The organism is Agromyces sp. NPDC058136, assembly GCF_042884375.1.
Classification (GTDB): domain Bacteria; phylum Actinomycetota; class Actinomycetes; order Actinomycetales; family Microbacteriaceae; genus Agromyces.
Genome location: NZ_JBHVUA010000001.1, coordinates 170,455 through 226,860 on the forward strand (window position 1 = coordinate 170,455; position 56,406 = coordinate 226,860).

The 56,406-nt window shown below is 71.9% G+C and carries 53 protein-coding genes and 1 riboswitch (2 of these 54 cut by a window edge); of the genes, 17 read left to right on the plus strand and 36 right to left on the minus strand.

The window, feature by feature from the left end:
- Positions 1–196, plus strand: the 3' portion of a protein-coding gene (locus tag ACFVTX_RS00815; protein ID WP_386897209.1) for a metallopeptidase family protein. 152 nt of this gene lie to the left of the window's left edge; 196 of the gene's 348 nt are visible here — the last part of the coding sequence; the start codon falls outside the window, past its left edge; the stop codon is at positions 194–196.
- A gap of 25 nt (positions 197–221) precedes the next feature.
- Positions 222–1,478, plus strand: coding sequence for a hypothetical protein (locus ACFVTX_RS00820; protein ID WP_386897211.1), 1,257 nt, complete (start codon positions 222–224; stop codon positions 1,476–1,478).
- A gap of 54 nt (positions 1,479–1,532) precedes the next feature.
- Here ACFVTX_RS00820 and ACFVTX_RS00825 read toward each other — a convergent pair whose 3' ends face one another.
- From ACFVTX_RS00825 to ACFVTX_RS00895, 15 genes are all read right to left on the minus strand, one after another.
- Positions 1,533–1,790 (minus strand): hypothetical protein, encoded by a 258-nt coding sequence (locus ACFVTX_RS00825; RefSeq protein WP_386897213.1) that lies wholly within the window; start codon positions 1,788–1,790, stop codon positions 1,533–1,535.
- A 56-nt stretch (positions 1,791–1,846) separates the two neighbouring features.
- Positions 1,847–2,470 carry an ATP-binding protein gene (locus ACFVTX_RS00830; protein WP_386897215.1) on the minus strand — a complete coding sequence of 208 codons (624 nt, stop codon included), beginning with the start codon at positions 2,468–2,470 and terminating at the stop codon, positions 1,847–1,849.
- Positions 2,467–3,276: an energy-coupling factor transporter transmembrane component T family protein gene (locus ACFVTX_RS00835; RefSeq protein WP_386897216.1), complete on the minus strand. Its 810-nt coding sequence runs from the start codon at positions 3,274–3,276 to the stop codon at positions 2,467–2,469. Before ACFVTX_RS00835 ends, ACFVTX_RS00830 begins: the two co-directional genes overlap by 4 nt.
- Entirely contained in the window at positions 3,273–4,781 is a 1,509-nt protein-coding gene (locus ACFVTX_RS00840; protein WP_386897218.1) for an ABC transporter ATP-binding protein, read from the minus strand. The genes ACFVTX_RS00835 and ACFVTX_RS00840 overlap by 4 nt, the downstream gene beginning before the upstream one ends.
- Complete coding sequence (locus ACFVTX_RS00845) at positions 4,778–5,413, minus strand: ECF transporter S component (RefSeq protein WP_386897219.1); 636 nt, start codon at positions 5,411–5,413, stop codon at positions 4,778–4,780. Before ACFVTX_RS00845 ends, ACFVTX_RS00840 begins: the two co-directional genes overlap by 4 nt.
- Before the next feature lie 38 nt (positions 5,414–5,451).
- Positions 5,452–5,561, minus strand: a riboswitch (TPP riboswitch).
- A 54-nt stretch (positions 5,562–5,615) separates the two neighbouring features.
- Positions 5,616–5,951, minus strand: coding sequence for a hypothetical protein (locus ACFVTX_RS00850; RefSeq protein WP_386897221.1), 336 nt, complete (start codon positions 5,949–5,951; stop codon positions 5,616–5,618).
- Positions 5,952–5,960: 9 nt separating this feature from the next.
- A complete protein-coding gene (locus tag ACFVTX_RS00855; protein WP_386897222.1) occupies positions 5,961–7,301 on the minus strand; it encodes a DNA polymerase IV in 1,341 nt (446 codons plus the stop codon).
- A gap of 55 nt (positions 7,302–7,356) precedes the next feature.
- On the minus strand, positions 7,357–7,998 hold the full coding sequence (locus ACFVTX_RS00860) for a hypothetical protein (protein ID WP_386897224.1): 642 nt from the start codon (positions 7,996–7,998) through the stop codon (positions 7,357–7,359).
- 114 nt (positions 7,999–8,112) lie between these two features.
- Positions 8,113–9,633, minus strand: a complete 1,521-nt coding sequence (gene gatB / locus ACFVTX_RS00865; RefSeq protein WP_386897225.1) for an Asp-tRNA(Asn)/Glu-tRNA(Gln) amidotransferase subunit GatB — start codon at positions 9,631–9,633, stop codon at positions 8,113–8,115.
- Complete coding sequence (gatA, locus tag ACFVTX_RS00870) at positions 9,633–11,168, minus strand: Asp-tRNA(Asn)/Glu-tRNA(Gln) amidotransferase subunit GatA (RefSeq protein WP_386897227.1); 1,536 nt, start codon at positions 11,166–11,168, stop codon at positions 9,633–9,635. Before gatA ends, gatB begins: the two co-directional genes overlap by 1 nt.
- Entirely contained in the window at positions 11,165–11,464 is a 300-nt protein-coding gene (gene gatC, locus ACFVTX_RS00875; RefSeq protein WP_386897229.1) for an Asp-tRNA(Asn)/Glu-tRNA(Gln) amidotransferase subunit GatC, read from the minus strand. The genes gatA and gatC overlap by 4 nt, the downstream gene beginning before the upstream one ends.
- Before the next feature lie 36 nt (positions 11,465–11,500).
- Positions 11,501–13,240 carry an alkaline phosphatase family protein gene (locus tag ACFVTX_RS00880; protein ID WP_386897231.1) on the minus strand — a complete coding sequence of 580 codons (1,740 nt, stop codon included), beginning with the start codon at positions 13,238–13,240 and terminating at the stop codon, positions 11,501–11,503.
- A 42-nt stretch (positions 13,241–13,282) separates the two neighbouring features.
- Positions 13,283–15,631, minus strand: coding sequence for an NAD-dependent DNA ligase LigA (gene ligA, locus ACFVTX_RS00885; protein ID WP_386897233.1), 2,349 nt, complete (start codon positions 15,629–15,631; stop codon positions 13,283–13,285).
- Positions 15,632–15,677: 46 nt separating this feature from the next.
- Positions 15,678–16,808, minus strand: a complete 1,131-nt coding sequence (gene mnmA / locus ACFVTX_RS00890) for a tRNA 2-thiouridine(34) synthase MnmA (protein WP_386897234.1) — start codon at positions 16,806–16,808, stop codon at positions 15,678–15,680.
- Positions 16,809–16,851: 43 nt separating this feature from the next.
- The gene (locus tag ACFVTX_RS00895) at positions 16,852–17,376 is read right to left on the minus strand and encodes a DUF1269 domain-containing protein (protein WP_386897236.1); all 525 of its coding nucleotides are present in this window, start codon (positions 17,374–17,376) and stop codon (positions 16,852–16,854) included.
- Between the two features lie 377 nt (positions 17,377–17,753).
- On the opposite strand from ACFVTX_RS00895, the gene ACFVTX_RS00900 reads away from it, so the two are divergent.
- Positions 17,754–18,959, plus strand: coding sequence for an enoyl-CoA hydratase/isomerase family protein (locus ACFVTX_RS00900; protein ID WP_386897237.1), 1,206 nt, complete (start codon positions 17,754–17,756; stop codon positions 18,957–18,959).
- Positions 18,960–18,975: 16 nt separating this feature from the next.
- Here ACFVTX_RS00900 and ACFVTX_RS00905 read toward each other — a convergent pair whose 3' ends face one another.
- Positions 18,976–20,229 (minus strand): cysteine desulfurase family protein, encoded by a 1,254-nt coding sequence (locus ACFVTX_RS00905; RefSeq protein WP_386897239.1) that lies wholly within the window; start codon positions 20,227–20,229, stop codon positions 18,976–18,978.
- 103 nt (positions 20,230–20,332) lie between these two features.
- On the opposite strand from ACFVTX_RS00905, the gene glgX reads away from it, so the two are divergent.
- Together glgX and ybaK are read left to right on the plus strand one after the other, a co-directional pair.
- Positions 20,333–22,453 (plus strand): glycogen debranching protein GlgX, encoded by a 2,121-nt coding sequence (glgX, locus tag ACFVTX_RS00910; protein WP_386897241.1) that lies wholly within the window; start codon positions 20,333–20,335, stop codon positions 22,451–22,453.
- Entirely contained in the window at positions 22,453–22,953 is a 501-nt protein-coding gene (gene ybaK, locus ACFVTX_RS00915) for a Cys-tRNA(Pro) deacylase (protein WP_386897243.1), read from the plus strand. The genes glgX and ybaK overlap by 1 nt, the downstream gene beginning before the upstream one ends.
- A 25-nt stretch (positions 22,954–22,978) precedes the next feature.
- On the opposite strand, the gene glgP is transcribed toward ybaK, so the two are convergent.
- Positions 22,979–25,561: an alpha-glucan family phosphorylase gene (gene glgP, locus ACFVTX_RS00920; RefSeq protein ID WP_386897245.1), complete on the minus strand. Its 2,583-nt coding sequence runs from the start codon at positions 25,559–25,561 to the stop codon at positions 22,979–22,981.
- Positions 25,562–25,647: 86 nt separating this feature from the next.
- Here glgP and ACFVTX_RS00925 point away from each other — a divergent pair, with 86 nt between their 5' ends.
- Positions 25,648–27,669 carry an alpha-1,4-glucan--maltose-1-phosphate maltosyltransferase gene (locus ACFVTX_RS00925; RefSeq protein WP_386897247.1) on the plus strand — a complete coding sequence of 674 codons (2,022 nt, stop codon included), beginning with the start codon at positions 25,648–25,650 and terminating at the stop codon, positions 27,667–27,669.
- Positions 27,662–29,863, plus strand: a complete 2,202-nt coding sequence (gene glgB / locus ACFVTX_RS00930; RefSeq protein ID WP_386897249.1) for a 1,4-alpha-glucan branching protein GlgB — start codon at positions 27,662–27,664, stop codon at positions 29,861–29,863. Before ACFVTX_RS00925 ends, glgB begins: the two co-directional genes overlap by 8 nt.
- Positions 29,864–29,951: 88 nt before the next feature.
- Here the strand turns inward: glgB and ACFVTX_RS00935 are convergent, their stop codons facing one another.
- Positions 29,952–30,902: a co-chaperone YbbN gene (locus ACFVTX_RS00935; protein WP_386897251.1), complete on the minus strand. Its 951-nt coding sequence runs from the start codon at positions 30,900–30,902 to the stop codon at positions 29,952–29,954.
- On the minus strand, positions 30,899–32,818 hold the full coding sequence (locus tag ACFVTX_RS00940; protein ID WP_386897253.1) for a hypothetical protein: 1,920 nt from the start codon (positions 32,816–32,818) through the stop codon (positions 30,899–30,901). The genes ACFVTX_RS00935 and ACFVTX_RS00940 overlap by 4 nt, the downstream gene beginning before the upstream one ends.
- Before the next feature lie 184 nt (positions 32,819–33,002).
- On the opposite strand from ACFVTX_RS00940, the gene ACFVTX_RS00945 reads away from it, so the two are divergent.
- The gene (locus ACFVTX_RS00945) at positions 33,003–34,619 is read left to right on the plus strand and encodes a DivIVA domain-containing protein (protein WP_386897255.1); all 1,617 of its coding nucleotides are present in this window, start codon (positions 33,003–33,005) and stop codon (positions 34,617–34,619) included.
- A 23-nt stretch (positions 34,620–34,642) separates the two neighbouring features.
- Positions 34,643–35,707: an AI-2E family transporter gene (locus tag ACFVTX_RS00950; RefSeq protein ID WP_386897257.1), complete on the plus strand. Its 1,065-nt coding sequence runs from the start codon at positions 34,643–34,645 to the stop codon at positions 35,705–35,707.
- Positions 35,708–35,709: 2 nt separating this feature from the next.
- Here the strand turns inward: ACFVTX_RS00950 and ACFVTX_RS00955 are convergent, their stop codons facing one another.
- The 9 genes from ACFVTX_RS00955 to rpsB all read right to left on the minus strand — a co-directional run bounded on the left by ACFVTX_RS00955 (position 35,710) and on the right by rpsB (position 42,371).
- Positions 35,710–36,441: an alpha/beta hydrolase gene (locus ACFVTX_RS00955; protein WP_386898721.1), complete on the minus strand. Its 732-nt coding sequence runs from the start codon at positions 36,439–36,441 to the stop codon at positions 35,710–35,712.
- Positions 36,442–36,458: 17 nt separating this feature from the next.
- Positions 36,459–36,767, minus strand: coding sequence for a hypothetical protein (locus ACFVTX_RS00960; RefSeq protein WP_386897259.1), 309 nt, complete (start codon positions 36,765–36,767; stop codon positions 36,459–36,461).
- Positions 36,768–36,815: 48 nt separating this feature from the next.
- On the minus strand, positions 36,816–37,472 hold the full coding sequence (locus ACFVTX_RS00965; protein WP_386897261.1) for a lytic transglycosylase domain-containing protein: 657 nt from the start codon (positions 37,470–37,472) through the stop codon (positions 36,816–36,818).
- Between the two features lie 54 nt (positions 37,473–37,526).
- On the minus strand, positions 37,527–38,081 hold the full coding sequence (locus ACFVTX_RS00970; RefSeq protein WP_386897262.1) for a DivIVA domain-containing protein: 555 nt from the start codon (positions 38,079–38,081) through the stop codon (positions 37,527–37,529).
- Between the two features lie 20 nt (positions 38,082–38,101).
- On the minus strand, positions 38,102–39,085 hold the full coding sequence (locus ACFVTX_RS00975; RefSeq protein ID WP_386897263.1) for a phosphatidate cytidylyltransferase: 984 nt from the start codon (positions 39,083–39,085) through the stop codon (positions 38,102–38,104).
- Positions 39,086–39,096: 11 nt separating this feature from the next.
- Entirely contained in the window at positions 39,097–39,651 is a 555-nt protein-coding gene (gene frr / locus ACFVTX_RS00980; protein WP_386897264.1) for a ribosome recycling factor, read from the minus strand.
- Positions 39,652–39,684: 33 nt separating this feature from the next.
- Positions 39,685–40,416, minus strand: coding sequence for a UMP kinase (gene pyrH, locus ACFVTX_RS00985; RefSeq protein ID WP_386897265.1), 732 nt, complete (start codon positions 40,414–40,416; stop codon positions 39,685–39,687).
- A 174-nt stretch (positions 40,417–40,590) separates the two neighbouring features.
- Entirely contained in the window at positions 40,591–41,415 is an 825-nt protein-coding gene (gene tsf, locus ACFVTX_RS00990) for a translation elongation factor Ts (RefSeq protein ID WP_386897267.1), read from the minus strand.
- 23 nt (positions 41,416–41,438) lie between these two features.
- Positions 41,439–42,371 (minus strand): 30S ribosomal protein S2, encoded by a 933-nt coding sequence (gene rpsB, locus ACFVTX_RS00995; RefSeq protein ID WP_386897268.1) that lies wholly within the window; start codon positions 42,369–42,371, stop codon positions 41,439–41,441.
- Positions 42,372–42,640: 269 nt separating this feature from the next.
- On the opposite strand from rpsB, the gene ACFVTX_RS01000 reads away from it, so the two are divergent.
- Positions 42,641–43,231 (plus strand): murein hydrolase activator EnvC family protein, encoded by a 591-nt coding sequence (locus ACFVTX_RS01000; protein WP_386897270.1) that lies wholly within the window; start codon positions 42,641–42,643, stop codon positions 43,229–43,231.
- A gap of 10 nt (positions 43,232–43,241) precedes the next feature.
- Here the strand turns inward: ACFVTX_RS01000 and ACFVTX_RS01005 are convergent, their stop codons facing one another.
- The gene (locus ACFVTX_RS01005; RefSeq protein ID WP_386897272.1) at positions 43,242–44,174 is read right to left on the minus strand and encodes a tyrosine-type recombinase/integrase; all 933 of its coding nucleotides are present in this window, start codon (positions 44,172–44,174) and stop codon (positions 43,242–43,244) included.
- Positions 44,171–45,082, minus strand: coding sequence for a metallophosphoesterase (locus tag ACFVTX_RS01010; protein ID WP_386897273.1), 912 nt, complete (start codon positions 45,080–45,082; stop codon positions 44,171–44,173). Before ACFVTX_RS01010 ends, ACFVTX_RS01005 begins: the two co-directional genes overlap by 4 nt.
- A 177-nt stretch (positions 45,083–45,259) precedes the next feature.
- Here ACFVTX_RS01010 and ACFVTX_RS01015 point away from each other — a divergent pair, with 177 nt between their 5' ends.
- Genes ACFVTX_RS01015 through dprA form a run of 3 tightly spaced genes read left to right on the plus strand, consistent with a single transcriptional unit; the run spans position 45,260 to position 48,440 of the window.
- Positions 45,260–45,622 (plus strand): YraN family protein, encoded by a 363-nt coding sequence (locus ACFVTX_RS01015; protein ID WP_386897275.1) that lies wholly within the window; start codon positions 45,260–45,262, stop codon positions 45,620–45,622.
- Positions 45,622–47,154, plus strand: coding sequence for a YifB family Mg chelatase-like AAA ATPase (locus tag ACFVTX_RS01020; protein WP_386897277.1), 1,533 nt, complete (start codon positions 45,622–45,624; stop codon positions 47,152–47,154). Before ACFVTX_RS01015 ends, ACFVTX_RS01020 begins: the two co-directional genes overlap by 1 nt.
- The gene (gene dprA, locus ACFVTX_RS01025; protein ID WP_386897279.1) at positions 47,151–48,440 is read left to right on the plus strand and encodes a DNA-processing protein DprA; all 1,290 of its coding nucleotides are present in this window, start codon (positions 47,151–47,153) and stop codon (positions 48,438–48,440) included. Before ACFVTX_RS01020 ends, dprA begins: the two co-directional genes overlap by 4 nt.
- 23 nt (positions 48,441–48,463) lie before the next feature.
- Here dprA and ACFVTX_RS01030 read toward each other — a convergent pair whose 3' ends face one another.
- From ACFVTX_RS01030 to ACFVTX_RS01050, 5 genes are all read right to left on the minus strand, one after another.
- Entirely contained in the window at positions 48,464–48,787 is a 324-nt protein-coding gene (locus tag ACFVTX_RS01030) for a DUF2469 family protein (RefSeq protein WP_386897280.1), read from the minus strand.
- Positions 48,788–48,793: 6 nt separating this feature from the next.
- A complete protein-coding gene (locus tag ACFVTX_RS01035; RefSeq protein WP_386897282.1) occupies positions 48,794–49,486 on the minus strand; it encodes a ribonuclease HII in 693 nt (230 codons plus the stop codon).
- A complete protein-coding gene (gene lepB / locus ACFVTX_RS01040; RefSeq protein ID WP_386897284.1) occupies positions 49,486–50,235 on the minus strand; it encodes a signal peptidase I in 750 nt (249 codons plus the stop codon). The genes ACFVTX_RS01035 and lepB overlap by 1 nt, the downstream gene beginning before the upstream one ends.
- A gap of 77 nt (positions 50,236–50,312) precedes the next feature.
- Positions 50,313–50,660: a 50S ribosomal protein L19 gene (rplS, locus tag ACFVTX_RS01045; protein WP_386897285.1), complete on the minus strand. Its 348-nt coding sequence runs from the start codon at positions 50,658–50,660 to the stop codon at positions 50,313–50,315.
- Between the two features lie 215 nt (positions 50,661–50,875).
- Positions 50,876–51,394, minus strand: a complete 519-nt coding sequence (locus tag ACFVTX_RS01050) for a hypothetical protein (RefSeq protein ID WP_386897287.1) — start codon at positions 51,392–51,394, stop codon at positions 50,876–50,878.
- Between the two features lie 72 nt (positions 51,395–51,466).
- Here ACFVTX_RS01050 and map point away from each other — a divergent pair, with 72 nt between their 5' ends.
- The gene (gene map / locus ACFVTX_RS01055) at positions 51,467–52,234 is read left to right on the plus strand and encodes a type I methionyl aminopeptidase (RefSeq protein ID WP_386897289.1); all 768 of its coding nucleotides are present in this window, start codon (positions 51,467–51,469) and stop codon (positions 52,232–52,234) included.
- 41 nt (positions 52,235–52,275) lie between these two features.
- Here map and nirD read toward each other — a convergent pair whose 3' ends face one another.
- Positions 52,276–52,623, minus strand: coding sequence for a nitrite reductase small subunit NirD (gene nirD, locus ACFVTX_RS01060; RefSeq protein WP_386897291.1), 348 nt, complete (start codon positions 52,621–52,623; stop codon positions 52,276–52,278).
- 235 nt (positions 52,624–52,858) lie between these two features.
- Between nirD and nirB the strand changes: the two genes are divergently transcribed.
- The 3 genes in view from nirB to ACFVTX_RS01075 are tightly spaced (each overlapping or abutting the next) and all read left to right on the plus strand, a layout consistent with a single transcriptional unit that may run on beyond the window.
- Complete coding sequence (gene nirB / locus ACFVTX_RS01065; RefSeq protein ID WP_386897293.1) at positions 52,859–55,516, plus strand: nitrite reductase large subunit NirB; 2,658 nt, start codon at positions 52,859–52,861, stop codon at positions 55,514–55,516.
- Entirely contained in the window at positions 55,513–56,286 is a 774-nt protein-coding gene (gene cobA, locus ACFVTX_RS01070) for a uroporphyrinogen-III C-methyltransferase (RefSeq protein WP_386897294.1), read from the plus strand. The genes nirB and cobA overlap by 4 nt, the downstream gene beginning before the upstream one ends.
- Positions 56,283–56,406 carry the start of a uroporphyrinogen-III synthase gene (locus ACFVTX_RS01075; protein WP_386897296.1) on the plus strand. The gene runs 1,007 nt beyond the window's last position, so 124 of the gene's 1,131 nt are visible here — the first part of the coding sequence; it begins with the start codon at positions 56,283–56,285; its stop codon lies beyond the right edge, outside the window. Before cobA ends, ACFVTX_RS01075 begins: the two co-directional genes overlap by 4 nt.

The window sequence follows — 56,406 nt, forward strand, 5'->3', positions numbered from 1 at the left end:
CTTCGCCCTCACCGAACGCGACCGCTACGGCTTCGGCGAGATGCCCGACCGCATCATCCTCTACCGCGAGCCGCTCCTCGCGATCTGCGAGGACGAAGACGAACTGCGCGAGGAGATCCACGTGACCCTCGTGCACGAGATCGCCCACTTCTACGGCATCGACGACGACCGGCTGCACGAGCTGGGCTGGGCTTGATTCCGGCACCGTTACGCTGATCTGCATGAGTCTCTCCCCCGGCCGCATCGTCGGCATCGCCGTCGGAGCCGTCGCGATCCTCGTGGTCGGGGTGTACGGCCCGGCGATGCTCCTCGGGCCGCTCCCCGAAGCGACCGTGCATGCCGCATCCGCGGCGTCGGAGTCCGGCGAACCCGCCCCCGCGATCACGCTCCCCGCCGATGGGGCGAGCGCCCTCGTCATCGCCTCCGACGACGGCAAGACCGAGACGCTCGCCGTCGGCGGATCGACCGAGATCGTGCCGATCGGCGGCGCGGCCAAGCTCGTCGCGGTGCTCGCGACCCTCGACTCGCTGCCGCTCTCGGCCGGCAGCGACGGCCCCTCGATCACCATCGGTCCCGCCGACTACATGAACTACCTCGACCACGTGAACGAGGGCAACCGCACCCTGCAGGTCTCTCCCGGCGACACCTGGTCGGAACGAGAGGTCGTGCGCGCGACGCTCCTCGCGTCGAGCAACAACCACGCCGACACGCTCGTGCGGTGGGCGTTCGGCAGCACCGAGGCGTACGTCGACGAGGCGAACAAGTGGCTCGAGCAGAACGGGTTCGAAGCGACCCGGGTCGCCGATGCGACCGGCCTCTCGGGCGACAACGTCGGCACGGCCGAAGAACTCGCTCGCCTCGGCGCGCTCGTCTACGCCGACCCCGCGCTGACGCAGATCGTGACCGCCCCCGAGGCATCTGCCTCGAGCCGGCACGACGTGCCCGACAGCATCGACCATCTCCGCGAGGCGGGCGCCCGGGCGCTGTCGCGCAGCTACACCGACCAGGCCGGAGTCTGCTTCATCTTCAGCACGATGGTGCCTGCGGCCGACGGCGGCACCCCGACGCGTGTCATCGGGGCGATGTCGATGATGCCCGACTACGACACGCTCGACCCCGCGGTCGCCGCGGCGATCACCTCGGTGAACGCGGTGTCGCAGCCGGTGACCGTCATCGTCGAGGGCGGCGAGTACGGCACCGTCGAGACCGCGTGGGGCGATTCGGCGTCGCTCATCGCGCGCACCGGGCGAACGGATGCCGCGTGGGGCAGTGATCCCGGCGAGGCATCCGTCGTCGTCGAGCCGTTCACGACCGCGTCGGCGGGGCGCGTCATGGGCACGGTCACCGTGCCGACCGCCAACGGCGACATCAGCAGCGAACTCGAGCTCTCGGCCGACATCGGCGATCCGGGGCCGTTGTGGCGCCTCGCCAACCCGGCCGCGCTCATCGACGCGTTCTTCGCCTCGCAGCAGAGCTGAGACGCTCGGCAGAGCCGAGACGCGACGCGGCGCCGAGACGCGCCGCAGCGCCGATCAGTCGTTCTCGTCGTCGGCTTCGACCGGGTCGGAGTCGGCGGCGTCGAAACGGAACCTGACCCGCTTCTCGCCACCCACCTCGCGCTCGTCGACGGCGTCGTACCAGAACAACGACTCGAGGCCTTCGACCGCGGCGACCATGCCGATGCGCTTCTCGGTCGCGCCGCCCACCAGGGCGCGGTGGTCGAACTCGCCCTCGAGCGGTCCGTCGATGAACTCTGCGACGTACTGGGCGCCGACCGAATCTGCTGCCATGACACCACCGTAGCCCTCAGCGGGCGTTCTGCACCCGAAGCGAGCCCCGAATCGATTCAGCCCGTCGCGGGGAGGGTCAGCACGAGATCGGCCGTGCTGAGCGGGTCGACGCGGCGCACGTAGCGCCGCCATTCGGTCTCCCACAGCTCCCAGTACGGGTCGAATCGACCCTCGTCGCGGGCGAGCGCGCGCTCTCGCCGCGTGTCGTCGGCGGCGCGCAGCCAGACGCGAACGACCCCGGTGCGGCCCTCGACCGTTTCGAAGGCGCCGCAGCCCTCGACGACGAGCGGCGCGACCGGCGGGAGCACGACCGGCTCGCCGGGGCGGTTCGCCGCCCAGTCCCAGCCGCGCCAACCGCCCGGCGCCGCTCGCGCGTGCCGCGCGAACAGGGTCCGATCGAGCGACCCTGCCGCTGCGGCGAGCCCGTGCCACCCCGGGTAGACCTCGTCGAGGCGCACGAGCCGGGCGGCACCGCCGGGCCAGCCGGTCGTGACGGCGTCGGCGAAGGTGCTCTTGCCCGAACCGCTCGGCCCGTCGATCGCGACGACCACGCGCCCGGTGCGGCCCGCAGGCGCCCCGGACGCCGCTGGTACCGCGAGCCGTCGTCGCACCGCCGCGCGCACGAGGTGCAGCGCGGCGGTGCGACGGGTCGACGCTTCGCGCAGCGCGGCTCCGCTCACGACCACACCGCGTGGAAGGTTCCGGCCCAGATCGCCGCGGCGATCGAGACTGCGGCGATCGCGACGGCGACGAGGACGATCACGAGGTCGCGCCAGCCGACCTTCGACTCGCGCGCCCAGGTGCGCGGAACGTCACTGCCGAAGCCGCGCGCCTCCATCGCGGTCGCGAGTTTCGAGCCGCGACGGATGGCGAGCACGAGCAGTGCGAACGCCATCGTCGCGAAGCGCCGGAGCGCCCCGTGGTCGCCGATGCCTCGGGCGCGGCGGCTGAGCGACATCGCCTGCCAGTCCTCGATGAAGAGGCCGACGAGGCGGGCGCCCGCGAGCGCGCCGAGCACGAAGCGGCTCGGCAGCCGCCAGATCTGCGCGAGGCCGTCGGCGAGCTCGGTCGGGTCGACGTGCATGAACAGCAGCACCGCGGGCAGGCCGATGGCGAGCACCCGCACGGTCACCGCGATCGCGAGCTCGATCGAACCGTCCGTGATGCGTGCCAGCCAGAAGCTCCAGTACTCCTCGCCCGACGGCTGGCCGTAGAGCAGCATGCTGAGCCCGGCGACCGGTGCGGCGATGAGGATCGGCCAGGCTCGGCGTGCCAGCGTGCGCGGCGTGACGCCGGCGATGGCGAAGAGCGCGAGCTGGATGCCGAGGGCGGTCGCCGCACTCACCCAGTCGACGGTCACGAGCAGCGGTGTGGTCAGCAGCATCGCCGCGGCGAGCCGGCTCACCGGGTTCACGCTGTCGATGAAGCGGAGGCGCGGGGCATCCTGCTGCGTCTGCTGCGCGACCGGCAGCGTCCCGGCGCTCATGCCGCCCGCTCCATCGAGACGGGCGCGAGCGCGATGCGCTGGTCGCCGAGCGCGGCGATGAACGCCGCATCGTGCGTGACCGAGACGAGTGCGAGCCCGTCGTCGACGAGTTCGCGGAGGAGCGCGGTCAGTTCGATCCAGGTGAGGCGGTCCTGCCCGAAGGTGGGCTCGTCGAGGATGAGCAGCGAGGGCAGTGCGGCGAGCACCGCGGCGACCGACAGCCGCCGCTTCTCGCCGCCCGACAGGGTGAACGGGTTCGCCTGCGCGAGGTGGTCGAGGCGCAGCCGCGCGAGGAGTTCGTCGACGCGTTCGGTGATCGCGTGCTCGTCGAGCCGGAGCGCCCGCAGGCCCACGGCGAGTTCGGCCCGGACGGTCGCGGTGACGAACTGGTGTTCGGGCTCCTGGAAGACCGTGCCGATGCGGGTGAGCAGTTCGCGCGATCGCCACGAGATCGGTTCTCGACGCAGCCCCGCCGCGAGCGGCTCGGATGCCTCGACCCGACCCGCGAGCGGACGCAGGAGCCCGCCGAGCGTGAGCGCGAGCGTCGACTTGCCGACCCCGTTCTGCCCCGTGACGACGGTGCTCGCACCGGCGGCGACCGAGAGATCGAGCCCCCGCTGCACGACGGCGTCGGCGCGTCGGCCGATCGCGAGCGCGTGCGTCGAGAGGGCTGCGGCGCGACCGGAGGGAATGCGATCACGGAAGCCCGTGCCGGCGGTACCTCGTGACCCCGGCAGCGGCTCGCCCGGAACCCAGACGCCCGCGCCGAGCAGTTCGGCGCGCTGCTCGCGCAGCACCCGCTCGGGTGCGCCGTCGGCGACCAGACGCCCGTCGCGTCCGAGCACGACGACGCGGTCGACGACGTCGAGCCAGACGTCGACCCGGTGCTCGACGACCACGAGGGTCGCGCGCGTGCGGTCGAGCACCCGAACCACGGCGTCGCGCACCTCGCGAACCCCGTCGGGGTCGAGGTTCGCCGTCGGCTCGTCGAGGAGCAGCAGCCCCGGCCGCATCGCGATCGCGCCCGCGAGGGCGAGCCGCTGCTTCTGCCCGCCCGACAACGCCGAACTCGGGTGGTCGAGCGGCAGCTCGAGGCCGACGTCGACGAGGGCGTCGCGCACGCGCGACCAGATCTCGTCGCGCGGCACCCCGAGGTTCTCGCAGCCGAACGCGACGTCGTCACCCACACGGGCGAGGATCACCTGCGAGTCGGGGTCCTGCAGCACGAGCCCGGCCCGGCCGCGCGCCGCCGCGGGCGGTCGCCCGTCGACGGTGAGCTCGCCGTACTGCTCGCCTTCGTCGTCACCGCCGTGGACCCCCGCGAGGGCATGCAGCAGCGTGGACTTGCCGGCGCCCGACGGGCCGAGCACGAGCACCCGCTCCCCCGGGCTCACCCGCAGGTCGAGGTGCTCGATCGCCGGCCGAAGCCGGGAGGCGTGCCGCCAGCCCCAGCCGCGCGCCTCGACGGCGGCCGGAGCGGCGTAGTGCGATCGGTCCACGGTCACACCCGCTGCGTGACGTCCTGACCGGCGGCGAAGCGGCTGAGCGCCCCCGTCGCCGCGAGCGCGCGCACGATCAGCCAGCCGACGACGCCCGCGAGGATCGCACCGGAGACGACGACGGTGCCGAGGTACACCGCGAGGAACTCGGTCGACTTCTGCAGGTTGCCCGAGACGAAGAGTTCGAGGGTCCAGGCCGCGGCGCCGGCGGCGGCGCCGGCGAGCACGGCTTGGAGGAGCCCGAAGCGGCGGTAGAGGAACAGCGCGAAGACGAGCTCGGCGCCGAGGCCCTGCGCGAGACCCGAGTAGATCGTCTCGATGCCCCACTGGTTGCCGATGAGCGCCGAGACCATGGCGGCGACGAGCTCGACGTAGAGCGCCGCGCCGGGCTTGCGGATGATGAGCCCGCCGAGCACACCGCCGATGAGCCAGATGCCGACGGCGACGCCCCCGAGCCCGGGGGTCACGGCGTCGGCGGCGACGAACCAGGCGTAGCCGACGTTGTTCCAGAACAGGAACAGGAGGCCCGTCGCGACGGCGATGACCGAGGCGACGACGATGTCGACGACGCGCCAGCGGAAGTTGCGCTTCGGCGCTGCCTCACGTGCGGACGGAGTGGTGGGTGCGGTGGTGTGCACTGTCGTGCCCTTTCGATTCGTGGAAAGAGGCACGGGATATTGAGATGATCTGCCCTCCCTGCGCTGGCATGACCCAGATCAGGTTCGACGGTCGAAGGTTGAGAACCTTCCTCTCAGCCCGGCTCACCGGACTCCCGTGTTCGCAGACGAGTATACGCCGGACGCGCGCTCGCGTGCCCGACGTGACGACCCGCGACGTCGCTCAGTGCTTGAGGGCCCGGATGACCCAGCGCAGGGCCTTGCCGGTGACCCAGACGAGCGGCGTCGCGACGAGGATCAGCCCGATGAGGTTCGGCTCGAACCGCACCTCGCCGCCCGAACGGCCCACGTATGCGCCGAGCGGAATGGACAACCCGCCACCGCCGCCGCCACCGGCCTGGTCGCCGCTGTCGTCGCTGCCGCTGCCCGCGCCGAAGCCGTAGTAGCCGAGCGCAACGGGCACGACCTTGGTGCCGTCGAGATCGATGGGTTCGCCGTACGAGGTCTTCACACCGACGCCGGCGACGGTCTCCGCCAGTTCGAGAACGAGATCAGCCATGCCGCCACGCTACCCGCCGAACTGGGTTCTCTCCACCCCCGCGCGCCCTTCGGCCGCTTCGGCCTGCTCGGCGGCGAGCCGCGCACGGGCCTCGGGATCGGCCGGCTTGCGCCGCATCGACTCGACCCGCGCCGCGGCCTCGCCCGCGCGGACGAGGGCGGCCGGACGGACCGCACCGCGCCCGAACCGCGCCGTGACCTCGTCGACCGCACGCTCGGCCTCGCGCCACTCCTCGTCGGGGTCCCACAGCATCGCGCCGCCGCCCGAGGGCCGAAGGTGCTCGGCGCGCACCCCGATGAGGCGGATGCGCGCACCGTCGCCGAGGAGCTCGGCCAGCGCCGCCTGCGCTTCGTCGTAGATGCGACGGGCGACGTCGGTCGGTTCGCCGAGTGTGCGCGAGCGGGTGACGGTGCGGAAGTCGCCGTACCGCAGCTTCAGCACGACCGTACGACCGACGAGCCCCGCTCGCCGCAGTCGCACGGCGACGTCGTCGGAGAGGCGGAGCAGCTCGCGGCGGATCTGCTCGGGATCGGTGAGGTCGTGCCCGAAGGTGACCTCGTGCCCGATGCTCTTCTCGGTGCGGGTGGTCTCGACGTCGCGGGGATCGACGCCGTTCGCGAGTCGGGTCAGTCGCGCCGCGAGCGATGGGCCCACGGCCCGCTCGAGCGCGTCGGCCGGCATCGCGGCGACGTCGCCGACGGTCCGGAGCCCGAGCCGGAGCAGCGACTCCTCGGTCACCCGACCCACGCCCCAGAGCGCCGAGACCGGCAGCGGATGCAGGAACGCCAGGGTGTCGGCCGCGGGCACTACGAGCATGCCGTCGGGCTTCGCCCGACCCGAGGCGACCTTCGCGACGTACTTCGACGCCGCCACCCCGACCGAGCAGGTGAGACCCGTCTCGCGCTGCACGCGGTCCCGGATCGTCCACGCGATCTCGGCCGGACTGCCGTGCAGCCTGCGGGCACCCGACACGTCGAGGAACGCCTCGTCGATCGACAACGGCTCGACGAGCGGCGTCAACGACTCGAAGATGCCCATGACCTGCTTCGAGTACCGCGAGTAGCTGGCGTAGTCGCCGCGCAGCACGATCGCGTTCGGGCAACGCTGCAGCGCGATCGACATCGGCATCGCGGAGTTCACGCCGTACCGGCGCGCCTCGTAGCTCGCCGCCGAGACGACGCCGCGACCGGCGGTGCCGCCGACGAGCACCGGCTTGCCGCGGAGCTCGGGCCGCTTCAGCAGTTCGACGGAGACGAAGAAGGCGTCCATGTCGACGTGCAGGATCGGGGTCGCCGAATCGTCGACCGGGCCCGTCGTCACCTGGCGCGACGAGCCGTCCTGCTTGCTCATGCTCCGACCCTAGGCGATGCCGCCGACACCCGCGCCGACGTCGACCCCGAGACGCTCAGAACCCGAAGTCGCCGCCGAAGTCCCCGCCACCGAAGTCCCCGCCGCCGAAGTCGCCGAACCCGCCGAAGTCTCCCCCGGCGTCCCCGCCCGCATCGGCGGAGGCGTCGCTCGCGCCGGCGTCGGCCGAGGCATCCGACCCGCCATCGGCGGCCCCTGCCTCGAATGCCGAGGGATCCGGCAGGAGCGCCTGCGCGATCGCAGAACCGATGACGACGCCCGCGATGGTGCCGAGCAGCGAGCTGCCGAACATCTGCCCCACCGACGGGCCGGCCTGGCCCGGGCGTGCGCCAGAGGCATCCGCCCCCGCGAACGCGCGCTCCATGGTGCCGGGCGATCGCAGCTCGGCGCGCGTCGCCGCCCGCGCGAGCGCCGAGGGCTCGTCGGAGACGAGCCGCTCGCCCGCGGGCGCCTCCTCGGCGAGCGAACGGTACACCGCCGCCCGCTGCTCGGGGGTCAGCTTGGCGAAGGCCTCCGCGTGGACCTGCTCGATCGACTCGGGAGGCGCGGTGCGCAGCAGGTAGCGGTAGCGCTCGAGCGCGAGCTCGTCGTCGTCAAGCCGTCGAGGCGCGGCGGGAGGCGGTGCCGGCCGCGACTGGGGCTGCTCGGGGGTGCCGAAGAGTCGATCGAAGAATCCCATGGTGTCCTCGCTGATCTGTAGGGGAGTTCGATTCTCGCGGGCCTCGCCCGGAAACGGCTGAGAGCCGGGCGGAGTGCGCACGCACCCTGCCCGGCTCTCAGCCTCGAGCGACCGCTACTCGGCCGCGGCTGCCCGCTCGAGCACGAGCTCGCGCACGCGCGCGGCGTCGGCCTTGCCCTGCATCGCCTTCATGACGGCGCCGATGACGGCACCGGCCGCCTGCACCTTGCCGTCGCGGATCTTCGCGAGGACGTCGGGCTGCGAGGCGAGCGCCTGGTCGATCGCCGCGATGAGCGCCCCGTCGTCGGAGACGACCGCGAGTCCGCGGGCGTCGACGATCTCCTGCGGCGAACCCTCGCCCGCGACGACGCCCTCGAGCACCTGACGCGCGAGCCGGTCGGTGAGCGTGCCTGCTTCGACGAGCGCCGCGAGCTCGGCGACCTGCACCGGGGTCGCGAGCTCGACGACGTCACGCTCGGAGGCGTTCGCGAGACGGGTGAGCTCACCCGTCCACCACTTGCGGGCCGAGGCGGGCGAGGCACCTGCGGCGACCGTCTCGGCGACCTCGTTGAGCAGGCCGCTGTTCGCGACGTCCTGGAACTCGAGGTCGGTGAAGCCCCACTCGGCCTTCAGACGACGACGACGCGCCGCGGGCGGCTCGGGGAGCGCCGCGCGGAGCTCCTCGATGAGTTCGGTCGACGGTGCGACGGGCACCAGGTCGGGCTCGGGGAAGTAGCGGTAGTCGTCGGCGTCGGACTTCGGACGACCCGGGCTCGTCGTACCCGTGTCCTCGTGCCAGTGGCGCGTCTCCTGGGTGATCGAGCCGCCCTTCGCGAGGATCGCGGCCTGACGCTGGATCTCGTAGCGCACCGCGCGCTCGATCGAGCGGAACGAGTTCACGTTCTTCGTCTCCGTGCGGGTGCCGAGCTTCTCGGCGCCGCGCGGACGCAGCGACACGTTCGCGTCGCAGCGGAGGTTGCCGCGCTCCATGCGCGCCTCCGAGATGCCGAGCGCGAGCGCGATGTCGCGGATCGTCGCGACGTACGCCTTCGCGAGCGCCGGGGCGTCCGCCTCGGCACCGAAGATCGGTCGCGTCACGATCTCGACGAGCGGCACGCCCGCACGGTTGTAGTCGACGAGCGAGTACTCGGCGCCCTGGATGCGGCCCGTCGCCCCGCCGACGTGCGTCAGCTTGCCGGCGTCCTCCTCCATGTGGGCGCGCTCGATCGGGATCGTGAACGTCTTGCCGCCCTCGATCTCGACCTCGAGCTCGCCGTCGAAGGCGATCGGCTCGTCGTACTGCGAGATCTGGTAGTTCTTCGCGAGGTCGGGGTAGAAGTAGTTCTTCCGCGCGAATCGGCTCGACGGCGCGATCGAGCAGCCGAGCGCGAGACCCAGCGAGATCGACTTGCGCACGGCGTCGCCGTTCACGACCGGCAGCGAGCCCGGCAGGCCGAGGCACACGGGCGAGACGAGCGTGTTCGGCTCGGCGCCGTGGAACGCCGCGTTGGCGGGGTTCGGCGCCGACGAGAACATCTTCGTCGTCGTGTTCAGCTCGACGTGCACCTCGAGGCCGATCACCGGCTCGAAGAGCTCGAGGGCCTTGTCGAAGTCCATCAGTTCAGCGCGGGCCATCAGAGTGCGCCTTCCTCGGTCGCGAAGAGCTCGTGTGCGGTCAGATCGGGGGCCTTGGCGAGCAGCGGGCCGCCCCACTCGGCGACGAGCAGCTGCTCGAGCGCGCCGCCCACGTTGTACAGGCGGGCGTCCTCGCGCGCCGGCGCGAGGAACTGGATGCCGACCGGCAGGCCGTCCTCGGGTGCGAGGCCCGTCGGGAGCGAGATGCCGGGCACACCCGCGAGGTTCGCCGGGATCGTCGCGATGTCGTTGAGGTACATCGACACCGGGTCGGCGAGCTTCTCACCGAACTTGAACGCCGTGGTCGGCGCCGTCGGGGAGGCGAGCACGTCGACCTTCTCGAAGGCGGCGTCGAAGTCGCGCTGCACGAGTGTGCGCACCTTCTGCGCGCTGCCGTAGTACGCGTCGTAGTAGCCCGCCGAGAGGGCGTAGGTGCCGAGGATGATGCGTCGCTTCACCTCGGGCCCGAAGCCCGCCTCGCGGGTCGCGGCCATGACCTGCTCGACCGTGCCTGCGCCGTCGGGCGTGACCCGCAGGCCGAAGCGCACCGAGTCGAACTTCGCGAGGTTCGACGAGGCCTCGGCCGGGAGGATCAGGTAGTACGCCGCGATCGAGTACTCGAAGTGCGGGGCGCTGACCTCGACGATCTCGGCGCCGTTGCGCTCGAGGAGCGACAGCGCCTCGTGGAAGCGCTGGCGCACACCGGGCTGGAAGCCCTCGCCGTCGAGCTCCTTGATGACGCCGATGCGGAGGCCCGAGACATCCGCCCGCCTGACGGCCTCGGCCATCGAGGGCCAGGCCTCGGGCAGCGAGGTGGAGTCGAGCGGATCGTGGCCGGCGATGACGTCGTGCAGCAGCGCCGAGTCGAGCACCGTGCGGGTGACCGGGCCGATCTGGTCGAGGCTCGAGGCGAGCGCGATCGAACCGTAGCGGCTGACGGCGCCGTACGTCGGCTTCACGCCGACGGTGCCGGTGACGTGCGCGGGCTGGCGGATCGAGCCGCCCGTGTCGCTGCCGAGGGCGAGGGGCGCCTCGAACGCGGCGACCGCGGCGGCCGAACCGCCGCCCGAGCCGCCGGGGATGCGGTCCAGGTCCCACGGGTTGTGGGTCGGGCCGTACGCCGAGTGCTCGGTCGAGGAGCCCATGGCGAACTCGTCCATGTTGGTCTTGCCGAGCGGGATGAGCCCCGCCTCGCGGACCTTCGTGACGGGCGTCGCGTCGTAGGGCGGGATCCACCCCTCGAGGATGCGGGAACCCGAGGTCGACGGCATGCCCTTGGTGACCAGGACGTCCTTGATGGCGATCGGCACGCCCGCGAGCGGGCCGAGGGCCTCGCCCGCTGCGCGACGACGGTCGATGTCGGCGGCCGTCTCGACCGCGCGCTCGCCCTCGACGTGGAGGAACGCGTGCACGGCGCCGTCGACCGCGCGGATGCGGTCGAGGTGCGCGCGCGTCGCCTCGACGGAGGAGACCTCGCCCGCGGCGAGCTTCTCGCCGAGCTCGGCGGCGGACAGGCGGATCAGTTCGTCGCTCACTGCTCTTCTCCCAGGATCGCGGTGACCACGAAACGCGAACCGTCGGACTCGGGGGCGCCCGAGAGCGCCTCCTCGACGGTCAGCGTGTTGCCGACGACGTCGTCGCGGTACACGTTCTGCATCGGGATCGGGTGGCTCGTCGGCGGCACGTCGGGCGTGGCCACCTCGCTCACCTTCTCGACCGCCTGCATGATCTGGGAGAGTTCGGTCGTCAAGTGCCCGATCTCTTCGTCGGTGAGCGCGATGCGTGCCAGGTTCGCGAGGTGGGCGACCTGCTCCGCACTGATTTCGGACATGCTGCTCCGTCGTCTCGTGGTGGGAATCCAACGATTCTATCGGGGTGCGCCGAAGAGACCCTTGCCGTGCCGTTCGAGCGCGTCGAGGGCGTCGGCGTACGTCTCGGGGAGCGCCTCGCCGGGGGCGTACTTCGCGAGCAGGAGGGCGAGGAGCCCCCGTGCGGGCGGGCTCAGCGGCCGGTCGGGATGCTTCGCCGCGGGGTGCCCCTCCGTCTCGGGATTCGGCGGGACGAACTGCGGCGTCGGCGACGGCCAGGTCGAGGGATGCCTCGGGGCGTCGAGGTTCAGCACGGCGTCGAGTCGTGGCGCCCTGCGGTCGCGGTCGGTGAGGTGGTGCAGGCCGTGCGCGTGGGTCAGCGTCGCGATGAGCGAGCCGTGGTGGTACTCGTCGTTCACGACCGTGCCCGCGCGCGTGTACGCGGAGACGGCGATCGCGGGCACGCGCACGCCGAGACGGTCGAACCCGAACCCCATCTCGGCGTCGCCCGCCTCGTCGCCCTTCGCGCCGGGCGGCGTCGCCGCGGGAGGCGCGACGTGGTCGTAGGTGCCGCCGTGCTCGTCGAAGGTGATGAGCAGCAGGGTGTTGAGCGCGTTCGACCCCGTCTCGGAGTCGGCGCCCCGCAGCGCCTCGTAGACGCGGTGCACGAGCGCGTCGCCCGCACGCACGTCGGAGACCGCGCTGTCGACGACGAGTTCGCCGTCGACCTCCCCCTCGCGCAACCGCCCGACGGGCGGGTGGAAGTCGTTGTGGTCGTAGACCATGCGCGGCTCGATGAACGCGTACACGGGGAGGGTGCCGTCGGCGGCGTCGCGTTCGAAGTCGGCCATCGTCGCGAAGTGCTCGGTGCGCCAGTACTGCTCGAGCGCCGGGGCGTGGATGAACCCCGTGAACGAGACGAGCTGCTGTTCGTCGAAGTACACGCGCCAGCTGAGGCCGGCGTCGTCGAGCCGGTTGAAGATGGTCGGCGCGGCCGGGGCGTCGAGCCATTTGCCCGCGCCGCCGCTCTCGGTGTTCGTGACGAAGCCGTGCGAGGTCGACGCGTGGAAGAACGAGCGGTTGCAGAACGTCTGCGACGGCACCGCGCAGTGCCAGTGGTCGAACACCGCGAACTCGCGGGCGAGCGTCGAGAGCACCGGCAGCATCTCGGGCGCGAACCCGCCCATGATCTGACGCACCTCGTGCTCGGCGGGCTCCTTGCCGCGACGGAGCGCCTGCAGGTGCGAGCGGTAGTCGCGCACGAACCCGCTCATCGTCGGCGACGACGCGTCACCGGGGGCGTTGAACGGCGCCGTCATCTCGGCGATCCCGCGGCCCTCGTTCGATGCGGGATCGATCGTGTCGAAGAGCTGCGTGTTCACGTGCGGGTACTCTTCGCCGGGGTCGGGGTCGGGGCGGCCCATGATCGCGTCGGTGGTTCCGTCGTAGACGTGCGCGGCGATGCGGGTGCCGTCGCGGTCGTCGTTCGCGTAGTCGCCGAACGCCAGCCCCTCGAACGCGGCGCCCTCAGGCGGGTCGTCGGGGGTGTAGAGGCGACCGAGCAGGTTGTCGAATGAGCGGTTCTCGCCCATGAGCACGACCCAGTGGGAGATCGGCCCGCCGGATGCCACGGGGCTCGCGCCCGGCGCCGCACCGGCGCCGGCCGCCGCCCCGACGACGGCGGTCGTGATCGCCGCACCGGCCGCACCGCCGACGACCGCGCCGGCCGCGGCGGCACCGCCGAGCCGCAGGAAGTCGCGGCGGGTCGCTCCGTCGTGCTCACCCGACTCGTTCGTCATCTCCCCCGCTCTCCGGCGCCACCACGGCGCCTACCTTCACGTTCAGTCGAGTGCTGCAGGCCCCTCGGTCACGAGGATCGCGAACTGGGCCGCGTCGAGCACGCGGATGCCGAGCTCCTCGGCCTTCGCGAGCTTCGACCCGGCGCCGGGCCCGGCGGCCACGAAGTCGGTCTTCTTCGAGACGCTCGACGCGGCCTTGCCGCCGGCCGAGATGATCGCCTCTTGCGCACCGTCTCGGGTGAAGCCGTCGAGGCTGCCCGTCGCGACGACGGTGAGCCCGGCGAGCACTCCCCCGGCAGCTGCCGCGGCGCCGGGACCGGGGTGCCCCGGGGTCGCCCACTGCACCCCCGCCGCCGTCCACCGATCGACGATGTCGACGTGCCAGTCGACGGCGAACCAGTCGATGAGCGAGTCGGCGATGATGCCCCCGACCCCGTCGACCTCGGCCAGCTCGTCGCGGGTGGCCGCACGGATCTTGTCGAGCGAGCCGAACCAGTCGGCGAGCGCACGCGCCGCGACCGGACCGACGTGGCGGATGTTGAGGGAGACGACGAGGCGCCAGAGCGGCTTCGTCTTCGCCTTCTCGAGTTCGGCGAGGAGCTTCGTCGCCGCCTCGGACGGCCGCACCTCGCGGAAGTCCTTCTTGATTCCCGCAGCTCGTCGCTCGGCAGGCGTCAACTGCTCCGCGCCCGGCGGGTAGGTGATGCGCACCTTCTGGAACGGCGCCCGCTTGACCGGCTCGCCGCTCACCTCGTCGAACTTGGGCTCGCCCGTCTCGGCGTCGCGCACGACGACCTCGATCGGCACGAGCTCGTCGAGCGTGAGGTCGAAGAGTCGCGCCTCGGTGGCGAGCGGCGGGTCGGCGGGGAACGACGGCTGGGTGAGCGCCGCAGCGGTGACCTCGCCGAGGGCCTCGATGTCGAGGCCGCCGCGCGAGCCGATGTGCTCGACGCGGCCGCGCACCTGCGCGGGGCACGAGCGCGCATTCGGGCATCGCAGGTCGATGTCGCCCTCTTTCATGGCGCGGAGCGGCGTGCCGCACTCGGGGCAGAGCTCGGGCATGTGCCACTCGACTTGGCTGCCGTCGCGATCGGCCTCGACCGCGCCGAGGATCTCGGGGATGACGTCGCCGGCCTTGCGGAGCACCACGGTGTCGCCGATCATCACGCCCTTCGCGCGCACGACCTGCTGGTTGTGCAGGGTCGCCTGCCGCACGGTCGAGCCCGCGACCTTCACCGGCTCCATCACCGCGTACGGGGTGGCGCGCCCGGTGCGGCCGACGCCGACGACGATGTCGAGCAGCTTCGTGTGCACCTCTTCGGGCGGGTACTTGTAGGCGATCGCCCACCGCGGAGCACGGCTCGTCGCACCGAGTTCGGCATGGAGCTCGAGCTCGTCGATCTTCACGACGATGCCGTCGATCTCGTGCTCGACGTCGTGGCGGTGCTCGCCGCGGTCGACGATGTAGTCGGCGACCTCGTCGACGGAGGCGAAGACCCGCGAGTGGGGCGACACGGGCAGGCCCCACGAGGCGAGCAGCCCGTAGATCTCGGACTGCGCCTGAACGGCCGGGTCGGCCCAGGCGCCGATGCCGTGCAGGTACATGGAGAGCCTGCCGAGACGTTCACGCATGAGGGCGAGTTCGAACTCGCCCTTGTTCTCGCGGCGTTGGCGCAGGCTGCCGGCCGCGGTGTTGCGCGCGTTCGCGAACTCGGCGAACTTCACCTTGATGGCGTCGGCGGGGCGGCCCTTCGCGAGTTCGGCGGCCTCGTAGGCGGCCTGCAGTTCGTGCTGGCGCTCGTTGAGCGCTTCGAAGTCGACCGTGCGGAGGAACACCTCGCCGCGCACCTCGAAGAAATCGGGGTAGCCGGTGCCCTCGAGTCGGCGCGGGATCACGGGGATCAAGTCGATGTTCTCGGTGATGTCCTCGCCGACGCGGCCGTCGCCTCGGGTCGTCGCCGTCTCGAGCACGCCGTCGCGGTACGCGAGGCTGATCGCGAGCCCGTCGATCTTGAGCTCGGAGAGCCAGTGCACCGGTCGCCCGGCGGAGGCGGCGGCCTTCGCCGCCCACTCGCGGAACTCGTCGATCGAGAAGACGTTGTCGAGGCTCAGCATGCGCTCGGCGTGCTCGTGCTCGGGGAACCCCGCGGAGGCGACGGCGGCGCCGACCTGCTGGGTCGGGCTGTCTTGGCCCGCGAGCTCGGGGAACGCCCGCTCGAGCGCCTCGAGCCGGTGGAACGCGAGGTCGTACTCGGCGTCGGAGAGCGGCGAGTCGCCGTCGCCGTAGTACGCGAGCCGCGCCCCTTCGATGCGCGCCGTGAGCGCCTCGGCCTCGGCGCGGGCCGTCTCGAAATCGGTCGGAAGGTCGTTCTCGGCGGGGGTCTCGCTCACATGCCCATCATATGAAGCGGCGCCGACATCGCGACGGCCGGCGCGGTCAGCCGGCGACGCCGGCCGGGACGGCGCTGACCGTGCGGTCGATCGTGAACTGCCCGAGCACGCGCGTGCCGACGTAGATCACCGCGGTCTGGCCGGGTGCGACGCCGTCGAGCGGCTGCACCGGCGTGACCACGAGTTCGCCGCCCTCGAACACGGCCCGCGCGGGCACCGGGTCGGCGTGCGCCCTGATCTGCACCTCGCAGTCGAACGCGTCGTCGTCGGTCTCGATGAGCCCGGATGCCACGGGGCCGAGGCCGGCCCACGAGTACCGCGCGCCCGCGATGAGGGCGACGGCGAGCGCCTCCTTCGGGCCGACGACGACGGTGTTCTCCTTCGGGCGCACCTCGAGCACGAAGCGGGGCTTGCCGTCGGCCGCGGGCGTGCCGAGGCGCATTCCGCGGCGCTGGCCGACGGTGAACGCGTGCGCGCCCTCGTGCGAGCCGACGACGGCGCCCGAGCGGTCGATGATGTCGCCGGTCGCGGTGCCGACCTTGTTGGCGAGCCACCCGCGGGTGTCGCCGTCGGGGATGAAGCAGATGTCGTACGAGTCGGGCTTCTGCGCGACGCTCAGGCCGCGGCGCGCCGCCTCTTCGCGGACAAGGGTCTTCGAGGCGGTGTCGCCGAGCGGGAAGTACGCGTGGGCGAGCTGTTCGGCGGTGAGCACCCCGAGCACGTACGACTGGTCCTTCGACTCGGCGTTCGCGCGGTGCAGCTCGAGGGCGCCGGAGTCGCCGGTGACGACCTTCGCGTAGTGGCCGGTCGCGACGGCGTCGAATCCGAGGGCGAGGGCCTTCTCGAGGAGGGCGGCGAACTTGATGCGCTCGTTGCAGCGCATGCAGGGGTTCGGGGTGCGACCTGCGGAGTACTCGGCGATGAAGTCGTCGACGACGTCGGCCTTGAACCGCTCCGAGAAGTCCCACACGTAGTAGGGGATGCCGAGGACGTTGGCGGCGCGCTGCGCGTCCATCGAGTCCTCGATGGTGCAGCAGCCGCGGCTGCCCGTGCGCAGGGTGCCGGCGTTCCGGCTGAGCGCGAGATGCACCCCGACCACCTCATGGCCGGCCTCGACGGCGCGCGCAGCGGCCACGGCGCTGTCGACGCCGCCGCTCATCGCCGCGAGAACCTTCACCGCTCCAGTGTAGGCATCCCGCCTGAGTGGATGCTCCGCGGGCTCACTCGTACGCTTCGTCGACCTCGTCGTCGAGCTCGTCGCGGTCGACGGCGAGGTCCTTCGTCGTCACCTTCTCCGCGCCGGTCAGCAGCGCCTCGACCTCCTCGGCGTCGGCCGGATCCACCACGACCACGATCCCCGCGCTGCCGGCGTCGAGGGTCTCGCTGATCGCCTCGAGATCCTTCGAGGGCGACTTCCGGGCGAGGTGCCCCGCGATGGCGCCGATGCCGGCGCCCGAACCGCCGGCGACCACGAGGGCGCCGCCGAGCGCGACTGCGGGGAACAGCGCGACGGCGAGGCCGGTCGCCAGTCCGACCGCCAGCCCTGTGCGTGCGGCGTGGTGCTGGTTCTCGCGCTTGATCACGGTGAGCTCCCCGCCCAGGCCGCGACGGATCAGTGCGGCGTCGAACGACTCGTGCTTGTGATCGGATTCCTTGAAGTGCGCGGCGACCATCTCGAAGTCGGTCGTCGCCACCCCCTCGTCCGCGTACTGCGCTGCGATCGCCGCATACTGCTGATCAGCCATTTCACGACCCCCGTTCTCGCCAGCGGCCTCGATGCCGACTGGACTGCGTACGACTGTTGGCCGCAGTCTAGGGCGGGGCGCCGCGGTGCGTCCATCACGCGATCAGCGTGATCCGCTGCGACCGACGGCCGCGACGGGCGGGCTCAGCGGTCGAACGAGGTTGCCCTGGCGTCGAGTCCCGTCTTCGTGGCGACGCTGCGCGCTCGGCCGCCTCGCCGTGAGCACCCCGAGCACGGACGACGCCGCCGCTCATCGCTGCGAGTACCTTCACCACGCCGGTCGAGGCAGGCTTCCTGAGCGGATGCCGCGTGGCTCACGTCGCCCGTCGCCTCGCGCGGTGTTCTCGCGACGGCTCGGCGCCCAGTAGCGTTGGGCTGGTGCATTCGCCTGTCAGCGCCGAGATCGTCGGCCAACTCGGCCATCTGACCCTCAACCGTCCGGAGGCGATCAACGCGATCGACCTCGAGACGATGCGCGCCCTCTCTGAGGCGCTCGACGCGTGGGCCGAGGATCCGGCCGTCGAGGCGGTGCTGCTCGACGGCGTGGGCGACCACGGGTTCTGCGCGGGCGGCGACTTCCGCGAGATCCTGTCGCGTGCCGCCGAGGGCATGACGATCGGCACCGTCTTCTTCCGCGACGAGTACCGGCTGATCGCGAAGCTCGCCGAGTACCCGAAGCCGGTCGTGTCGATCATGCACGGCATGACGATGGGCGGCGGCATCTCGCTCGCGGGGCACGTCGCGACCCGCGTCGTCACCGACCGGGTGAAGCTCGGGCAGCCCGAGACCGGGTACGGCTTCGTGCCCGACGGCGGGGCGACCTGGCGACTCGCGCGCACGCCAGGCGAGCTCGGCACGTATCTCGCGCTGAACTCGGTCGATCTGACCGCCGCCGACGCGATCGCACTGGGTTTCGCGGATGCGATGGTGCCGGCCGACGAGGTCGCCGCGCTGGTCGAGGCGCTCGCGGACGACGACGGCACCCCTGCCGAGACGGTCGCCCGCTTCGCGAAGGACCCGGGCGACGCGCCCGTGCTCGCCCGCCGCGACTGGATCGACGCCTGCTACTCGGCCGACACCGTCGAGGCGATCCTCGAACGGCTGTGGGCGTTCTCGAACGGCGATGCGGTCGGGGGCCTCCGCGCCGCCGACTCCGCCGACCCCGAGGCCGCGGCGAACGCCGCCGACGCCGCCGACACGCTGCTGCGCCTCTCGCCGACCGCGCTCGTCGCAACGCTGCGCTCGGTGCGGGCCGCCCGCGACGGCGAGACGCTGCGCGACGCCCTCGAGCGCGAGCTCCGGCTCGCCCGCTGGTTCACGACCCAGCCCGACCTCTTCACGGGCGTGCAGGCGCTCGTCGCGCAGAACACCCAGTCGTTGCACCAGGCGACCGTGCCCGAGTGGCGACCGGCCGACCTCGCCGACGTCGACGTGGCCGACATCGTCGCGGCGATGGAGACGCAGCTGCGGCACAGCGTGTTCTCCCGAGGCCTCGGGATCCCCGAGAGCCCCGAGGCGGCGGCCGCGGCGCAGGCCGAGGCAGAGGCTGCAGCCGAGGCCGAGCGCGCCGAATCGGCCGGCTGACCCCGACCAGGCCGCCTCAGCGGTCGAACGAGGTCGCCCGCGCCGCGAGCCCGGCCTTCGCCGCCTGCGCGTGCGCGGCAGGCAGCGCGGCGAGGAAGGCATCGACGTCGGCCTCGGTCGAGCCGTGGCCGATCGTCACGCGCAGCGCCCCGCGCGCGTCGGCTTCGCTCCGGCCCATCGCGATCAGCACGTGCGAGGGTTCGGGAACCCCGGCCTGGCACGCCGAGCCCGTCGAGACCGCGACGCCCGCCGCGTCGAGCAGGAAGAGCAGCGAATCGCCCTCGCAACCCGGGAACGAGAAGTGCGCATTGCCCGGCAGACGGGCGGATGCCCCGGGGCCCAGGTCGCCCGAGACGCGGGCGCCCGGCACTGCGGCGGCGACGCCCGCGATGAGCCGGTCGCGGAGCGCGGACATCCGCTCGGCGTCGTCGTCGAGCCGTGACGCGACGACGCGCGCCGCGGCGGCGAAGGAGGCCGCGGCGGCGACGTCCTGCGTGCCAGAACGCACCTTGCGCTGCTGCCCGCCGCCGTGGATGAGGGGCTCGACGGCGGCCGAGCGGTCGAGCACGAGCGCGCCGATGCCGGCCGGCCCGCCGATCTTGTGCGCCGAGACGCTGAGCGCCACGAGGCCCGCGCCCCGCGGCGCCTCGCTCTCGCGGCGGATCGCGCGCACGTCGATCGGCACCTGCCCGTAGGCGGCGATCGCGTCCACGTGCAGCGGCACTCCGGCCCGAGCGGTGAGGCCCGCGACCTCGGCGACGGGCTGGATCGTGCCGACCTCGTTGTTCGCCCAGAGCATCGTCACGAACGCGACCGAATCGGCGCCCTGCTCGAGTTCGGCCTCGAGCACGTCGAGCCTGATGCGCCCCACTTCATCGAGCGGGATCTCGACGACGTCGGCGCCCTCGTGCTGCTCGAGCCACTCGACCGCGTCGATCGTGGCGTGGTGCTCGCCCGCGGGCACGAGGATGCGAGTGCGTTCGGTACCGGACGCGCCGGGCTCGGCGGGCGCCGCCCCACGCCGTCGCCACCAGAGGCCCTTGAGCGCGAGGTTCACCGCCTCGGTGCCGTTGCCCGTGAAGACGACCTCGATGCCGTCGACGCCGAGGGTCGCGGCGACCTGCTCGCGCGACTCCTCCAGCAGTCGCTTCGCCTGCTGGCCCGCGCTGTGGATCGACGCGGGATTGCCGACCACGGCGAGCGCGGCGGTGAGCGCCTCGATCGCCTCGGGCAGCATCGGCGTCGTCGCCGCGTGATCGAGGTAGACCATGCGCCCTCCAAGAGCAGTGTCGGGAATCGCAGACGAGGATGCTTCGACGCGCCGTCTGTACGCGCTTGCAGGCCGATCGCCCGCAAGAACTACTGTAGAACGCATGCTCGCGCACGATCCCCTCGCCGACCTCGGTGTCCGCTCCGACACCGACGGCGGGCGGATCAGGGTGTGGTCCGAGCACGCGAGCGCCGTCGAGCTCGTCGTATTCGACCGCGACGACCTCGACTGGGCCGTCGAGCGCACTCCGCTCGCCCGTGACGAGCACGGCGTCTGGTCGGGCGGCTCGGCACGGCTCGTGCCGGGCGCGCACTACGGGCTGCGGGTCGACGGTCCGGCCGACTTCGACCACGCCTTCAACCCCGTGCACACCCTGCTCGACCCGTACGCGCGCGGCCTGGCCCGCGCCGACGACGGCTCCTGGCGCGGGGTCGTGCAGGGTTCGTTCGCGGACGCCGGGTTCGAGTGGGGCGGGGTGGCGAAGCCGCGCGTGCCGCTCGACTGCACCGTCGTGTACGAGGCCCACGTCCGCGGCTTCTCGAAGCTCAACGAGGCCATGCCCGAAGCGCTGCGCGGCACGTACGCGGGGCTCGCGCACGACGCCTCGCTCGAGTACCTGACGTGTCTCGGCGTGACGACGGTCGAACTGCTGCCGGTGCACGCCTTCGTCTCCGAGGAGCGCCTCGTCCGCCAGGGGCGGATCAACGCCTGGGGGTACAACACGCTCGCGTTCTTCGCCGCGCATGCGCCGTACGCGAGCGCCGCCGCCCAGGCGGAGGGGGCGCACGCCGTGCGACGCGAGTTCGCGGGCATGGTGCGGCGGCTGCACGAAGCGGGCCTCGAGGTCGTGCTCGACGTCGTCTACAACCACACGGCCGAAGAGGGTCGGCATGGGCCGACGTTCAGCTTCCGCGGCATCGACAACGCGAGCTACTACCGGCACGACGCGCACGGCGGCTACGTCGACACGACGGGCTGCGGCAACACCCTCGACTTCGGTCACGAGGCGCCCGTGCGACTCGTGCTCGACTCGATGCGCTACTTCGCCGAGGAGCTGCAGGTCGACGGCTTCCGCCTCGACCTCGCCGCGACCCTCGGCCGCGACGACCGCGGCGCCTACTCCCCCGAGCACCCGTTGCTGCAGGGCATGCTCGCCGACCCGGTGCTCGCCGAGGCGAAACTCATCGCCGAGCCGTGGGACGTCGGCCCCGGCGGCTGGCAGACGGGCAACTTCCCGGCCGGGTTCACCGAATGGAACGACCGCTACCGCGACCGCATGCGCGACTTCTGGCTCGGCGACCTGCGGCGCGAGCGCGAGACCGGCTCGGCGGGCAGCGGCATCGGCCGCTTCGCGACGCGGCTCGCGGGCTCCTCGAACACCTTCTCGGAGGAGCGCGGCCCCCTCGCGAGCCTCAACTTCGTGACCGCCCACGACGGCTTCACCCTCGCCGACCTCACGGCGTTCGACGTGAAGCACAACCTCGGCAACGGCGAGCAGAACCGCGACGGCACCGACAACAACAACTCGTACAACCACGGCGTCGAGGGCGAGGCGCAGGACCCCGCGATCCGTGCGGCGCGGCGGCGGAGCATCCGCAACCTGCTCGGCACCCTGCTGCTCTCGGCCGGCGTGCCGATGCTCACCGCCGGCGACGAGTTCGGCCGCACGCAGCGCGGCAACAACAACGCGTACTGCCACGACTCCCCGCTGAGCTGGCTCGCGTGGGCCGAGGGCGAGCGCCCCCGCCACGGCGACGCCCTGCTCGCGACGACGAGGCACCTGCTGCGCCTCCGCGCCGAGAACCCCGCGCTCCGCCCGATCCGATTCGGACGCGACGGCGAGGTGACGCCCGGCGCGTCGCGCATGGCCTGGTACAACGCCGACGGCGAGACGATGGGCATCGACGACTGGAACTCGCCAGCCGAGCGCACCCTGCAGTACCTCGCGGCGTCGACGCCGGAGAGCGAGGCATTCAACCGCATCCTCCTCGTGGTGCACGCACGCGAGACCGAGACCGAGGTCGCGCTGCCTTCGCCGCCCGGAGTGACGGGCTACACCCTCCTCTGGGACTCGGCCGAGGAGGCGCCGTCGGCGACCCTCGACGGCGCCGCCCCGCTCGCGCCCGGCGAGCGCATGACGATCACGGGCCCCTCGATGCGCCTGTTCCGCGCCGACGGCGCAGACGACGCCGACGGCGCCGACGGCCTCGAGGGCGACCGCTGATGGCCAGACGGTCGGATGCCGGGGCCGCGGGCACGCCCGCGACGCTCGCCCTGGCCCGGGCCGGCGTCGCCTTCACGGCGCTCGCCTACGACCATGACCCGCGCGCACAGGCGTACGGGCTCGAGGCCGCTGAGAAGCTCGGCCTCGACCCCGAGCGGGTGTTCAAGACGCTCCTCGCCGAGGTCGACGGGGCGCTCGCGGTCGGCATCGTGCCCGTCGCACTGCAGCTCGACCTGAAGGCCTTGGCCGCGGCCCTCGGCGGCAAGCGCGCCGAGATGGCCGACCCGCGCGTCGCCGAGCGCAAGACGGGCTACGTCGTCGGCGGGATCAGCCCGATCGGGCAGAAGACCCCGTTGCCGACCGTGCTCGACGAGTCGGCGATCCTGCACGAGACGATCTACGTCTCGGGCGGTCGGCGGGGCCTCGACCTCGAGCTCGCCCCCGACGACCTCCTCGCCGTCACCGCCGGCCGCTACGCCGAGATCGCCCGGATGCGCTGATGCGGTTCGTCGGGGCGTTGGGCGTTCAGCGGGCGACGGCGACGAGACCGAGTTCCGCCGGAGTCGTGAGCCACGGGCTCGCGGGCAGCACCCGCACCGTGTAGCCGAACGAGCCGGCCCGGTCGAGCGTGACGGTGCCCTCGTAGCTGCCGCCGCCGACCGCCTCGAGCACCGTGCGCTCCGCACCCGTGATCGCGTCGTCGGCGGTGCTGCGCCCCGAGACGAGCTCGACGGTCACGTCGGCCGGGTCGAGTCCGCCGAGCGCGACCTCGGCCCGCACGTGCAGTTCGTCGCCGACGACGGGCTGGTCGAGGCCGCCCGACTCGACGTGCAGCACCGCGACCTGCGGCCACGCCGACCGCACCGTCGCCGACCAGGCCGCGAGGGTGCGCGCCCCACGGGCGTCGTCCGCCCGCATCCGCCGGTAGCCGGCCGCGGCGGGCCGGTAGAGGCGTTCGACGTACTCCCGCACCATGCGATCGGCCCCGAGCTCGGGCACGAGCCGTGCGAGGGTGGTGCGCAGCATCCGCACCCATTCGACGGGCACCCGGTCGGCGTCCCGCTCGAAGTAGCCCGACTGGCCGGGCTCGGCCGCCGCGGGCCGCTCGTAGAACGCGGGCACGATGCGGTGCTCGAGGAGGTCGTACAGCGCGGCCGCCTCCCGGGCGTCGCGCTCGGCGGCGTCGCCCGCCGAGTCGGCCGACGGGATCACCCAGCCGTAGTCGTCGCCCGCGTACTCCGCCCACCAGCCGTCGAGGATCGAGAGGTTGAGCGCGGCGTTCATCGCCGCCTTCATGCCCGAGGTCCCGCACGCCTCGAGCGGGCGCAGCGGGTTGTTCAGCCACACGTCGCAGCCCGGGTACAGCGTCTCGGCCATCGCCATGTCGTAGTCGGGGAGGAACACGATGCGGCCCTGCAGCTCGGGCTGCGCGGCGAACTGCACGAGCCGCTGGATGAGCCGCTTGCCCTCGTCGTCGGCGGGGTGCGACTTGCCCGCGACGACGATCTGCACGGGGCGCTCGGGGTCGGTGAGGATCGCGGTCAGCCGCTCGGGGTCCTGCAGCATGAGCGTGAGTCGCTTGTAGGTCGGCACGCGACGGGCGAAGCCGACGGTGAGCACGTCGGGGTCGAGGGCGCGAGAGATCCACTCGGGGGCGGATGCCCCGGGGTGCTGCTCGACGAAGCTCGCCGCGAGGCGGCGGCGGGCGTCGGCGACGAGGCGGGCCCGCATCTCGCGCTTGACCTCCCACAGCTCGGCGTCGGAGACCGCGGGGCTCAGCCAGTCGGCGTGCTCGCTGTCGTCGGTGCCGAGCGTGCGTTCGGCGAGGGCGGTGAGCGCCGGGTCGGTCCAGGTGGGGGCGTGCACCCCGTTCGTGATCGACGTGATCGGCACCTCGTCGGCGTCGAACCCGGGCCAGAGCGCACCGAACATGCGCCGGCTCACCCGCCCGTGCAGTTCGGAGACGCCGTTCGCGTGCCCGGCGAGGCGGAGGCCCATGTACGCCATGTTGAAGGCGCTCGTGGCGGGGTCGGCACCCGGCTCGACGCCGAGGGCGAGCGCATCGGCGGGATCGACGCCCGGAAGCAGCTCGGCGGTCACGTACCGCTGGACGAGCGCACGGTCGAAGCGGTCGATGCCGGCCGGCACGGGCGTATGCGTCGTGAACACCGTGCCCGAGCGCACGAGCTGCAGCGCCTCGGCGAAGCCGAGCCCCTCGCCGATGTACGTCGAGATGCGCTCGAGGCCGAGGAACCCCGCGTGCCCCTCGTTCATGTGGAACACCTCGGGCTCTGGCGTCCCGGCGAGCTCGGCCCAGGCACGCAGTGCGCGCACCCCGCCGATGCCGAGCAGCAGTTCCTGCAGCAGCCGGTGCTCGCTGCCGCCGCCGTACAGCCGGTCGGTGACGCCGCGCAGCTCGTCGCCGTTGGCCGGCACGTCCGTGTCGAGCAGCAGCAGCGTCACCCGCCCGACGGCCGCGCGCCAGACCCGGGCGGCGAGGGTCGCACCGCCGGGCAGCGCGATGGAGATCTGCACGGCGCTGCCGTCGGGGCGGCGGAGCACGGCGAGCGGCAGACCGTCGGGATCCTGCACGGGGTAGCGCTCCTGCTGCCACCCGTCGGACGAGATGGACTGGGAGAAGTACCCGGCCTTGTAGAAGAGGCCGACGGCGACGATCGGCACGCCGAGATCGGAGGCGGCCTTCAGATGGTCGCCCGCGAGGATGCCGAGACCGCCCGAGTACTGCGGCAGCGCCGCGGCGATGCCGTACTCGGGCGAGAAGTAGGCGACGCCACGCGCCGACTCCCCCTCGAGCCCCTGGTACCAGCGTGGCTCGGCGAGGTACGCGCGGAGCCCGTCGCGTTCGCGTTCGGCCCAGGCGACGTAGCCGTCGTCGCCCGCGAGGGCGTCGAGCCGGGCCGGATCGACCTCGCCGAGGAAGGTGACCGGGTCGTGTTCGGAGCGCGCCCAGGCCTCGGGGTCGATGTGGGCGAAGAGGCGTCTCGTGGGCTCGTGCCAGGCCCAGCGGAGATTCGCCGCGAGCTCCTCGAGGGGGGCGAGGCGGGCGGGGACGACGGCGCGGACGGTGAACTTCCGGATCGACTTCACCCGCTCAGCCTACGAGCCGACCGTGTCGAACATGTGAACAGCGCGCTGCGCCTGTCGATCGGCGGCCGACGCGCTACGGTCGGAACGTGAGCATCGCTTCTCCCCTCGCCGGACGCATCCCCGTGACCCGGGTCACGCCCGCCGTGCCCGACACCCGCTGGCACCCGAAGGCCTTCGACGGCGAGGTGGTGCCGTTCAGGGCGACCGTGTTCCGCGAGGGCCACGACCGGGTCGGGGCGATGCTCGTCCTCACGAGCCCTGCGGGCGAGGTCCTCCGCGAGCGCATGCGCCCGCTCGCCCCGGGCACCGACCGCTGGGAGGCGCTCGTGCGCCTCGACCAACAGGGCGAGTGGCACTGGCACGTGACGGGCTTCGACGACGAGATCGCGACGTGGCGGCACGACGCGGCCGTCAAGGTCGACGCGGGCGTCGACGCCGAGCTCATGTTCGAGATCGGGGCTCGTCTCATCGAGCGGGCCGCCGCCGAGACCACCCGGCCGAAGGCCGTGCGCGGCCGGCTCACGGCCTTCGCCGCGAAGCTGCGCGACCCCGCGGCATCCCTCGTCGAACGCCGCCCCCTCATCGACGACCCGCTACTCGCCGAGTTCGACGCCCGCCCGCTCGCGCGGCTCGCGAGCGACTCGGCCGAGCACCGCATCGTCGTCGAGCGTCGCGCGGCGGGCGTCGGCGCCTGGTACGAGTTCTTCCCGCGGTCGGAGGGTGCGAAGCGCCTGAAGGACGGCAGCTGGAGGAGCGGCACCTTCAGATCCGCGCAGAAGCGGCTCGACGGGGTCGCCGCGATGGGCTTCGACGTGCTCTACCTGCCCCCCATCCACCCCATCGGCGTCACCAACCGCAAGGGCCCGAACAACAGCCTCACGCCCGGTCCCTTCGACCCCGGCTCGCCGTGGGCGATCGGCGGGCCGATGAAGGACGGCACCCCCGGCGGCCACGACGCCGTGCACCCCGACCTCGGCACCCTCGCCGACTTCCGCGCCTTCGTGCGACGGGCGAACGCCCTCGGCATCGAGGTCGCCCTCGACCTCGCCCTGCAGGCCTCCCCCGACCACCCCTGGGTGACCACGCACCCCGAGTGGTTCACGCAGCTGCCCGACGGCACGATCCGCTACGCCGAGAACCCGCCGAAGAAGTACCAGGACATCTATCCGGTCAACTTCGACGACGACCCCGAGGGCATCTATGCCGAGGTGCTGCGCATCGTCCGGCACTGGATGAAGCAGGGCGTGCGCATCTTCCGCGTCGACAACCCGCACACGAAGCCCGTCGCGTTCTGGGAGCGGCTCATCGCCGAGGTGAACGCCGCCGACCCCGACGTGGTGTTCCTCGCCGAGGCGTTCACCCGTCCGGCGATGATGCAGGCGCTCGCACTCGCGGGCTTCCAGCAGTCGTACTCGTACTTCACCTGGCGCAACACCCGCGACGAGCTCGAGGAGTTCCTCACCTCCGTCTCGCAGGACACGGCCGACTTCATGCGACCGAACCTCTTCGTCAACACCCCCGACATCCTCACCGAGTACCTGCAGTTCGGCGGGCCCGCCGCGTTCACGGTGCGCGCCACGATCGCCGCGACCGCAGCGCCCCTCTGGGGCGTCTACTCGGGCTTCGAACTCTTCGAATCGGTGGCCCGCCCCGGCGCCGAAGAGGCCATCGACAACGAGAAGTACGAGTACAAGCCGCGCGACTTCGCCGCCGCCGAAGCGGCCGGCCGCTCGCTCGGCCTCTACCTCGGCATCCTCAACCGGATCCGCGCCGAGCACCCCGCACTCGGCCAGCTCCGCAACCTCCGCTTCCACTCGAGCGACGACGACTCCGTGCTCGTGTACTCGAAGCACCTCGACGGCCGGTTCACGGCCGACGGCGTCGCCGACACGATCATCGTCGTCGCGAACGTCGACCCGCACTCGGTGCGCGAGACCACCGTGCACCTCGACCTCGAGGCGCTCGGGCTCGAACCGGGCGCCCGTTTCGAGGTCGACGACCTCGTCACCGGCGCCACCTGGCAGTGGGGCGCCTCCAACTACGTGCGGCTCGACGCGTTCACGCGCCCGGCGCACATCCTCCACCTGAGAAGGGGCACGGATGCCTGAACCGATCGCCGCACCCGCCGTCGACGCCGAGGTGCTCGCCGCCGTCGCCTCCGGGCGGCACGCCGACCCCCACTCGGTGCTCGGGCAGCACGGCTTCACCCGTCCGGGCGAACCCGGGCCCTTCACCGCGATCCGCACTCGCCGGCCGCTCGCCGAGTCGGTCGACGCGCTCCTCGCGAGCGGTGAGGTGCTCCCGCTCGAACACGTCGGCGACGGCATCTGGGCGGGGGCCGGTGCCTTCGGCCCGAGCGACTACCTCGTGCGCGCCCACTACGCGGACGGCGGCGAGTGGACCGCTGACGACCCGTACCGCTTCGCCCCCACGATCGGCGAGCTCGACCTGCACCTCATCCAGGAGGGCCGCCACGAGGAGCTCTGGCGGGCGCTCGGCGCGAACCACCGCGAGCACTGGGGCGTCACCGGCGCCATCACGGGCACCGCCTTCACCGTCTGGGCGCCGCGCGCCCGTGCGGTGCGTGTCGTGGGCGAGTTCAACCGCTGGGACGGTGCGGGGCACGCGATGCGCAGCATGGGCGCGAGCGGCGTCTGGGAGCTGTTCGTCCCCGAGCTCGAGCCCGGCGCGCTCTACAAGTTCGAGATCCTCACCGCCTCTGGCGAGTGGGTCATGAAGGCCGACCCGATGGCCCGGCGCGCCGAGATCGCCCCCGCCACCGCGTCGGTCGTCGACGTCAGCAGGCACGAGTGGGGCGACGGCGAGTGGATGTCGCGCCGCGCGACGACGAACGCGCACGAACGCCCAATGTCGATCTACGAGCTGCACCTCGGATCATGGCGCCCCGGCAAGGGCTACCGCGACGTCGCCGACGAACTCATCGAGTACCTCGACTGGCTCGGCTACACCCACGTCGAGTTCATGCCCCTCGCCGAGCACCCCTTCGGCGGCTCCTGGGGCTACCAGGTCACCGGTTACTTCGCGATCACCAGCCGTTTCGGCTCCCCCGACGACCTCAAGTACCTCATCGACCGCCTGCACCAGGCCGGCATCGGCGTCATCATGGACTGGGTGCCCGGCCACTTCCCGAAGGACGAGTGGGCGCTCGCCCGCTTCGACGGCGAACCCCTCTACGAGCACGCCGACCCCCGCCGCGGCGAGCAGAAGGACTGGGGCACGCTCGTCTTCGACTACGGCAACCCGCGGGTGCGCAACTTCCTCGTCGCGAACGCCCTCTTCTGGTTGGAGGAGATGCACGTCGACGGGCTGCGGGTCGACGCCGTGGCATCCATGCTCTACCTCGACTACTCGCGCAGCGAGGGCGAATGGCTGCCGAACGTGCACGGCGGCCGCGAGCACCTCGAGGCCATCGCGTTCCTCCAGGAGGCGACCGCGACCGCGTACAAGCGCAACCCCGGCATCGTCATGATCGCCGAGGAGTCGACCTCCTGGCCCGGAGTGACCGCGCCGACGAGCTCGGGCGGGCTCGGCTTCGGCTACAAGTGGAACATGGGCTGGATGCACGACTCGCTCGAGTACGTCCAGCGCGACCCGATGTATCGGGCGCACCACCACCACGAGCTCACGTTCTCGTTCCTCTACGCCTTCAGCGAGCACTTCATCCTGCCGATCTCGCACGACGAGGTCGTGCACGGTAAGGGCTCCCTCCTGCGCAAGATGCCCGGCGACCACTGGCAGCAGCTCGCGAACGTGCGTGCCTACCTCGCCTTCATGTGGGCGCACCCCGGCAAGCAGCTGCTGTTCATGGGGCAGGAGTTCGGCCAGCTCTCCGAGTGGAGCGAGGAGCGCGGCCTCGACTGGTGGATCCTCGATCAGCCGAGCCACCGGCAGCTCGCCGAGTTCGTCGGTGCGCTCAACCGCCGCTACCGCGACACCGCCGCGCTCTGGCAGCTCGACGACGACGCCGCCGGATTCGAGTGGGTCGAGGGCGGCGCGGCCGCCGAGAACGTGATCGCCTTCATGCGCTTCGACCGCGAACGGAGGCCCCTGCTCTGCATCGTCAACTTCGCCGGTCGCCCCCACGAGGGCTTCCGCCTCGGCCTCCCGTTCACCGGCCGGTGGCGCGAGGTGCTCAACTCGGATGCCGCGGAGTTCGGCGGCTCGGGCGTCGGCAACCTCGGCGGGGTCGACGCTGAGGCGGTGCCGTGGGCGGGTCGCCCCGCCTCGGCGAGCTTCGTGCTGCCGCCGCTCGCCGCAGTCTGGTTCGAGCTCGACGCCTGAACCCGGTCGACGTGCGACGCGGAACGGGCGGTGCCGATCGGCACCGCCCGTTCTGATCATGCGGCGTTGAGGCCGCCCACGACCCTGCTCAGTAGAGCAGGCTCGCGAGGCGACGGCGCGCCGTCGCGACGCGCGCGTCGTCGGTGCCGACCACCTCGAACAGCTCGACGAGCCGCTCGCGCACGAGCTTCTGCCCGTCGGCGTCGAGCGACGGGAACATCGTGAGGAGACGGTCGAAGGCGTCGTCGACGTGGCCGCCCGAGACGTCGAGGTCGACGACGTCGAGCTGCGCGGCGAGGTCGTCGGGCCCGGCCGCGGCGGCCGAGCGGATCTCGTCGAGCGTCTTGCCTGCGAGGCGTCCGAGCAGGTTGACCTGTGCGAGACCGGCGACCGCGAGCGTGTCGCGCGGATCCTGTGCCATCGCCGTGCGGTATGCGGCCGCAGCGGCCGCGTAGTCGCGGCGCTCGATCGCGTCGTACGCCTCCTGGTGCAGCGGCGGCAGCGGCGCCTCGGCCGGCTCGGCCGGGGCGGCGTCCTCGCCTTCGCCGTCGCCCTGCTCGATGCGACCGGACACCCCGTGCTGGGCGCCGAGCTCGAGGAGCTGGTCGAAGAGGTCCGAGATCACGTCGTCGGGCTGTTCACCTGCGAAGAGCGGCACCGGCTGGCCGGCGACGAGCGCGACCACGGTCGGGATCGCCTGCGCCTGGAACGCCTGCACGAGCTGCGGGCTGCGGTCGGCGTCGGCGGCAGCGAGCACGAGCCGACCGTCGCGGGCGCGGACGAGCCGTTCGAGGGAACCGAGCAGGGTCTTCGACTGCTCGCTCCACGACGCCCACAGGGCGACCACGACGGGAACCGTGCGCGAGAGCTCGAGGACCGCACCGAAACCGGTGTCGTCGGTCTCGACGACGATCCTGCCGCCCGCGGCGGGCGCGTGCGCACCGCTCGGGGCCGCAGGCGCCTCCTGCCGCTGCACGAGGGCCGACAGGTCGACGGCACCGCGAAGGGCGGCGCCGGACGGGGGAATCGGGTTCTTCACTGGACCTCCGATGCTTGGACGAGGCTCTCGGACCAGCCGAGGAGTTGGATCTGCGCGTCGTCGCCCGCGCTCACGCCGGGCACGTAGAACAGCAGCTGGATCGCGCTCGTGCGCGTGACGCCCTTGGCGCTCTGCGAGGTGAACCCCGACAGCGCCGCGGCGCTGCCGCCCTCCTGGAACCCGGTCGTGCCGCCGTCGTTCGGGACGCTCGTCTCACCGCGGACGACGTCGACCGCGACGAGCGCCCCGGCGTCGATCGTGCCGAATGCGATGGGCGGCATCGTCCCGGCCGCAGTGGTGACCGTGAGCGTCGCGGTCGGGTTCGCGGCCTCGGCGGCCGCCTTGCGGCTCGCCGCGTTCAGCGCCTCGTCGAGATCGGAGTCGTCGAGCGCGAACATCGGCGCGAAGGTGCTGGCCGTGCCGTTCTGCAGGACGTCGGCGTACGCCGCGGCGACCTGACCCGTCGGCATCACGAGGCCCTTGAACTCGGGCGAGATCGGCGGTGCGCCGATCGACGCCGGGGCCACTTCGGGGACGTCGGTGTCGGGCACGAGCGCCGTCTGCGAGATGACGTGGTAGTTCTCGCGCGGCGACTCCTGCACGAGCACGAGCGCCGTGGGCGCGATCGTCTCGTCGTCGGCGTTCTTCGCGATCGTGAGCACGGTGCGCGGCCAGCCCGTCGATTGCTGCGGCAGGGTCAGCGTGAGCGGCGCCGCGGGGATCACGGGCGGCACCGGATGCGCGGGGAGCGTGGCGCGGATCGTGTAGTTGGCGAGTCGCGCCTCGAGCGCGGGGCCCGTGAATCGCTCGGTCACGCCCACCTTGTCGAGGGCGGCGTCGACCTCGCCGGTGTACACCGCGAGCCGCCGCATGATGCGCTCCATCTGGGGCACGGTCACGGCGGGCTCGACCACGGGCTCGTCGGCGGAGGCTTCGGCTTCGGCGTCGTGCGACGCCTCGGGCGTCGCGGGCGCCGTCGTCGCGGGCGCCTCGGCCGCGTCGAAGCTCGGCCAGTAGTCGGAGGAACAGGCCGTGAGCGCCAGGGCGGGAACCAGCAGCGCCGGCACGATCACGACGCGCTTGGCGCGCCCGATCGCACGTCGGCCGCCACCGCCGCCGACCTGGCTGCGCGAGGGCTTCGGGGCGCTCGGCAGGCGACCGCGCGGGCCCTTCGGCAGGTTGCGACGGGGGCCGCGCGAACGGCGGTGCCGCAGGAATCCGGACACGAGCAGCGCGAGACCCGCGAGGAAGACGAGGCCGCCGCCCACGATCAGGGGGCCGGCCCACGGCGTCGCCGTGTCGACCGGCCAGTCGAGCGAGACCTCGGCGGGCGCCGGCGCGAGCCCGTCGGAGGCGACGAGGACGGAGATGCCGTCGGGCACGTCGATGGTCGTCGTGACGAACCCCTCGCCGGTGAACTCGTCGAGCCACAGGTCGGAACCGATCGGCGTGGCCGCAGCGAGCGCCTCGGGGTCGGCCACGGCATCACCGTCGGCCGGCGCCTCGGTCGCCGCGGGCGTCGGGACGGCAGGCGCGGTCGTCGGCGCCGGAGTCGCGGTCGGCGACTCCTCCGACGGCTCCTCGGTCTCACCGAGGGCGACCCGCTCGGTCACGAGCGCCTTCTCGTCGGCGTCGTAGTGCACCGACTCGTAGGGGATCTCGCCGAGCCACGCCTGGATGTCGGTGGTCCGGCCGTAGGAGATGAAGATCGGGCCGTCGCCGGTCACCGAGATCTCCTGCTTGCCGGGATTCGCGGCCAGCGCGTCGGGCTCGATCACGACGAACGCGCTCTCGCCATCGGACTGCGCCGACATCGAGACCCGATCGGCCTCCATGAAGACGGTTCGTTGGGCGATGCCGAGCCCGATCATCACGGCCGCGGCGACGAATGCCACGATTGCGAGGGCGAAGCGCACGGACAACCTCCAAAGCCGCACATCGCGGCATCCGACAAAGACATTTCACACTACCGGCTGTGCCTGTGAGTCACCTCACCGAACGCTGGAAGCGCGTGCGTCACAGCGCATCCCGAACCCCCGTACAATCGGACACGATTCCCGCATGAGCCCCCACAAACGCGGGACACGACCCGGAGGAAGCATGGCCGTCGAAGAGACCGAGTTCACACAGGTGTTCCGCGGATACGACAAGGACGAGGTCGACAAGGCCATCAACGGCCTTCGTCGTGACATCATCACCGCGAACACCCAGTCGGCCGACTCGGCCAAGGAGAACAAGCGCCTGCTCGCGCGCATCGACGAGCTGACCGCCGAACTCGAAGAGGTCGGCAGCCCGACCTTCTCGGGCCTCGGCACCAAGCTCGAGAACACGCTGCGCGTCGCCGAAGAGCAGTCGACCCGCCTCATCGCGCAGGCCGACATCGACGCCGAGAAGCTCCGCCGCGCCGCGGAGGACGAGGCCCACCTCATGCGCTCCGACGCGCACGAGCTCGCCGAGCGCACGCTCACCGAGACCCGCGCGCAGGCCAACCGCCTCCTCGAGAACGCCCGCGTCGAGGCCGACGACATGGTCGCCCGCGCCCACGAGACGAGCGAGCAGCTCCGCCAGGACGCGGCGCGCGACGCCGCGGCGATCCGCGGTTCCGTCGCCACCGAGACCGCCGAGCTGCGCACCACCGCGAAGCGCGAGGCCGCCGCCCTCGTCTCGACCGCTGAGCGCAAGTCCTCCGAGCTCCTCCTCGCCGCGAACACCGAGGCGAGCGACGCCCGCGCCACCGCGGCCGGCCTCACCCAGGAGACCGAGCAGACCCGCGCCGAGGTCGCGATCGAACTCGACCGCGCCCGCGCCGACCTCGCGAAGGAGACCGAGCAGGCGCGCATCGACCTCGAGCGCGAGACCGCGCAGTCCAAGCTCGACCTCGAGCGCGAATCGGCCGAGGCCCGCGCCGACATCGACGCCGAGATCTCCGAGCGACGTGCCGCCCTCGTCCACGAGCTCGAGCAGGCCCGCACCGACCTCGACCGCGAGCTCGCGGGCAGCCGCGCCGAGCTGGCCGAGCAGCGCGAGCAGGCCAAGGTCGACCTCGAGCGCGAGGCCGAGGCCGCGCGTCTGAAGCTGCAGCACGAGCTCGAGCGCATCCGCGCCAAGCACGCCGCCGACCTCGACCAGATGCGCGCCGACCTCTCGCTCGAGCAGGAGCAGGCACGCGCCGACTTCGACGCCGAGTCGGAGCAGTCGCGCATCGACCTCGACAACCAGCTCACCGCGATGCGCAAGAAGACCACCCACGAGGTCAACCGCATGCGCCGCGAGATCGAGAAGGCGCACCTCGACCTCGAATCCGAACTCACCGCGAAGCGCGACGAGTCCGAGCAGGAGCGCCTCACCGCCCACCAGGAAGCCGTCACCCAGACGCAGCAGTTCCTGGAGGAGGCGAACGCCGAGCTCGCCGAAGCCGTCGCCCGCACGGCGGCGAGCCGCGCGGAGGCCGACCGCCTCGAGACCGAGGTCCGCACCGAGATCGCGGGCATCCGCGACAAGGCCGACGACGAGGCGAGCGAGCGGATCTCCGCAGCGCACGACCAGGCGCGCAAGCTCATCGCCGACGCCGAGGAGCGCACCCGCGCCCTCGTGGCGGACGCGGAAGACCGCCTCTCGCAGATTAGGATCGAGCGCGACGCGGTCGCCGGGTACTTCGAGAGCCTGCGCGGCGTGCTGACGCAGGCGGAGCAGGTGGCCGCAGCCTCGAAGAAGTAGTCCGAGCGAAGGAGCGCGATCCCATGAAGATCCAGAACGCGTTCCGCATCGGCCTCGTCGGCACCCTGGGTGTCGGCGTCGGACTCTTCATCCTGGCGTCGATCGTCAGCCTCTCGGCGATCATCACCTACATCGGAGCAGCACTGTTCCTGGCCCTCGGCCTCGATCCGGCGATCAGCTGGCTCGAGCGCCGAGGGCTTCCTCGTTGGTCGGCGATCCTGATCACCATGACCGGGGTCGGGCTGATTTTCGCCGCCCTCGTGCTCGCCGTCGTCCCGACGATCGTCGAGCAGGTGAGCCAGCTCATCGAGCAGATCCCCCGGATCATCCAGCAGGTCAGCTCGCAGGACTGGCTCGAGGTCTTCCAGGAGCAGTTCCCGCTGCTCAAGGTCGACGAGATCGAGGCGCAGGTCACGACGGCCCTCACCGACTTCTTCACCAACCCCGACAAGCTCTCCGAGCTCGCCGGCGGCGTGCTGCAGTTCGCCGTCGCCATCGGGACGGGCGTCTTCGCCGTCATCATCGTGTTCATCCTGATGCTCTACTTCACGGCATCGCTCAACACCATGAAGCGCGCGACCTACCAGCTGGTGCCCGCATCGAAGCGGGCCCGCTTCGCCGACCTCACCGAGCAGATCACGCAGTCGGTCGGTCGCTTCGTGCTCGGGCAGGTCTCGCTCGCCGCCGTGAACGGCGTGCTGAGCTTCATCTACCTCTCGATCATCGGTGCACCGTTCACCGCCGTGCTCGCGTTCCTCGCGTTCCTGTTCTCGCTCATCCCGCTCGTGGGCACGCTCACCGGATCGATCACGATCGTGCTCGTCTGCCTCATCCCGACGATCGGGTCACCGCTCACGGCCCTCGCCGCCGCGATCTACTACGTGATCTACATGCAGGTCGAGGCGTACTGGCTGAGCCCCCGCATCATGAACCGTGCGGTCAAGGTACCCGGTGCCCTCGTCGTCATCGCGGCCCTCGCCGGCGGTGCGCTCGGCGGCGTCCTCGGTGCGCTCGTCGCCATTCCGGTCGCCGCCGCGGGTCTGCTCATCATCAAGCAGGTCGTCATCCCGCGGCAGAACGAGCTCTAGCTTCAGCCCTCGGATGCTTCCGGCGCAGCCGGCCAGTGCGTCGGCAACGGCGCCGCCGCAGGGTTCACGACCGAGACGATCTCGTCGAGCACCCGACGCGTCTGCGACTCCCCCACCCAGAGGTGCCGGCCGCCCTCGACGTCGATGCGGCGAAGCCGCGGGAGCCCCGCGAAACGCTCGGCCGCCTCGGCGGGCTTCAGGTAGTCGTCGTGCTCGGGAATGAGCGCGACGAGCTCGGGTCGCGCGTCGCGCCAGCGGGCGAGCTCGGCGTCGCTCGTGCGGTGCAGCGGCGGCGACAGCAGGATCGCACCGTCGATGCCGTGGTCGAGCCCGTACTTCAGCGCGAGCTCGGTGCCGAATGACCAGCCCACGAGCCACGGATGCGGAAGGCCCCGTTCTCCGACGAACGCCATCGCCGCGGCGACGTCCGCGCGTTCGGCCAGACCCTCGCCGAACGACCCGTCGCTCGTGCCGCGCGGAGACGCGGTGCCGCGCGTGTTGAACCGCAGCACCGCGAGGTCGGCGAGGGCCGGAAGCCGTGCGGCGGCCTTGCGCAGGATGTGCGAGTCCATGAACCCGCCCGCCGTCGGCAGCGGGTGGAGGGTGACGAGCGTCGCGACCGGCTCGCGCCCCTCGGGCGACGCCAGCTCGCCGACGAGCCGGAGCCCGTCGCTGGTCCGCAGTTCGATCTCCTCCCGACGGGCGGGAAGTTCGACGCCCGCCCGGATCTCGATCGATTCGTTCGTTCCGCTCACCGTGCGCCCAATCTCCAACAGTGCGTATGCCAATGCCGCCGGCCCGCGAGGTCGGCCGCGTCGCCGAGCACGCCGTCGGCGCGCCAGGCCACGAGGTGGGCGACGCCGGGGGCGACCTCCAGTCCGCAGCCGGGGCACACGTAGGCCTTCACCGCCTGCGCCTCCGAGACGGGCTGGACGTTCCACTCGCGACCGGCGTGCACCTCGCTGCGTCGCCAACCGGCGGTCAGACGTTCGACATCGAGTTCGGGGTGCTCCTCGCGTGCACGCGCAGCGCGACCCCGGGATCGGTTCGAACGCGCCATGATCTCAAGTCTAGGACGACGAGGGATGCCCGTTCGCCCATCGACCGGTCAGTACCAGCCGACGTCCTGGGAGTGGCCCCACGCGCCGCAGGGCGTGCTGTAGCGGCCCGAGATGTACCCGAGCCCCCACTCGATCTGGGTGCCCGCATTGGTCTCCCAGTCGGCGCCGGCGGTCGCCATCTTCGAGCCCGGCAATGCCTGCGGGATGCCGTACGCGCCGCTCGACGCGTTGTGGGCGTTCACCCGCCAGCCCGATTCCTTGCTCCACAGGGCCACGAGGCAGTCGAACTCGCCCGACCCCCAGCCGCGCGCCGCGACGGCGCCTGCTGCGTACGCCTGTGCAGAGCCCGGATCGGGCGTCACCGCGGGCGGAGCCCAACCGCCGCCCGTCGATGCGGGGGCGACGACGACTTCGGGCTTCTTCTCGACGACGTACTCCTCGGAGCCGCCGAGCGTGACCTGGTACCCCGTGCTGGCCTCGACCGACTGCGCGGACTCGCCGCCGAAGCGATCGCCGTCGAACGCGAACTCGGCGGACGCCGTCGCACCGGAGTACGGGTCGACGATGTTGACGAGGACGAGCCCGGATGCGGCGAAGAAGGCGAAGAGCACCGAAGCCGCCTGCTTGATCGGCCCTCTCGTGGGTCGACGAGCCGTCACCTGCGCCTGCTGTGCGGACGCGTCCGCTCCGTTGTGTCTACCCACGATTCGTCGAGTGTATCGGAGCCGGGACGAGGCCGTCGAACGCTCGGCGGCAGGTCATCGGACGGCCAGCATGACGTCGATGACGGCATCGAGGACGAGGTCGACCTGCGCCTCGCGATACCCGCCGCGCTGGGTGGCGAACACCACGGAGCGCACGTCCTCGACGGAGATGGGCCAGCCGTCGCGGAAGTACCGGCTGAGCCGTTCGGAGAACTGGTCGACCTCGCGCACGCTGTAGCCGAGCACCAGCGGGTTCATGCGTTCGAAGCGTTCGCCTGCAGGGCGCGCGAGGCGGTTCGAGACGACCTGAGCGGTCATGCGGGCCTCGCGCAGCCACGCCTCGTCGCCGTGCAGGCGAGCGGCCACCTGGCGCTCCTGCGCGGCGAAGGCGTCCTCGAGGCGCGAGAGCGCGGCATCGACGTGATCGGTCGAGTAGCCGTTCTTCTGCATCGCGAAGGCCGTGAGTCGGATCTGCTCGCTCGTCAACGGCTCGTCGTCGGGGCGCGCAGTGCCGTCGTAGGCACGGCGTGCGCGCTGCAGGAACTCCTCCACCTGGGCGGTGTTGTAACCGAGGCGGGGCTTGCGGGCGTGCGGGAAGGTCGAGTCCACCGAACCAGTATTGCGCACGCTCATCCGAAGAGACGGAACGCCACGAACGCGACCGCAGCCGACGGGAGGATCGAGTCGAGCCGGTCGAGGAAGCCCCCATGACCCGGCAGCCAGGAGCTCATGTCCTTGATGCCGATGTCTCGCTTGATGAGCGATTCGACGAGATCGCCGAGCGTCGCGCTGAGGAAGATCGCGAGGCCGAACAAGAGCCCGAACCACCACGTGCCGTCGAGGAGGAACAGGGCGATCAGGACGCCGACGACGGCGCTCGTCGCCGCACCTCCGGCGAAGCCCTCCCACGTCTTCTTCGGGCTGATGATCGGCGCCATCTTGTGCTTGCCGAACATGAGCCCGAACGCGTAGGCGCCCGTGTCGGCCGCGACCGCGGCCATGATGAACGCGAGGGTCCACCACTCGCCGCCGTCGGCCGCGGTGAGCACGACGGCGAACGTCGCGAGGAAGGTCACGTAGCCCTGCACGAACGCGCCGGCGGCGAGGTCGCGGACGAGCGCCCGCCCACCGGTGCGGTGGCCCGGAACCAGCTGCTCGACGAGTCGCCAGAGCGTGACCACCGCGATGCCGCCGAGCACGGCGAGCAACTGCCCGCCGGCCCCGCCGTAGTAGGCGATCGGCACCGCGGCGACCGCGACGACCACCGTCGGGATGCGGGGCACGTGGTAGTCGGCCTTGCGCAGCGCCTGCGCGAGCTCGTAGCTCGCGAACCCCGCGATGACCACCGCGAGCAGCATGAAGAGCTCTTTGACGACGAGGAGGCTCAGCAGCACGGCGCCGCCGAACACGAGCCCGATCAGGATCGCGACGAGGAGGTTCCGCCCCGTGCGCTCCTTGATCTTCTCCTGCGTCTCCTCGAACTGCGCCTTGGATGCCTCGAACTGGCGCTCGAGGTCGGCCTTGCGTGCGTGCACCTGGGCGCGGAACTCGCCTCGCGCGGTTCGTTCATGCCCCCCGGCGTCCGACTGACCCTCTTCTGGGACGCCTGACATGTTCTCTACCCTCAGACCTCGAGGAGTTCGGCTTCCTTGCGCTTCAGCGCCTCGTCGATCGCGTCGACGTGGGCCTTGGTGATCTGCTCGAGCTCCTTCTCACCGCGAGCCACCTCGTCGTCGCCGACCTCGCCCTTCAGGGCGTCGAGGTCGTCCTTCGCCTTGCGACGGATGTTGCGCACGGAGACCTTCGCGTCCTCGCCCTTCGAGCGCACCATCTTGACGAACTCCTTGCGGCGCTCCTCCGTCAGCTCGGGCAGCGTGACCCGGATGATGTTGCCGTCGTTCGACGGGTTCGCCCCGAGGTTCGGCATGTCGCGGATCGCCTGCTCGATGTCTCGCATGGCGCCCTTGTCGTACGGAGTGACGACGAGGGTGCGCGCCTCGGGGTTCGCGAGCGAGGCGAGCTGCGCGAGCGGCGTCGGCGTGCCGTAGTAGCTCACCATGATCTTCTGGAAGAGCTGGGGGTTCGCCCGCCCCGTCCGCACGGTGGCGAAGTCGTCCTTGGCGACTTCGACCGCCTTCTGCATGCGGGCGGTGGCATCGGAAAGTACATCCGCGATCACGGGAACTCCTTACGGTTCGCTACTCGACCCAGTCTATCGACTGGTCGACTCCACACCGTTGCTCACCACGGTGCCGAGGTCGGCGCCGAGGATCGCAGCGGTCACATTTCCGGCGGGGGCCATGCCGAAGACCTGCATCGGCATGCCGTTGTCCATGCAGAGGCTGAAGGCCGTCGAGTCGACGACCTTGAGTCCGCGCTGGAGGGCCTCCTGGTAGCTGATCCGGTCGATCTTCGTCGCCTCGGGGTTCGTGCGCGGGTCGTCGGAGTACACCCCGTCGACCCCGTTCTTCGCGACGAGGACGACCTCGGCGTCGATCTCGAGGGCGCGCTGCGCTGCGACCGTGTCGGTCGAGAAGTACGGGAGGCCGGCGCCCGCGCCGAAGATCACGACGCGCCCCTTCTCGAGGTGCCGCTCTGCGCGACGCGGGATGTAGGGCTCGGCGACCTGGGTCATCGAGATCGCCGACTGCACGCGGGTCTCTGCGCCCGCCTGCTCGAGGAAGTCCTGGAGGGCGAGCGAGTTCATCACGGTGCCGAGCATGCCCATGTAGTCGGCACGACCGCGGTCCATGCCGCGCTGGCTGAGCTCGGCGCCGCGGAAGAAGTTGCCGCCGCCGACGACGATCGCGACCTCGACCGTCTTGGCCGCGTCGGCGATCTCGCGCGCGAGCGCGCTCACGACGTCGGGGTTGACCCCGAGCGCTCCCCCGCCGAAAGCCTCTCCTGAGAGCTTCAGCATCACCCTGCGCCTGCGTTCGGTCATCGCCGCCGTCCTTCCGGTACCCGTGTCAAAACTAGTGCTTCACCGGCGCCCGGCACAGTGCCGAGGCGATCGGCGCGCGGTGGGCGGACGTCGAACGACGTCGGCTCCGAAGCATCCGCGCATGGAAAAGGGAGTCCGGATCGACTGAACGATCCGGACTCCCTCATCGTGGCGTTACGCCGTGGCCTTGAAGCGGGCGAACCCGGTCACGGTGAGACCGGCGTCCGCCAGGACCTTCTTGACCTGCTGCTTGTCGTCGCGGGCGTAGCCCTGCTCGAGCAGCACGATCTGCTTGAAGAAGCCCGTCAGACGGCCGTCGACGATCTTCTCGAGCATCGCCTCGGGCTTGCCCTCGTTGCGGCTGATCTCGGTGACGATGTCGCGCTCCTTCTCGACGAGCTCGGCCGGCACGTCCTCACGGGTGAGGTACTGCGGGTCGAACATCGCGATGTGCTGCGCGACGGCGCGAGCCGTCTCGGCGTCGGCGCCCGAGTAGGCGACGACGACACCGATCTGCGGCGGGAGGTCCTTCGAGGTCTTGTGCAGGTAGACCGCGAACTCGTCGCCCGAGAGGGTGACGGCCTTCGCGAGCTCGACCTTCTCGCCGAGGGTCGCGGCCTGCTCGTCGATGACCTCGCCGACGGTCTTGCCGTCGACGGGGGCGGCGAGCGCCGACGCGACGTCGGTGGCACCGGCCGCGGCGACCGCGTCGAGCACCTTGTCGGCGAGCGCGACGAACTTGTCGTTCTTCGCGACGAAGTCCGTCTCGCAGGCGAGCTGGATCATCGTGTAGCCGGCGGGCGACTCCTTCGCCGCGACGAGACCCTCGGTGGTCGAGCGGTCGGCGCGCTTGGCGTTGCCCTTGGCACCCTTGAGACGCAGGATCTCGGTGGCCTTCTCGAGGTCGCCGTCGGCCTCCTCGAGCGCCTTCTTGGTGTCGACCATGCCCGTGCCGAGCTGCTCGCGCAGGGTCTTGATGTCAGCGATGCTGATTGCCATGTCTGGCTGTCTCCTTCGGGGACTTATTCGGCGGTGGCGGTCTCGTCGGCGACGACCTCGGCCGCAGCCTCGGCGCCCGCGACATCGGCGGCCGACTCGGTGGCGGCGATCTCGGTCGCGGCCTCGTCGACGACCTCAGCAGCCTCGGCCTTGGCCTCGGCCTCGGTCTCGGCGGTCTTCTCGGTCGCGGCGCTCTGCTGGAGGAGCTCCTGCTCCCACTCGGCGAGCGGCTCGACGGCCGAGACGTTGCCGGCCTCTTCGGGCTTCTGGTGGCGCTCGATGAGGCCCTCAGCGGCGGCGTCGGCGATGATGCGGGTGAGCAGGCTCACCGAGCGGATCGCGTCGTCGTTGCCCGGGATCGGGTACTGGACCTCGTCGGGGTCGCAGTTGGTGTCGAGGATGCCGATGACGGGGATGCCGAGCTTCTTGGCCTCGTCGATCGCGAGGTGCTCCTTCTTGGTGTCGACCACCCAGAGCGCCGAGGGGGTCTTCGACAGGTTGCGGATGCCGCCGAGCGACTTGTGCAGCTTGTCGAGCTCGCGCTTCTTGATGAGGAGCTCCTTCTTGGTGAAGCCGCTCGTGGTGCCCTCGAAGTCGAGCTCCTCGAGCTCCTTCATGCGCGCGAGGCGCTTGGAGACCGTCTGGAAGTTGGTGAGGAGGCCGCCGAGCCAACGCTGGTTGACGTAGGGCTGGCCGACGCGGGTCGCCTGCTCGGCGATGGACTCCTGGGCCTGCTTCTTCGTGCCGACGAAGAGGATGGTGCCGCCGTGGGCGACCGTCTCGCGGACGAAGTCGTACGCCTTGTCGATGAAGGCGAGCGACTGCTGCAGGTCGATGATGTAGATGCCGGAACGCTCGGTGAAGATGAAGCGCTTCATCTTCGGGTTCCAACGGCGGGTCTGGTGCCCGAAGTGCACGCCGCTGTCGAGCAGCTGGCGAATGGTGACGACGGCCATGAGCCGTTCTCCTTCTGTTCTCAGTTGTCGCAACCGGCCGGCGGCCGGGAGCCCTGGTGCCCGGCACGGCTCCGCCGTCTCCCGCTTTCGCGGGGCCGGACCGAATGGAGTCGTCTGCCGAATGGGCACGCGTAGTCGCCTCGACAGACGAGGCGCTCTGGACACTCTACCATCGGCACTGGTCCTCCCCAACCGCACAGCCGGCCGGTTCGTCCACGGCGATGGCGGCGCACGACCGGATGCCACGTGGCCGCCCGAGGATCGACGGCATGACCCGACCCGAACACCCCGGCTCCCCCGCTCGTCGTCGCCGCGGCATCGCCTCGGCGCTCGCGGCCGCTGCCCTCGTGCTCGCCGTCGCGGGCGCGATCTTCGCGGTCTCGCCGCCCGCGGCGCGGGCGCTCGGCCTCGGTCCGTCCGCGCCGGCCTCCGCGACGTCGACGACGCCCGCCCCCGTGCAGTGGGTCTGGCCGGTGCCCGCACCCATCCGCGTCGTCTCCCCGTTCCGGGCCCCGCCGACGCCGTACACCGCGGGGCACCGCGGCATCGACCTCGAGGTCGCACCCGGTGCCGCGCTCGTCGCCGCCGACGGCGGCACGGTGAGTTTCGCCGGCATGGTCGCGGGCCGCGGCGTCGTGGCGATCGACCACGGCGACGGCGTCGTGAGCGCGATCGAACCCGTCTCGCCGCTCGTGCAGGAGGGCGCGGTCGTCGCGCCCGGCGAGCCGATCGGCACGGCGTCGCAGGGCGGCCACTGCGAGGGCGGATGCGTGCACTTCGGCGTGCGCGTCGACGGCGAGTACGTCTCGCCCTTCCTGTTTCTCGGGGGGCTCCCGCGCGCGGTGCTCCTGCCCTACTGACCGGCCGCGCTCAGGCGCGTGGATGCGCCGTGCGGTAGCTCTCCTTCAGACGCTCGGCGGAGACGTGGGTGTAGATCTGCGTGGTTCCGAGGCTCGCGTGCCCGAGGAACTCCTGCACCGCGCGGAGGTCGGCACCGCCGTCGAGGAGATGCGTGGCCGCGGTGTGCCGGAAGGTGTGCGGGCCGCTCGGCCCCGAGCCGGGGATCTCGGCGAGCACCCCGGCGACGAGGCGGTACACGCTGCGCGTGCCGAGCCTGGCGCCCTTGACGCCGAGGAAGAACGCCGAGCCGCTCGGCCGCGCACCCTCCGCCGCCCGCGCCGCGAGCGTCGGTCGCCCCTGCTCGAGGTAGCGGTCGAGCGCCCTCGCCGCCGGCGCCCCGTACGGCACGATCCGCTCTTTGGAGCCCTTGCCGACGACGCGCACGGTGCGCCGCCTGCGGTCGACGTCGGCGACATCGAGCCCGACGAGCTCCGACACGCGGAGGGCCGAGGCGTAGAGCAGCTCGATGATCGCGACATCCCGTTCGTCGACCGGCTCGTGCGTCGAGACCGCACGGGCCTCGAGCCTCGCGAGCGCCTCGTCGAGTGCGGGGGCGGCGACCACGCGCGGCAGGGCGCGCTGCGCGCGCGGGGCCCGGAGCCGCGCACCCTGGTCGACCGGAACGAGGCCGCGTCGGGTCATCCATGCCGTGAACCCGCGCGCCGACGCGGCACGCCGCGCGATCGTGGCCCGTGCGAGCCCGCGCTCGGTCGCCGCCCAGAGCCAGTCGCGCAGCACGGGGAGGTCGATGTCGGCGACCGAGGCGACGCCGTGCTCTTCGGCGAAGCCGAGCAGGTCGGCGAGGTCGGAGCGGTACGCCGCGACGGTGTGTTCGGAGTAGCCCCGCTCAGTGCGGACGTGGGCGAGATAGTCGTCGACGACCCGGTCGAGCGCGACGCTCACGGCGACGGCTTCCGCGAGAAGCGCTCGAGCCGCTCGGCCGGGCTCATCGCCTCGAGCTCGGCGAGGTAGGCCTCGCCGAAGCTCGTGACGACCTCGAAGGGCCCGACCGGCACGACCGAGGTCACGATCTGCTCGTCGAAGACATGGACCAAGGAGAACGACCGGCCGCCGTCGATGCCGACGAGCTCGCGCGGCGGCGCCGAGAGGTCCATCGTGTAGGCGGTCGCGCCGGCGACCGAGACGGGCACGCCCGCGAAGACGCCCTGGGTCGCGTAGTGGAGGTGGCCGCCGAGGAAGAGCCGCACGTCGCGCCCGCGGACGACGTCGGCGAGCTCGTCCTGACCGCGGAGCTCGAGCACGTCCATCAGGGCGAGCGGGGTCGCGATCGGGGCGTGGTGCATCGCGAGGATCGTGCCCCGCGGGGCCGGCGTCGCGAGCACCTCGTCGAGCCAGGCGAGCGAGCGGGGATCGAGCGTGCCGTGGTGATACCCGGGCACGCTCGTGTCGAGTGCGACGACGCGGAGGCCGTCGAGGTCGATGACGCGGTCGACGGGCAGGTCGGGCGACACCGCGCCGGGTGCCTCGCCAAGGAGCCCCTCGCGGAACGCCGCGCGCTCGTCGTGGTTGCCCATGACCCAGATGAGCTCGGCTCCGGTCGACTCGGCCAACGGGTCGAACACTGCGCGGGCGCGCACGTAGGCGTCGGGCTCGCCGAGATCCGCGACGTCGCCGGTGACGACGATCGCGTCGAGCGAGGTGCCGAGCCGTTCGAGCTGGGCCGCGGTCTGCGCGAGGGCCGCGACCGTGTCGGCGGCGCCGCCGAGCGGCGCACCGCCCGCGAGCAGGTGCGTGTCGCTCACATGCGCGATCACCGTGTTCGCCGCCGGGTACCTGCCGAGTCGCTCCATCTCTCCCCCGCCTTTCGCGGCCAGCCTACGGTCCGGCACCGACACCGCACCGGCGCCGGGCCGCGCGCCTGCGACATGTCCACCCCAGGCGGCGCGCCGCGGCCGGATTCCCACAACCTCTGCGTTCGCGGCCGAAGCGCACGCGCAGGCGTGGACGCTCGACGCGGAGGTGGTCTCTTGGCCCACAACACGGAACTCGGCCGGCGCGGCGAACAGCTCGCGGCCGATCATCTGATCGCGCGCGGGATGGCGGTGATCGAGCGCAACTGGCGCTGCCGTCACGGCGAGATCGACCTGGTCGCGAGCGACGGCGGCACCGTCGTCTTCGTCGAGGTCAAGACGCGCTCGGGCGCCGGGTACGGGCATCCGTTCGAGGCGATCACCGCGCAGAAGCTCGCCAGGATGCGTCGGCTCGCGCTCGCCTGGTGCGAGACGGCGGAGCCGCGCCCCGCCCGGATCCGCATCGACGCGATCGCCGTCACGCTGCCGCGCGGCGACGAGGAGGGTGCGGCGATCGAGCACCTCGAGGGGGTGAGCTGATGCCGGTCGCGCGCACCGCCTCCGTCGCCCTGCTCGGGCTCGCGGGCTCGATCGTCGAGGTCGAGGCCGACCTCTCGGCCCAACTGCCCGGCGTCGTCATCATCGGGCTGCCCGACGCCGCCCTCGGCGAGGCACGCGACCGCGTTCGCTCCGCGGCGAGCAACGCCGGGTGCCCCCTGCCGAGTCGTCGCCTGACCGTGAACCTCTCCCCGGCGGCATTGCCGAAGCACGGCTCGGGATTCGACCTCGCCATCGCCGTCGCGTGCCTCGCCGCGGCGGGTGAGCTCTCCGCCGAATCGGTCGCCCGGGTCGTGCACCTCGGCGAGCTCGGGCTCGACGGTCGCCTGCGACCGATCGACGGCATCCTCCCGGCGGTCCTCGCCGCGGTGCGCGCCGGGCACGACCTCGTCATGGTGCCGCAGGCGAACGCCGAGGAGGCGTCGCTCGTACCGGGCGCGCGAGTCGTCGGCGTCGCGTCGCTGCTCGACGCCGCGATCTGGCACGGCGGCGTGTACGAGCCGCAGGTGAGCGACCCCGTGCCCGGCCGGCAGTCCGCCGAGGAGACGGCGGCGCCGGCCGGGGATCTCGCGGAGGTCGCCGGCAACAGCGACGCCGTCGAGGCGATGCTCGTGGCCGCCTCGGGCGGGCACCACGTCTCGATGCTCGGGCCGCCCGGCGCGGGCAAGACGATGCTCGCGTCGCGCCTGCCGGGCCTCCTCCCCGACCTCGACGCCGACGCCGCGCTCGAGGTCGCCTCGATCCACTCGCTCGCGGGCCGGAGCCCGGGTGCGCAGCTCTCGTTCAGACCGCCGTACGAAGCGCCGCACCACACCGCCACGGCGGCCTCCATCGTGGGCGGCGGCAGCCGACTGATCCGGCCGGGGGCGGCCGCCAGGGCGACGCACGGCGTGCTGTTCCTCGACGAGGCCCCCGAGTTCCCTCGCGCGGTGCTCGACGTGCTGCGGCAACCGATCGAGTCGGGCACGATCTCGATCCACCGGGCGAACGCGATCGCGACCTTCCCGGCGAGGTTCCAGCTCGTGCTCGCGGCGAACCCCTGCCCGTGCGGCAACGCGGGCACCTCCGAGTGCACGTGCGCGCCCATCGTGCAGCGGCGCTACCTCTCGCGCCTCTCCGGGCCGCTGCTCGACCGGGTCGACCTGCAGCTCAGGGTGCCGCGCATCTCGGTCGCTGCGCTGCGCATGGGCGAGCAGGGGGCGGTCTCGACCGCCCAGGGTCGCGAGATGGTCGCGGCGGCGCGCGCGGCCGCCGCCGCACGGCTCGCCGCCACGCCGTGGCGCACCAACTCGGAGATGCCGGGGCCGTGGCTCCGCGGCGCCGGGCGGCTCCACCCGGGGCGTCGGGCCACCGCGACCCTCGATCGCCTCCTCGAGCGGGGCGGCATCACGATGCGGGGCTACGACCGGATCCTCAAGGTCGCGTGGACGCTCAACGATCTCGCGGGCAGCCCCGCCCCGACGGCCGAGCACGTCGGCCGCGCCATGTTCTTCAAGACCGGAGTCACCTCATGAGCGCCACGCTCCGCACGATCGCCCTCTACGGCGTCGAGCTCGCCGCCGTCAGACTCGGCGACGCCCCCGACGACGAGTCGACCCGCACGGAGGCGACGGCACGCGCGTCGCTCGGGTTCCTCTCCGAACCCGGCGACGGCGTGCTCGGTCGCCTCGTCGTCGCCCTCGGCGCGGTGGCGACCCTCGATCTCGTGGTCGCCGGCGCCGGGGTGGCCGAGGTCGCGCATGCACTGCGGGCCGCCGGTGAACTCGACGTCGCTGGGGCCCTCGACGCGGGCGAGGCCCGCGCGACGCGAGCGCTCGAGGAGGGACTGAAGCGCTGGCGTCCGCGGGTGGACGCTCCGGCGTTCGCCCGCTCGCTCGCGCAGGCGGACCGGGTGGGCGCGCGGCTGCTCGTCCCAGGCGACCCCGAGTGGCCGGTCGGCGTCGACGACCTCGGCGCGAACGCGCCGCTCGGGCTCTGGGTGCGCGGTCGCGCCGGTGCGCTCGCGGGCGGGCAGCCCGCGATCGCCCTCGTCGGCGCACGCGCCGCGAGCGGCTACGGCCAGCATGTGACCGCGGATGCCTCGGCGGGCCTCGTCGACCGGGGCTTCGCCATCGTCTCCGGCGGTGCCTACGGCATCGACGGCACCGCGCACCGGGCCGCGCTCGCGAGCGACGGCACCACGGTCGCGTTCCTCGCGGGCGGGATCGATCGCTTCTACCCCGCAGGGCACGACGCCCTCCTCACCCGCATCGTGGAGACGGGCGCGGTGTTCTCCGAGGTCGCGTGCGGCACCGCGCCGTCGAAGTGGCGCTTCCTCCAGCGCAACCGCTTGATCGCCGCCGCATCGGACGCGACGGTCGTCATCGAGGCGGGACTGCGCTCGGGCGCGCTCAACACCGCGACCCACGCCTCCGAGCTCGGTCGACCGCTCGGGGCGGTGCCGGGGCCGGTGACGAGTCCGTCGTCGGCGGGATGCCATCGCCTCTACCGCGAACGCAACGCTCAGTGCGTCGTGGATGCCGCGCAGATGGCCGAACTCGCCTCGGGCATGGGGTTCGGACTCACCGCCCAGCGCGGGGGCGGCTCGGTCGGTGCGCCGGTGCCCGCGCCTGATCCGTCACCCGAGGGCATCCGGCTGCTCGACGCCCTGAGCACACGCAGCGCGCGCTCCGTCGACGATCTCGCCCGCCGCAGCGGACTCTCGACCGGCATGGTGATGTCGACCCTCGCCGAACTCGAGGTCGACGCACTCGTCGCACGAGACCTCGACGGGCACTGGAAACAGCGCCGGCGGCGATGAGACGAGCGCGCGGCGCGAATCGACTACTCGTCGAGCGCGAGCTCTTTCGGCAGCTCGAACTCGCGGGTCGCGAGCTCTTCGACGTTGACGTCCTTGAAGGTGAGCACGCGTACCGCCTTCACGAAGCGATCGGCACGGTAGACGTCCCAGACCCAGACGTCCTTCATCGTCAGTTCGAAGTAGAAGTCGTGCTCGGTGTCACGGCGCACCAATTCGACCTCGTTCGCGAGGTAGAACCGTCGCTCGGTCTCGACCACGTACTTGAACTGCGAGACGATGTCTCGGTACTCGCGGTACAGGGCCAACTCGACTTCGCGGTCGTAGTCTTCGAACTCGTCTTCATCCATCGCTGTTCATCCTACGCCGAGGTCGAAGAGGGCCGGGGCCTCGGGCTCGCGTTCATGCAGCCAGGTGCGCCGGTGCAGGGCGTTCGGTCCGTGCTGCTCGATCGCGGCGAAATGCGCGCGGCTCGAGTACCCCTTGTTCTCGTCCCACGAGTAGAGCGGAGTGTCGGCGTGGGCGCGCCGCATCCCGCCGTCGCGGTGCACCTTCGCGATGACCGAGGCGGCCGCGACCGAGGCGCAGTCGCGGTCGGCCTTGATGCGGGTGCGCACGGCGACCCGGCGCGCGATCGCCGGGCTCAACCAGTCGTGGTTGCCGTCGAGGATGAGCGGCGAACCCGCCACCTCGTCGGCGAGCCCGGTGCCGGGGGCGAGCGCGGCGAAGGCGCGTGCGCCCGCGAGGCCGAGGCACGCCATGATGCCGAGCTCGTCGATCTCGGCCGCCGAGGCCTCGCCCACGGCCCACGCGCGCACCCAGGCGGCCGCGCGCGGCGCCATCGCGTCGCGCTTCGGCTCGGTCATGAGCTTCGAGTCGCGGAGCCCCGCCGGCATGCGCCGCACCGAGGCGTCGATCACGACGAGTCCCACGCTGACCGGGCCCGCGAGCGCGCCCCGCCCGACCTCGTCGCAGGCGAGCACGAACGGTGCGCCCTCGTCGAAGAGCTCGCGCTCGGCGCGGAGATTGGGGATCGCCTGCGCAGCCATCAGCCGGTGCCTTCGTCGACGCCCTCGAAGACCGTCGGGTAGTTGTCGAGCCACGCCCAGTGCGACACGGGCCAGCTCACGACGAACGCGCGCCCGACGACGTTGTCGATCGGCACGAAGCCCTTCAGCGGGGTGTCAGCGTTGTAACGCGAGTCCTTCGAGTTGCCGCGGTTGTCGCCCATCACCCAGAGCGCCCCCTCGGGCACCGTCTCGTCGAAGTCGACCTCGGAGACCTTGGTCTCACCGGGCGGCAGGGCGACGTAGGGCGACTCGTCGAGCGGCACGCCGTTGACGCTCATCTGGCCGAGCGCGTTGCAGCACACGACGTGGTCGCCGGGCAGCCCGATGACCCGCTTCACGAGGTGGTCGTTCGAATCGGGCGCCGAGAGGCCGACGAACGCCATGAACCAGTCGAACGCGGCGACGAGCGGCGGTTGCGGTTCTTCGACGCGCGCGGGCAGCCAGCCGCCCGGGTCCTTGAAGACGACGACGTCGCCGCGCGAGATCGGCGTCACCTCGGGCACCAGTTGGTTCACGATGATGCGATCGTCTTTCACCAGGGTCATCTCCATCGACTGCGATGGGATGAAGAACGACCTGATGAGGAACGTCTTGATGAGGAATGAGACCAACACCGCCACCACGAAGATGACGAGCAGGTCGCGAAGGAAGAGGAGGATGCCGCGCTGTCTACCGCGCGACGATGCCGAACCAGCGCGGTCTTCGCGCATGGTGGTGTCTTCTGTCATTTAACCGCCCGAGCTCCCCACCATTGTATTGGTGGGGAGCTCGGTCGGAGTTCGCGGGAGACCGCGATTCGCGCGGATCAGGCGTCGCGCTTCTCCTTGATCTTGGCCTTCTTGCCACGGAGCTTGCGCAGGTAGTACAGCTTCGCGCGACGGACGTCACCGCGGGTGACGATCTCGATGTGGTCGATGACCGGCGAGTGCACCGGGAACTTGCGCTCGACGCCGACCTGGAAGCTGACCTTGCGGACCGTGAAGGTCTCGCGCACGCCTTCGCCCGAGCGGCCGATGACGACGCCCTGGAAGACCTGGATACGCGAGCGGGTGCCTTCGATGATGTTCACGTGCACCTTGACGGTGTCGCCGGGGCGGAAGTCGGGGATGTCCGACCGCAGGCTCGCGGCGTCGACATGGTCGAGAATGTGCATGATGTTCGCTCTCTGCGCCCGCAACCGGTCGAACGCGGATCTTGAATGGAAAGAATCTGGCGCCGCCTCGCACGGAAGAACCCGCGCGTCGCATGCTCCCCGGAGGCAGAGACGTCGGCGGGATCGCTCCCGCAGCGGCACAATCCTCTATTGTGCCATGCCGGGTGCCCGGCAGGCAAAGCGGCGCGGATGCCACGGCGCCGCGGTCGCTCGGGTCAGTCGCGCCGCTCGTGGATGATGATGACGTCGTCGCCGTCGTCGCCGTCGTCGAACGGAGGACGGCGGGTGCCCGGGGCATCCTGACGGGGAACGCCGCCCTGCTGCTCGGTCGCGAGCCGCTCGAACTCGGCCATCGAGGCGTTCATGCGCTTCGCGCCGTCTTTCACGAGCTGCCAGAGCGCCACCCAGAACGCCGCGACCGCCGCGATGATCGCGAGCACGCCGAACAACGTCGACGCGTCGCCGTAGAACCCGGTGGCGATGAGCGCGGCGTGCCAGGCGCCGAGGACGCCCACGTCCGTCCAGGAGACGGCGCGCTCGGCGCGCACCGTCGGGCGGGCGTTCACGAGGAGCGCGACGACGCCGAGCGTGAGGAAGGCGACCGGCACGACGATGACGAGACCGAGGGTGCCCCAGCCGCCCGCACCGAAGATCGCCCAACCCACGAGCAGCCACACCGGCAGCGCGATGATCGCGATGAACTGCCAGCGGTAGAAGAGGCGCCGGATGAGCATGAGGCCAGCGTAATCCGCCCGACTGCGAAGGTGCAGGGTGTTCACTCAGGGCGGAGACGACAGAATGGACTCGTGATTGAACTCCGGACCCCTGCAGAGATCGAGGAGATGCGACCCGCGGGTCGCTTCGTGGCCAGCGTCATCGAGGCGACGTCGAAGGCGGCCGCCGTCGGCGTCAATCTGCTCGAGCTCGATGCGCTCGCGCACGAGATGATCCGCAAGGCGGGCGCCGAGAGCTGCTACATCGACTACCACCCGTCGTTCGGCGCGAGCCCGTTCGGCAAGGTCATCTGCACCTCGGTGAACGACGCCGTGCTGCACGGCCTCCCCCGCGACTACACGCTCCGCGACGGCGACCTGCTGAGCCTCGACTTCGCGGCCTCGCTGAACGGCTGGGTCTCCGACTCGGCGATCTCGATCGTCGTCGGCACGCCCCGCGCCGAAGACCTCCGCCTCATCGACACCACGCAGCGCGCCCTCGACGCCGGCATCGCCGCCGCACGCACCGGCAACCGCATCGGCGACATCTCGCGGGCGATCGCCGACGTGGCGAAGGCCGACGGCTTCTCGATCAACACCGACTTCGGCGGGCACGGCGTCGGGCGCACCATGCACGGCGACCCGCACATCCCCAACAACGGTCGCCCTGGTCGCGGTCTGCCGCTGAAGCCCGGCCTCGTCGTCGCGATCGAGCCGTGGTTCCTGCAGACGACCGACGAGATCTTCACCGACCCCGACGGTTGGACCCTCCGCAGCGCCGACGGCTCGCGCGGCGCGCACGTCGAGCACACGATCGCCATCACCGACGGCGACCCGATCGTCCTCACCGCGCGCGGCTGACGCGCCCGTGCGGGTGCAGCGGTGCGCACCGCTGCGCCCGCTCAACGTTCGAGTTCGACCTCGAGCATGCCGCCGACGACGCGCGTGCGATACGTGCGGAGGACGAGCGCCGCGTCGGTGAAGCACTCCCCCGTGCCGAGGTCGTAGACCTCCTTGTGCAGCGGCGAGGCGATGGTCGGGCGTTCGCCGCGAGACCCGACGATGCCGCGCGCCATGACGGGCGCGCCCGTGTGCGGGTCGTGGTGGTCGACGGCGTACACCTCCTCAGCGCCGAGGCGCACGAGCGCGATCTGCCGTTCGCCGTGCAGGGCGACCTCGCCCCAGCCGGGCTCGAGTTCCTCGATTCCGCAGGCGGTGAGCCAGGTGGTGCTCGTCGCGGTCATCGTCATGGCGTTCCTCCTCGTGCGTCGTGCGTCGTGCGTCGTGCGTCGGCGCTGATCGTCGTGCGGTCGACGCTAGCCGTCGCCCGTTTCACCGAGCGGTTCGCCGTGTTTCGGCCGGGTGAAAGCCGCCTCACAGCCTCGCGCGGGCGACGTGCGGACGCGGTGCACCACGGTTACCGCGCCGAAACAGCCCCGAAACGCCCCGCTCCTACGCTCGCCTCATCCGATCCGGGGAGGCAGCATGACCGGCAGCACGACCGAGAACCGCGGCGCCGGGGTGCGCGACGTCGTCATCGTCGGCGGCGGGCCGGCGGCCCACCGCCTGGCCGACAGCCTGCACGCCCGCGACGCGGGCCGGAGCCTGCGGGTGACCGTGGTCGGCGAGGAGCGTCACGCTCCCTACGACCGGGTCGCGCTCAGCACCCGGCTCGCCGACGGCACGACCGACCTCACGCTCCAGCCCGGCACGATGTGGGCTTCCGAACACGTCGGGCTCGTCGTCGGCGAACGCGTCGAGACCGTCGACGCGACCGCCAGGACGGCGACGACCTCGACGGGTCGGGTGCTGAACTGGGACGAGCTCGTGCTCGCGACCGGCTCGAGCGCCCCCGTGCCCGAGCTCCCGGGCGCTGAGCACGCCCGGGTCTACCGCACGATCGACGACGTCGACGCGCTCGTCGCCGAGACGGCGGCGCTCACCGCGGCGCGCGGCCGGCCGGCGCAGGTCGTCGTCGCGGGCGGCGGTCTGCTGGGGCTCGAGGCGGCGGGCGGTCTCGCGGCCCTCGGTGCGGATGCCGCGATCGTGCACTCGGGCGGATGGCTCATGTCGGCGCAGCTCGACGAGGGCGCGGGCCGCGCGCTCGGCCGCATCATCGCGGGCCAGGGCATCGGGCTGCACCTCGGGGCACGGCCGACGGCGGTGCTCGTGGATGCGGGCGAGGTCGTCGGCGTCGAGCTCACGAACGGGCGTCGCATCGACTGCGATCTCGTGGTCTTCGCGATCGGCATCTCCCCGCGCGACGAGCTGGCCCGCGAACTGGGTCTCGAGCTCGGCCCGCGCGGCGGCGTCGCGATCGACACGGCGTGCGCGTCATCGATGCCCGGCATCTGGGCGATCGGCGAGGTCGCGAGCTTCGAGGGCCGCTGCACCGGGCTCGTCGCCCCCGCGAACGCGATGGCCGAGGTCGTCGCCGACCGGCTGCTCGGCGGTTCGGCCGAGTTCACGACGGTCGACGACGCGACGAAGCTGAAGCTCTCGGGCGTCGACGTCGCGAGCTTCGGCGACGCGCTCGCCCGGACCGAGCACGCCCTCGAGATCGTGTACGCCGACCCGGCACGCGGGCTCTACCAGAAGCTCGTCATGACCGACGATGCGAAGACCCTGCTCGGCGGCGTCTTCGTCGGCGACGCGGCGCCGTACTCGAGCCTCCGGCCGCTCCTCGGCACCGAGCTGTCGGCCGAGCCGGCCGCGTACCTCTCGGCGTCGGGCATGGCCCCGCCCGCGGGCGACGAGCTGCCCGCCTCGGCCTTGGTCTGCGCGTGCAACAACGTCACGGCGGGCACGATCCGCGACGCGATCACGGGCGAGGGCGGCGGCGAATCGGGCGGCACCGGGCACGCCGAGGGCTGCACCGAGCTCGGCGCCCTGAAGACGTGCACGCGCGCGGGCACCCAGTGCGGCTCGTGCGTGCCGCTCGTGAAGAAGCTCCTCGAGGCCGAGCTCAAGAAGTCGGGCGCGACGCTCTCGAAGGCCCTGTGCGAGCACTTCGAGCTCTCGCGGCAGGAGCTGTTCGAGTCGGTGCGCGTGCTCGGGCTGACCTCGTTCGACGAGATCATCGCCCGGCTCGGCACGGGTCGCGGCTGCGACATCTGCAAGCCCGTGATCGCGTCGGTGCTCGCGACGCAGCACGGTTCGTACATCCTCGACGGTGGGCGCGGAGGCCTCCAGGACACGAACGACCGGGCGATGGCGAACATGCAGAAGGACGGCACGTACTCGGTCGTCCCGCGGATCCCCGCCGGGGAGATCACCCCCGAGAAACTCGCCGTGATCGCCGCGGTCGCGCAGGAGTTCGGACTGTACACGAAGATCACGGGCGGCCAACGCATCGACCTGTTCGGGGCCAGGCTCGACCAGCTGCCCGAGATCTGGAGGCAGCTCGTCGATGCGGGCTTCGAGTCGGGGCAGGCGTACGGCAAGGCGCTCCGCAACGTGAAGAGCTGCGTGGGTTCGACGTGGTGCCGCTACGGCGTGCAGGACTCGGTCGCGATGGCGATCCGCCTCGAACTGCGATACCGCGGACTCCGTTCGCCGCACAAGCTGAAGTTCGGCGTCTCGGGGTGCGCGCGCGAGTGCGCGGAGGCGCGCGGCAAGGACGTCGGGGTGATCGCGACCGATCAGGGGTGGAACCTGTACGTCGGCGGCAACGGCGGGTTCCAGCCGGCGCACGCGCAGCTGCTCGCGAGCGACCTCGACGACGAGACCCTGATCCGCTACATCGACCGCTACCTGATGTACTACATCCGCACGGCCGACCGGCTGCAGCGCACCGCCCGGTGGATGGAGGACCTCGAGGGCGGGCTCGAGCACGTACGCGAGGTCGTCGTCGACGACCGTCTGGGGCTCGCGGCCGAGCTCGAAGCCGCCGTCGCCACCCACGTCGAGCACTACGAGGACGAGTGGGCGGCGACGCTCGCCGACCCCGAGCGCCTGCGGCGATTCCGCTCGTTCGTGAACGCACCGCACACCCCCGACCCGTCGATCGCGCGCGTCGCCGAGCGCGAGCAGTTCCGTCCGGCGACGGCCGAGGAGCGCGCCGCGGGCGCGGCGGACGGCACGGCAGGCGGCGCGGTGCTGATCGCGGGGGCGACCATTCCGACGCGGGAGGAGCTCGCATGACCGGTCGGGTCACCCTCGTGGGCGGCGGCCCCGGTGCGATCGACCTCCTCACCGTGCGGGCGGTGCGCGCCCTCGCCGAGGCCGACGTCGTGCTCGTCGACCGCCTCGCACCGCACGACGGACTCGCCGAGCTCGCCCCGCAGGCGGAGATCGTCGACGTCGGCAAGACCCCGGGGCACCACGCCGTGCCCCAGCACGAGATCGAGGCGATGCTCGTGCGGTACGCGGCATCCGGCGCCCATGTCGTGCGCCTGAAGGGCGGCGACCCCTACGTGCTCGGGCGCGGCGGCGAGGAGGTGCTCGCGTGCCACACGGCGGGCATCCCCGTCGAGGTGGTGCCGGGCGTCACGAGTGCGATCGCGGTGCCCGCGTCCGCCGGGATCCCGCTCACGCATCGCGGGGTCAGCCACCTCTTCACGGTCGTCTCGGGGCACGCACCGCTCTCCGAGGAGGAGCTCGCCCACCTCGCGGGGCTCGGCGGGACGATCGTCGTGCTCATGGGCATCGCCACCCTCCCGCGGCTCGCGGCCGGGCTCGCCCGTCACGGCCTCCCGGCGGAGCATCCGATCGCGGTCGTCGAACGCGGGTTCAGCCCCGAGCAGCGCACCACCGTCGGCACCCTCGCCGACATCGTCGCGATCGCGGGACTCGCCCGCGTCGCCTCCCCCGCGGTCGTCGTCGTCGGCGAGGTCGTGCGCCTCGCGCACGACGGCGACGCGGCGGCCGGCGAGCTGATGGCCCGCGCGGCCGCGATGTCGGTGATCGCATGACGGATGCCACGGAGTGCGCGCCGGGCTTCCGGCCCGACCAGTTGACGGGGTTCCGCATCGGCGTCACGAGCGACCGTCGCTCGGCCGACCTCATCGACGCCCTCGCCCGCCGCGGCGCCC

Coding starts and splice junctions, on each gene's coding strand:
- gatC (WP_386897229.1), bottom strand. CDS start 11,464: ATGTCCGAAATCAGTGCGGAGCAGGTCGCCCACCTCGCGAACCTGGCA.
- ybaK (WP_386897243.1), top strand. CDS start 22,453: ATGGCCAGACGGTCGGATGCCGGGGCCGCGGGCACGCCCGCGACGCTC.
- nirB (WP_386897293.1), top strand. CDS start 52,859: ATGACCGGCAGCACGACCGAGAACCGCGGCGCCGGGGTGCGCGACGTC.
- ACFVTX_RS01000 (WP_386897270.1), top strand. CDS start 42,641: ATGACCCGACCCGAACACCCCGGCTCCCCCGCTCGTCGTCGCCGCGGC.
- ACFVTX_RS00945 (WP_386897255.1), top strand. CDS start 33,003: ATGGCCGTCGAAGAGACCGAGTTCACACAGGTGTTCCGCGGATACGAC.
- ACFVTX_RS01050 (WP_386897287.1), bottom strand. CDS start 51,394: ATGCTCATCCGGCGCCTCTTCTACCGCTGGCAGTTCATCGCGATCATC.
- ACFVTX_RS01010 (WP_386897273.1), bottom strand. CDS start 45,082: ATGGAGCGACTCGGCAGGTACCCGGCGGCGAACACGGTGATCGCGCAT.
- ACFVTX_RS00825 (WP_386897213.1), bottom strand. CDS start 1,790: ATGGCAGCAGATTCGGTCGGCGCCCAGTACGTCGCAGAGTTCATCGAC.
- ACFVTX_RS00880 (WP_386897231.1), bottom strand. CDS start 13,240: ATGACGAACGAGTCGGGTGAGCACGACGGAGCGACCCGCCGCGACTTC.
- glgX (WP_386897241.1), top strand. CDS start 20,333: ATGCTCGCGCACGATCCCCTCGCCGACCTCGGTGTCCGCTCCGACACC.
- ACFVTX_RS01030 (WP_386897280.1), bottom strand. CDS start 48,787: ATGGATGAAGACGAGTTCGAAGACTACGACCGCGAAGTCGAGTTGGCC.
- gatB (WP_386897225.1), bottom strand. CDS start 9,633: ATGGCCCGCGCTGAACTGATGGACTTCGACAAGGCCCTCGAGCTCTTC.
- ACFVTX_RS00950 (WP_386897257.1), top strand. CDS start 34,643: ATGAAGATCCAGAACGCGTTCCGCATCGGCCTCGTCGGCACCCTGGGT.
- ACFVTX_RS00835 (WP_386897216.1), bottom strand. CDS start 3,276: ATGAGCGCCGGGACGCTGCCGGTCGCGCAGCAGACGCAGCAGGATGCC.
- ACFVTX_RS01020 (WP_386897277.1), top strand. CDS start 45,622: ATGCCGGTCGCGCGCACCGCCTCCGTCGCCCTGCTCGGGCTCGCGGGC.
- ACFVTX_RS00820 (WP_386897211.1), top strand. CDS start 222: ATGAGTCTCTCCCCCGGCCGCATCGTCGGCATCGCCGTCGGAGCCGTC.
- ACFVTX_RS00895 (WP_386897236.1), bottom strand. CDS start 17,376: ATGGCTGATCAGCAGTATGCGGCGATCGCAGCGCAGTACGCGGACGAG.
- ACFVTX_RS00850 (WP_386897221.1), bottom strand. CDS start 5,951: ATGGCTGATCTCGTTCTCGAACTGGCGGAGACCGTCGCCGGCGTCGGT.
- rplS (WP_386897285.1), bottom strand. CDS start 50,660: ATGCACATTCTCGACCATGTCGACGCCGCGAGCCTGCGGTCGGACATC.
- ACFVTX_RS00860 (WP_386897224.1), bottom strand. CDS start 7,998: ATGGGATTCTTCGATCGACTCTTCGGCACCCCCGAGCAGCCCCAGTCG.
- nirD (WP_386897291.1), bottom strand. CDS start 52,623: ATGACGATGACCGCGACGAGCACCACCTGGCTCACCGCCTGCGGAATC.
- ACFVTX_RS00975 (WP_386897263.1), bottom strand. CDS start 39,085: ATGTCAGGCGTCCCAGAAGAGGGTCAGTCGGACGCCGGGGGGCATGAA.
- tsf (WP_386897267.1), bottom strand. CDS start 41,415: ATGGCAATCAGCATCGCTGACATCAAGACCCTGCGCGAGCAGCTCGGC.
- glgB (WP_386897249.1), top strand. CDS start 27,662: ATGCCTGAACCGATCGCCGCACCCGCCGTCGACGCCGAGGTGCTCGCC.
- ACFVTX_RS00905 (WP_386897239.1), bottom strand. CDS start 20,229: ATGGTCTACCTCGATCACGCGGCGACGACGCCGATGCTGCCCGAGGCG.
- ACFVTX_RS01035 (WP_386897282.1), bottom strand. CDS start 49,486: ATGGCTGCGCAGGCGATCCCCAATCTCCGCGCCGAGCGCGAGCTCTTC.
- ACFVTX_RS00960 (WP_386897259.1), bottom strand. CDS start 36,767: ATGGCGCGTTCGAACCGATCCCGGGGTCGCGCTGCGCGTGCACGCGAG.
- lepB (WP_386897284.1), bottom strand. CDS start 50,235: ATGACAGAAGACACCACCATGCGCGAAGACCGCGCTGGTTCGGCATCG.
- cobA (WP_386897294.1), top strand. CDS start 55,513: ATGACCGGTCGGGTCACCCTCGTGGGCGGCGGCCCCGGTGCGATCGAC.
- ACFVTX_RS00855 (WP_386897222.1), bottom strand. CDS start 7,301: ATGAGCAAGCAGGACGGCTCGTCGCGCCAGGTGACGACGGGCCCGGTC.
- dprA (WP_386897279.1), top strand. CDS start 47,151: ATGAGCGCCACGCTCCGCACGATCGCCCTCTACGGCGTCGAGCTCGCC.
- pyrH (WP_386897265.1), bottom strand. CDS start 40,416: ATGACCGAACGCAGGCGCAGGGTGATGCTGAAGCTCTCAGGAGAGGCT.
- rpsB (WP_386897268.1), bottom strand. CDS start 42,371: ATGGCCGTCGTCACCATTCGCCAGCTGCTCGACAGCGGCGTGCACTTC.